Origin of the sequence: Pseudomonas sp. HS6, from assembly GCF_023375815.1 — a bacterium.
Taxonomy (GTDB): Bacteria; Pseudomonadota; Gammaproteobacteria; order Pseudomonadales; family Pseudomonadaceae; genus Aquipseudomonas.
The window spans coordinates 2,910,116-2,967,786 of sequence record NZ_CP067412.1 but is presented as its reverse complement, the minus strand read 5'-3'; the positions used below and the strand labels follow the sequence as shown (position 1 = coordinate 2,967,786).

At 59.7% G+C, this 57,671-nt stretch carries 43 protein-coding genes (2 of these 43 running past the window's edge); 24 read left to right on the top strand and 19 right to left on the bottom strand.

What is annotated here, in order from left to right:
* Positions 1-665: the 3' portion of a transcriptional regulator MetR gene (gene metR, locus JJN09_RS13435; RefSeq protein ID WP_249490556.1), read on the top strand. The gene continues 253 nt to the left of window position 1, outside the view; 665 of the gene's 918 nt are visible here — the last part of the coding sequence; its start codon lies beyond the left edge, outside the window; the stop codon is at positions 663-665.
* On the opposite strand, the gene JJN09_RS13430 is transcribed toward metR, so the two are convergent.
* The 4 genes from JJN09_RS13430 to JJN09_RS13415 all read right to left on the bottom strand — a co-directional run bounded on the left by JJN09_RS13430 (position 649) and on the right by JJN09_RS13415 (position 3,709).
* On the bottom strand, positions 649-1,179 hold the full coding sequence (locus tag JJN09_RS13430; RefSeq protein WP_249490555.1) for a GNAT family N-acetyltransferase: 531 nt from the start codon (positions 1,177-1,179) through the stop codon (positions 649-651). The two genes, metR and JJN09_RS13430, sit on opposite strands and share 17 nt — an antisense overlap.
* Before the next feature lie 2 nt (positions 1,180-1,181).
* The gene (locus tag JJN09_RS13425) at positions 1,182-1,820 is read right to left on the bottom strand and encodes a LysE family translocator (protein ID WP_249490554.1); all 639 of its coding nucleotides are present in this window, start codon (positions 1,818-1,820) and stop codon (positions 1,182-1,184) included.
* Positions 1,821-1,843: 23 nt separating this feature from the next.
* Positions 1,844-2,278 carry an NUDIX domain-containing protein gene (locus tag JJN09_RS13420; protein ID WP_249490553.1) on the bottom strand — a complete coding sequence of 145 codons (435 nt, stop codon included), beginning with the start codon at positions 2,276-2,278 and terminating at the stop codon, positions 1,844-1,846.
* A gap of 72 nt (positions 2,279-2,350) precedes the next feature.
* A complete protein-coding gene (locus tag JJN09_RS13415; protein ID WP_249490552.1) occupies positions 2,351-3,709 on the bottom strand; it encodes an HD domain-containing phosphohydrolase in 1,359 nt (452 codons plus the stop codon).
* A gap of 248 nt (positions 3,710-3,957) precedes the next feature.
* Here JJN09_RS13415 and JJN09_RS13410 point away from each other — a divergent pair, with 248 nt between their 5' ends.
* From JJN09_RS13410 to JJN09_RS13390, 5 genes are read left to right on the top strand one after another with little or no spacing between them, the layout of a single operon-like run.
* Complete coding sequence (locus tag JJN09_RS13410) at positions 3,958-5,832, top strand: bifunctional diguanylate cyclase/phosphodiesterase (protein WP_249490551.1); 1,875 nt, start codon at positions 3,958-3,960, stop codon at positions 5,830-5,832.
* Positions 5,829-7,703, top strand: a complete 1,875-nt coding sequence (locus JJN09_RS13405; protein ID WP_249490550.1) for a bifunctional diguanylate cyclase/phosphodiesterase — start codon at positions 5,829-5,831, stop codon at positions 7,701-7,703. Before JJN09_RS13410 ends, JJN09_RS13405 begins: the two co-directional genes overlap by 4 nt.
* Positions 7,700-8,668 carry a cytochrome-c peroxidase gene (locus tag JJN09_RS13400; protein WP_249490549.1) on the top strand — a complete coding sequence of 323 codons (969 nt, stop codon included), beginning with the start codon at positions 7,700-7,702 and terminating at the stop codon, positions 8,666-8,668. Before JJN09_RS13405 ends, JJN09_RS13400 begins: the two co-directional genes overlap by 4 nt.
* Complete coding sequence (locus JJN09_RS13395; RefSeq protein WP_249490802.1) at positions 8,668-10,482, top strand: DAHL domain-containing protein; 1,815 nt, start codon at positions 8,668-8,670, stop codon at positions 10,480-10,482. The genes JJN09_RS13400 and JJN09_RS13395 overlap by 1 nt, the downstream gene beginning before the upstream one ends.
* Complete coding sequence (locus JJN09_RS13390) at positions 10,479-11,882, top strand: ATP-binding protein (protein WP_249490548.1); 1,404 nt, start codon at positions 10,479-10,481, stop codon at positions 11,880-11,882. The genes JJN09_RS13395 and JJN09_RS13390 overlap by 4 nt, the downstream gene beginning before the upstream one ends.
* 12 nt (positions 11,883-11,894) lie before the next feature.
* On the opposite strand, the gene JJN09_RS13385 is transcribed toward JJN09_RS13390, so the two are convergent.
* Entirely contained in the window at positions 11,895-13,220 is a 1,326-nt protein-coding gene (locus JJN09_RS13385) for an APC family permease (protein ID WP_249490547.1), read from the bottom strand.
* Between the two features lie 285 nt (positions 13,221-13,505).
* The gene (locus JJN09_RS13380) at positions 13,506-14,327 is read right to left on the bottom strand and encodes a carbon-nitrogen hydrolase family protein (RefSeq protein WP_249490546.1); all 822 of its coding nucleotides are present in this window, start codon (positions 14,325-14,327) and stop codon (positions 13,506-13,508) included.
* 125 nt (positions 14,328-14,452) lie between these two features.
* Between JJN09_RS13380 and JJN09_RS13375 the strand changes: the two genes are divergently transcribed.
* Positions 14,453-15,253 (top strand): LuxR C-terminal-related transcriptional regulator, encoded by an 801-nt coding sequence (locus JJN09_RS13375; RefSeq protein ID WP_249490545.1) that lies wholly within the window; start codon positions 14,453-14,455, stop codon positions 15,251-15,253.
* Positions 15,254-15,408: 155 nt separating this feature from the next.
* Positions 15,409-17,028, top strand: coding sequence for an FMN-binding glutamate synthase family protein (locus JJN09_RS13370; protein ID WP_249490544.1), 1,620 nt, complete (start codon positions 15,409-15,411; stop codon positions 17,026-17,028).
* A 32-nt stretch (positions 17,029-17,060) separates the two neighbouring features.
* Here the strand turns inward: JJN09_RS13370 and JJN09_RS13365 are convergent, their stop codons facing one another.
* Entirely contained in the window at positions 17,061-18,566 is a 1,506-nt protein-coding gene (locus tag JJN09_RS13365; protein ID WP_249490543.1) for a glucosyltransferase domain-containing protein, read from the bottom strand.
* A gap of 171 nt (positions 18,567-18,737) precedes the next feature.
* Entirely contained in the window at positions 18,738-20,156 is a 1,419-nt protein-coding gene (locus JJN09_RS13360) for an amino acid permease (protein ID WP_249490542.1), read from the bottom strand.
* A 498-nt stretch (positions 20,157-20,654) separates the two neighbouring features.
* On the opposite strand from JJN09_RS13360, the gene JJN09_RS13355 reads away from it, so the two are divergent.
* The 3 genes from JJN09_RS13355 (at position 20,655) to JJN09_RS13345 (ending at position 28,902) form a co-directional block, all read left to right on the top strand.
* Entirely contained in the window at positions 20,655-23,765 is a 3,111-nt protein-coding gene (locus tag JJN09_RS13355; RefSeq protein ID WP_249490541.1) for a transglycosylase domain-containing protein, read from the top strand.
* Positions 23,766-23,941: 176 nt separating this feature from the next.
* Positions 23,942-27,097, top strand: coding sequence for a DUF6543 domain-containing protein (locus JJN09_RS13350; RefSeq protein WP_249490540.1), 3,156 nt, complete (start codon positions 23,942-23,944; stop codon positions 27,095-27,097).
* Positions 27,049-28,902: an NEL-type E3 ubiquitin ligase domain-containing protein gene (locus JJN09_RS13345; RefSeq protein ID WP_249490539.1), complete on the top strand. Its 1,854-nt coding sequence runs from the start codon at positions 27,049-27,051 to the stop codon at positions 28,900-28,902. The genes JJN09_RS13350 and JJN09_RS13345 overlap by 49 nt, the downstream gene beginning before the upstream one ends.
* A 14-nt stretch (positions 28,903-28,916) precedes the next feature.
* Here JJN09_RS13345 and JJN09_RS13340 read toward each other — a convergent pair whose 3' ends face one another.
* From JJN09_RS13340 to JJN09_RS13315, 6 genes are all read right to left on the bottom strand, one after another.
* Entirely contained in the window at positions 28,917-30,110 is a 1,194-nt protein-coding gene (locus tag JJN09_RS13340) for a hypothetical protein (RefSeq protein ID WP_249490538.1), read from the bottom strand.
* Positions 30,111-30,225: 115 nt separating this feature from the next.
* The gene (locus JJN09_RS13335) at positions 30,226-30,729 is read right to left on the bottom strand and encodes a CS1 type fimbrial major subunit (RefSeq protein ID WP_249490537.1); all 504 of its coding nucleotides are present in this window, start codon (positions 30,727-30,729) and stop codon (positions 30,226-30,228) included.
* Positions 30,730-30,748: 19 nt separating this feature from the next.
* Positions 30,749-31,489, bottom strand: coding sequence for a molecular chaperone (locus JJN09_RS13330; RefSeq protein ID WP_249490536.1), 741 nt, complete (start codon positions 31,487-31,489; stop codon positions 30,749-30,751).
* A gap of 38 nt (positions 31,490-31,527) precedes the next feature.
* The gene (locus tag JJN09_RS13325; RefSeq protein ID WP_249490535.1) at positions 31,528-32,748 is read right to left on the bottom strand and encodes a hypothetical protein; all 1,221 of its coding nucleotides are present in this window, start codon (positions 32,746-32,748) and stop codon (positions 31,528-31,530) included.
* Between the two features lie 3 nt (positions 32,749-32,751).
* Positions 32,752-35,274, bottom strand: a complete 2,523-nt coding sequence (locus tag JJN09_RS13320) for a CS1-pili formation C-terminal domain-containing protein (protein WP_249490534.1) — start codon at positions 35,272-35,274, stop codon at positions 32,752-32,754.
* An 81-nt stretch (positions 35,275-35,355) separates the two neighbouring features.
* Positions 35,356-35,853 (bottom strand): CS1 type fimbrial major subunit, encoded by a 498-nt coding sequence (locus JJN09_RS13315; protein WP_249490533.1) that lies wholly within the window; start codon positions 35,851-35,853, stop codon positions 35,356-35,358.
* Positions 35,854-36,357: 504 nt separating this feature from the next.
* Between JJN09_RS13315 and JJN09_RS13310 the strand changes: the two genes are divergently transcribed.
* Positions 36,358-36,933 (top strand): PadR family transcriptional regulator, encoded by a 576-nt coding sequence (locus tag JJN09_RS13310; RefSeq protein ID WP_249490532.1) that lies wholly within the window; start codon positions 36,358-36,360, stop codon positions 36,931-36,933.
* Entirely contained in the window at positions 36,930-37,715 is a 786-nt protein-coding gene (locus tag JJN09_RS13305) for a siderophore-interacting protein (RefSeq protein ID WP_249490531.1), read from the top strand. Before JJN09_RS13310 ends, JJN09_RS13305 begins: the two co-directional genes overlap by 4 nt.
* Positions 37,716-37,732: 17 nt before the next feature.
* Here JJN09_RS13305 and JJN09_RS13300 read toward each other — a convergent pair whose 3' ends face one another.
* Together JJN09_RS13300 and JJN09_RS13295 are read right to left on the bottom strand one after the other, a co-directional pair.
* Complete coding sequence (locus tag JJN09_RS13300; protein ID WP_249490530.1) at positions 37,733-38,371, bottom strand: Pr6Pr family membrane protein; 639 nt, start codon at positions 38,369-38,371, stop codon at positions 37,733-37,735.
* Position 38,372: 1 nt separating this feature from the next.
* Positions 38,373-38,603, bottom strand: a complete 231-nt coding sequence (locus JJN09_RS13295; protein ID WP_007956650.1) for a VF530 family DNA-binding protein — start codon at positions 38,601-38,603, stop codon at positions 38,373-38,375.
* A 300-nt stretch (positions 38,604-38,903) separates the two neighbouring features.
* Between JJN09_RS13295 and JJN09_RS13290 the strand changes: the two genes are divergently transcribed.
* From JJN09_RS13290 to cmoB, 10 genes are all read left to right on the top strand, one after another.
* Positions 38,904-40,265: a carbohydrate porin gene (locus JJN09_RS13290; protein WP_249490529.1), complete on the top strand. Its 1,362-nt coding sequence runs from the start codon at positions 38,904-38,906 to the stop codon at positions 40,263-40,265.
* Positions 40,266-40,503: 238 nt separating this feature from the next.
* The gene (locus tag JJN09_RS13285) at positions 40,504-42,915 is read left to right on the top strand and encodes a glucose/quinate/shikimate family membrane-bound PQQ-dependent dehydrogenase (protein WP_249490528.1); all 2,412 of its coding nucleotides are present in this window, start codon (positions 40,504-40,506) and stop codon (positions 42,913-42,915) included.
* Between the two features lie 395 nt (positions 42,916-43,310).
* Positions 43,311-43,679, top strand: coding sequence for a DUF6124 family protein (locus JJN09_RS13280; RefSeq protein ID WP_249490527.1), 369 nt, complete (start codon positions 43,311-43,313; stop codon positions 43,677-43,679).
* 827 nt (positions 43,680-44,506) lie between these two features.
* Positions 44,507-46,930, top strand: coding sequence for an endopeptidase La (gene lon, locus JJN09_RS13275; RefSeq protein ID WP_249490526.1), 2,424 nt, complete (start codon positions 44,507-44,509; stop codon positions 46,928-46,930).
* Positions 46,931-47,102: 172 nt separating this feature from the next.
* Complete coding sequence (locus tag JJN09_RS13270) at positions 47,103-47,558, top strand: hypothetical protein (RefSeq protein ID WP_249490525.1); 456 nt, start codon at positions 47,103-47,105, stop codon at positions 47,556-47,558.
* Between the two features lie 29 nt (positions 47,559-47,587).
* Complete coding sequence (locus JJN09_RS13265) at positions 47,588-48,028, top strand: hypothetical protein (protein ID WP_249490524.1); 441 nt, start codon at positions 47,588-47,590, stop codon at positions 48,026-48,028.
* A 156-nt stretch (positions 48,029-48,184) separates the two neighbouring features.
* Positions 48,185-48,577 carry a protease inhibitor I42 family protein gene (locus tag JJN09_RS13260; RefSeq protein WP_249490523.1) on the top strand — a complete coding sequence of 131 codons (393 nt, stop codon included), beginning with the start codon at positions 48,185-48,187 and terminating at the stop codon, positions 48,575-48,577.
* Positions 48,578-48,579: 2 nt separating this feature from the next.
* The gene (locus tag JJN09_RS13255; protein WP_249490522.1) at positions 48,580-49,224 is read left to right on the top strand and encodes a lysoplasmalogenase; all 645 of its coding nucleotides are present in this window, start codon (positions 48,580-48,582) and stop codon (positions 49,222-49,224) included.
* 121 nt (positions 49,225-49,345) lie between these two features.
* A complete protein-coding gene (gene cmoA, locus JJN09_RS13250) occupies positions 49,346-50,053 on the top strand; it encodes a carboxy-S-adenosyl-L-methionine synthase CmoA (RefSeq protein WP_218888027.1) in 708 nt (235 codons plus the stop codon).
* Positions 50,050-51,006, top strand: a complete 957-nt coding sequence (gene cmoB / locus JJN09_RS13245; RefSeq protein ID WP_249490521.1) for a tRNA 5-methoxyuridine(34)/uridine 5-oxyacetic acid(34) synthase CmoB — start codon at positions 50,050-50,052, stop codon at positions 51,004-51,006. Before cmoA ends, cmoB begins: the two co-directional genes overlap by 4 nt.
* Positions 51,007-51,139: 133 nt before the next feature.
* Here the strand turns inward: cmoB and tadA are convergent, their stop codons facing one another.
* A complete protein-coding gene (gene tadA, locus JJN09_RS13240) occupies positions 51,140-51,637 on the bottom strand; it encodes a tRNA adenosine(34) deaminase TadA (protein WP_249490520.1) in 498 nt (165 codons plus the stop codon).
* A complete protein-coding gene (locus JJN09_RS13235; protein WP_025109201.1) occupies positions 51,637-53,013 on the bottom strand; it encodes a multicopper oxidase family protein in 1,377 nt (458 codons plus the stop codon). Before JJN09_RS13235 ends, tadA begins: the two co-directional genes overlap by 1 nt.
* A 197-nt stretch (positions 53,014-53,210) precedes the next feature.
* On the opposite strand from JJN09_RS13235, the gene JJN09_RS13230 reads away from it, so the two are divergent.
* Complete coding sequence (locus JJN09_RS13230; protein ID WP_249490519.1) at positions 53,211-56,288, top strand: membrane-targeted effector domain-containing toxin; 3,078 nt, start codon at positions 53,211-53,213, stop codon at positions 56,286-56,288.
* 80 nt (positions 56,289-56,368) lie between these two features.
* On the opposite strand, the gene guaA is transcribed toward JJN09_RS13230, so the two are convergent.
* Positions 56,369-57,671, bottom strand: the 3' portion of a protein-coding gene (gene guaA, locus JJN09_RS13225) for a glutamine-hydrolyzing GMP synthase (RefSeq protein ID WP_249490518.1). The gene runs 275 nt beyond the window's last position; the window shows 1,303 of its 1,578 coding nt (coding positions 276-1,578); its start codon lies beyond the right edge, outside the window — the gene reads right to left on this strand; the stop codon is at positions 56,369-56,371.

Genomic DNA, 57,671 nt, shown 5'->3' with positions numbered 1-57,671 from the left:
GTCTGGCCGGTGGCACCGCCGGGCGTCTGCACATGGCGATCGAATGCCACAGCTGCTTCCAGTGGCTGATGCCGACCATCGACCAGTTCCGCGATGCGTGGCCGGAAGTCGAACTCGATCTGGCCTCGGGTTTCTCCTTCGCCCCGCTGCCGGCGCTGGCCCGCGGTGACCTGGATCTGGTGGTGACCTCCGACCCGCTGGAAATCGCTGGCATCACCTACGTGCCGCTGTTCACCTACGAAGCCATGCTTGCAGTCGCCAACCAACACGCCTTGGCGAGCAAACCCTACATCGTCCCCGAAGACCTGCTGAGCGAAACCCTGATCACTTATCCGGTGGAACGCGACCGGCTGGACATCTTCACCCGCTTCCTCGAACCGGCCGACATCGAACCTGCGCAGGTACGCACGTCAGAGCTGACGGTGATGATGATGCAACTGGTGGCCAGTGGTCGTGGCGTGTGTGGCATGCCGCACTGGGCGCTGCATGAATACAGCTCGCGGGGTTATGTGAAGGCCAAGCGGCTGGGCGAGAAGGGTCTGTTTGCGACGCTGTACGCGGCGATCCGCGCCGACATGCTCGACGCGCCGTACATGCGCGATTTCCTGCTGACGGCCAAGGACACCTCGTTCTCGACGCTGGACGGGGTCAGCGCGGTTCGTTGAGACTGGCGGTTGGTACGAAAGGCGCGCACCACATGTGGATCTTGTCGAAGTAGTCCTCGCCGACCCGCACCGCCATCGGCTCCAGACCGAACTGGATGAAGCCGCAGCGCTGGTACAGATGGAACGCCGCCTCGTTGCCGGCAGTGACGGTCAGTTGAATGACTTTCAGCGCCGGATGCTGCTGCGCTTCCTCCAGCACGGCCTCCATCAGTTTCAGGCCCAGCCCGCGCTGACGAAAGTCCGCCGACACATACATGCCGAATACCGTTGCCTTGTGTCGGGCCTTTTCCCGAGGCTCGAATGCCAGGCCGACGATGCCCGCCAGCCGGCCTTCTTCGAACGCGCCAAACACCGCGTCGAGTTTGCTGGTCAGCCGCGATTCCCACCAACTCAAGGGCATCGCCGCGCGCTCGCGCACGCTGGAGGTGAACGCCTGCGGGTGACGGTCATAGGCTTCCAGCATCAATTCGCGATAGGCCAGCGCATGACTGGCGTCCAGCCGCTCAATCCACATGCTCAGGCTGCCCGGCGTTGTTCAAGCATCAGCCGCACCGCCAGCCCGCCGAGCACAAACCCCATGAAATAACGCTGCGCCGCCAGCCACGTCGGGTTGCTGACGAACCACGACGCGATGCCTGCTGCGAACAGCGCGATCAACAGGTTGACGCAGAAACTGACGCTGATCTGGGTCAGGCCGAGAATGATGCTTTGAGTGAACACCGAGCCGTGTTCAGGCGAAATGAATTGCGGAAACACCGAGAGATAAAACACCGCGATCTTCGGGTTCAGCGCGCTGGTGAGAAAGCCCATGGTGATCAGTTTGCGCGACGAATCCGCAGGCAATTGCTGCGCTTCGAACGGTGAACGCGCACCGGGTTTCACCGCCTGCCAGGCCAGCCACAACAGGTACAGCGCGCCGGCCCACTTCAACACTTCATAAGCCATCGGCACCGCGAGAAACACCGCGGTCAAACCGGCCGCCGCGGCGAACAGATGGACGAAGAACCCCGCCACCACGCCGAGCAGCGAGGTCACGCCGGCCTTGCGTCCCTGGCAGATCGAACGGGAGATCAGGTAGATCATGTTCGGCCCCGGCGTCAGGACCATCAGCAGTGCGGCGGCAGCAAAGATCAGCAGGTCTTGAAGCGGGATCATGGCGAAATCCTTGGCGTGAGTGATCAGGCGATCGCGGTCAGCGAGGCTCGATAAAACGGCAGGATCAGGTCGCGTGTCAATGGGGCGAGAACCACATCGCCGTCGGTGGCCGGGTCGATCCAGACCACCTCTTCGATTTCGGCGGCCGGGGAGACTTCGGTGTCGATGGTCAGCTGAAAAATGTCGGCCTGCACGACAAATCCCGGCTCGTTGGCGGCGGGTGCCGAGAACTGGCCGAGAAAAGCCGCTTGCGCCGCATCGATCACCAGCCCCAGTTCTTCTTCCAGTTCACGGGCCAGCGCATGCACCGGCAGCTCATGGGCCTCGATCTTGCCGCCCGGTTGCATGAACGCCGTGGTGCCGCGCTTGCGCACCAGCAGGGTCTGGCCGTCGGGGTTGAGCAGCAGCGCGGCGGCAATACGAATGATGCGGGGGGAAACAGCGGATACAGAGGTCATGGGGCAGCCACCGGCCTTGAGGAAAACCGCAAGGATCCCATGCCGGCTGCGGCAGCGTCACCTCATACGGCCTCAAGACTGGGCCAGAAGCGCCGATTCGCCCTCCTCCGGCACTTTCACGAACACCTTGTATTTGCCACCCTCCATGGCTTCGAAACTGATCAGTTTGTCCACCAGCAGCGCACTCAGTACCTTGCCGGCATTGAGCAGCAACATGCCGTTGTCGGCATTGAGGTTGCGCGCCAGGATCATCCCCGCCGCCAGCTCTCGGGTGCCCAGCACCTTGACGTTCGGGTCGGCCAGGACGACATCGCTCAGAAAAGCCGCGCAAACCTGGATGAAGTCCTCGATCAGGTCGGGGTCGTACAGCCTGCCAGCGTACTGACGCAGGTAAAGCAGCGCTTCATCGCTGTTCATCTGCCGTTCGAGAATCAGCCCGCGCTGCAACTCGACGAAATCCACCGCCAGTTTCAACAATCGCGAGCCGAAGGGAATGGCCTCGCCCTTGAGGCGGTCGGGAAACCCGCTGCCATCCCAGCGCTCCTGATGATGCAGGATCAATCGCGCGGCGTCCTTCATCGGGTCCAGGGTCATCAGCAGCGATTCACTCTGTTTCGGATAACCCCGATAGCGGTCGCGGTCGGTGCTGTGCAACAGGTCCGAGGGGGTGGTCATCATGCTGTCGGTCCAGCTCAGCTTGCCGATGTTGTAGAGCGCGGCAGCCATGGTCAGGTCGCGGCTGGCGGCTTCGTCCAGCCGGTGCATCTTGCAGTAGCCGCGCACCAGTTCAATGATCTGCCGGTTAGTCTGCTTGGCCGGAGGCAGGCGCAAGTTGGCAAGCAAGGAGAACACTTCGGTGCCGGTCACATAACTGTGCTTGAGCTCTTCGTAGGCCAGGTCGAGCATATCGGCGGTCTGTTGCAGCTCGGCGGTACGGGCGCTGACGTGTTTTTCCAGGGTGCTGTTGAGCAATTTCAATTGATCGTTCTGCACCCGGGTCAACTGCTCCAGACGCTCGCGCTCGCGGGTCAGATGCTGGTGTTCGAGCGCCTGACGCAGGATCAGGAGCATTTCCTCGTCGTTCCAGGGCTTGCTGATATAGCGGTCGATCTGCCCCTCATTGATGGCCTTGATAATCGCCGAAGGGTCGGCATACCCCGTCAACATGATCCGCGTGGTCGCCGGATAAAGCTGACGAACGCTGGCCAGTAGCGTCGCGCCGTCCATGTTGGGCATCCGCGCGTCACTCATCACCAGGTCGACCGGACGTTGCGCCAGCATTTCCAGTGCCTGAGCCCCGCTGGTCGCAAGCAGCACGTCGTAGGGCTGGCCACGCAGCAGGCGGCGCAGGCTGTTGAGGATCGATTCCTCGTCATCGACCAGCAAAACGGCAGGTCGGTGGGCCGAAGTCGGGGCGGATTGCTCTTCCATGGCGAGGCCTCGCGAAAAACGGTGGACGTGGCAGGCGTGCCGACAGACCTCCTCCCTTGCCCGCGCCTGAGTGACAGGCTAGATGATTTTTTCGCGAGGGCTGCGCAAGTCATCGGGTAAGGCGAAGTGCCGACAGGGCAACTATGCTCAAGTCGCTGGACGACACCATCGGCCTGCGCGCAGGCATGTGATGAGGGGAAAAGGATGCTCCCGATGACGAATGTGCGTGAACTTTCGGGTATTGCGCCATGAGTGCACCACCCGGACACATCAATCGACGTGTGCTGATCGTCGACGATACCGCGTCGATCCACGACGATTTCGCGAAAATCCTCAAGTCATCCACGGCTGAAGACGACAGGCTGGACGAAACCGAAAGCCTGCTGTTCGGCACCCCATCCGGGGCGTCTTCCATACAGAACGAAAACTTCGAACTGGATTCGGCCTTTCAGGGGCTCGAAGCACTGGACAAGGTCGAAGCCGCACTGGCCGCCGGCCGCCCTTACGCCATGGCCTTCATCGATATGCGCATGCCGCCAGGTTGGGACGGCCTGGAAACCATCGAGCGACTCTGGCAGGTCGATCCCAAACTGCAAGTGGCCCTCTGCACCGCCTATTCCGACTACTCCTGGGAAGATATCGATCAGCGGTTGCCATTGAATGATCGCTTGCTGATCCTGAAAAAACCCTTCGACGCGATCGAAATCCGCCAGATGGCCAGCGCCCTGACAGTCAAATGGCAAATGACCGAAGAAGCCGCGCTGAAGCTGAATCAGCTGGAACAAAAAGTGACCCTGCTGGCTCGCACGGACGGCCTCACGGGGCTGGCCAATCGCGCCACGCTGATCGAGCGTCTGCATCAAGCCTTCGCCGCCGCGCGCCGGGGGGCAGCGCCATTCGCGGTGTTTTACCTGGACCTGGATCACTTCAAGCGAGTCAACGACACACTCGGCCACCCGGTCGGCGATCAGTTGTTGCAGCAAGTGGCACAACGGATCAAGGCCGGGGTCCGGGAAAACGATGTGGTGGCACGTCTGGGCGGCGATGAGTTTGCGATCCTGCAACTGGACGTCAGCGAACCGACACAGTCCGCCGCCATCGCCACCAAGATCCTTGAAACGCTGCAGGCGCCCTACCAACTGGGCGGCAACGCCGTGCGCATTTCGGCCAGCATCGGTATCAGCAGCTATGCCCCCGCCAGTTTCGATGCCGACAGCCTGTTGGGGCAAGCCGACATGGCGCTGTACCGCGCCAAGGAATCCGGGCGCAACCAGTATCACTTCCACTCCGAAGACATCACCCGTGAGGTGGCCGAGCGCATGGTCCTTGCCGACGAGTTGACGACGGCCCTCACACGGGGAGGTCTGAAGCTCGATTACTTGCCGGAAGTGGACCTGCACAGCGGCAGAATTCTCGGTATGGCCGCGCAGGTCAGTTGGCAACATCCCAGGCTTGGCCTGCTGCCGGCGTCAGCCTTCGTACCGGCGGCAGAAAAGACCGGCGCAATCGTTCCTCTTGGACGCTGGATTCTGGATCACGCCTGCTGGCAGATGCACCAATGGCAAAACGACGGGGTGGCGCCACCGGTGATGGCGATCAAGATTTCCCTGGCGCAACTCAAGTCCGGCCCCGAACTCATTTACGACGTATTGCGCACCACGGCCCGGTGGGAGCTGGCACCATGGGACCTGCGTTTCGATGTCACTGAAGCCACCCTGGCCCAGACCCAATGGACACACAACGATGCGTTGCCGCGCCTGCGCGAGTTGGGTGTGACCATCGCCATCGATGATTTCGGCACTGAATACTCATCGTTCGATTACCTGAAAACCTACCGGGTCAATCACCTCAAACTCGCTCAATCCCTGATCGACAATGCGGCCAGGGATGAGGACGGTGCCAACCGACTGCGGGCGATCGTCAATTTCGCCCGGGACCTGGCGATCGACATCAGCGCCGAAGGCGTTCGGCCGGACGATCCGGGCGCAGCCCTCGTGCCCGGTGTGCCGTTGAAAAACGTGCAGGGCTTTTGCCTGAGCGCGGCGGTCAGCCCAGAACAGGCAGCCCGACTACTGAAGGACGCGAGCGCGGTCGCTCCGCTGCCCAAGGAGGATGAGGGATGAAAACGCCTTTTCCCCAGACCAACCGGCGCATTCTGATCGTCGACGATACACCGGCGATCCATGCCGACTTTCGCAAGATCCTCACGCCCGACACCAGCGGTGAATCAGATCTGAATGCGCTTGAACAGACGCTGTTCGGCACCCGTCAATCGCCTCATCTGACGTTCCAGCTGGACTCTGCCTACCAAGGCCAGGAAGCGCTGAAACTGGTGCAAAACGCCTTGGACGAAGGCCGGCCCTACGCCCTCGCCTTTACCGACATGCGCATGCCGCCCGGCTGGGATGGCCTCGAAACCATCGAAAAGCTCTGGGCTATCGACCCCAACCTGCAAATTGCGCTGTGCACCGCCTACTCCGACTACAGCTGGGAAGCCATGGCTGAACGGCTGGAATTCGGCGATCAATTGCTGATCCTGAAAAAGCCGTTCGACACCCTGGAAATCCGTCAGATGGCCAATGCCCTGACCTGGAAATGGCAACTGGCCCAGGACGCGGCGCTGAAGATGCTCAACCTTGAGCAGACCATCGAGGCGCGGGTGCATGAATTGCTCAAGGTCTCGCGCCTGTTGCAGTACGACAGCCTCACGGGCCTGCCCAACAGCACCTTGCTCGGTGACCGCCTGACTCAGTCGCTGGCCGCGTGCCGGCGCCATGACAAACAACTGGTGGTGATGTTTCTCGGCCTGGACCGCTTCAAGCGCATCAACAATGCCCTGGGCCATCCGGCGGGCGACGAGATGCTCAAACGGGTCGGCCAGCAACTGCTGAGCTGCGTGCGTGAATCGGACTCGGTCTTTCGCTATGGCTCCGACGAGTTCGTGGTGATGCTCAGCGACATCAACCACCCGCAGCAGACGCGCAGCATCGCCGAAAAACTGCTGGCGGCCATCCGTGAGCCGCAGACGATTGTCGGTCACGACGTCAGTGTCACCGCCAGCGTGGGGATCAGTACTTATCCGGACGACGGGCTGGAAGCCATCGACCTGATCAAAAAAGCCGAAACCGCCATGCGCAATGCCAAGGAAAGCGGCCCGAACGAAATCGGTTTCTTCATCGAGGCCATGAACCAGCGCGCCCGGGAACAGCAAGGCATCGAGTCGGGCATTCGCCAGGCCCTGCAACGGCACGAATTCGTCCTGCACTACCAGCCGAAAATCGACTTGGGCAGCGGTCGGGTGGTGGGTGCCGAGGCACTGGTGCGCTGGCAGAAACCGGGGCATGGCTGGGTGTATCCATCGGAGTTCATCCCGGTGGCCGAAGACAGCGGCCTGATCGTGCCCTTGAGCAAATGGGTGCTGGGTGAGGCCTGCCGTCAGACGCGAGACTGGCAAAAAGCCGGGTTGCCGCTGATCCGTATGTCGGTCAACACCTCGGCCATTGACTTTCGTCAGCGCCATTTTGTCGAGGGCATCGAACAAGTGCTGAAAGACACCGGGCTCGATCCCGTGCTGCTGGAACTTGAGATCACCGAAGGCGTGCTGATGCAGAACGTCGACGCGACCATGAGCGCATTGAACCGGTTGAAGGCGCTGGGGGTCAGGCTGGCCATCGATGACTTCGGCACCGGTTATTCCAGCTTGAGTTATCTGCGGCGATTTCCCATCGATGTGCTGAAAATCGATCAGTCGTTCATTCGCGGCCTGAGCCATGACAGCAGCGACGCCGCCCTGGTCGGCGCGATCATCAGCCTGGGCAAGAGCCTGAACCTGAACGTCATCGCCGAAGGGGTGGAGACGGCGCAACAGTTGGCCTTTCTCAGGTCCCATCACTGCGAGGAAGGTCAGGGTTACTACTTCAGCAGGGCCTTACCCGCGGACGCCTTTGCCCGTTTGCTGATGACAGGGCTGCCGGGGCCCTGGAGTGCTCCATGAACACGCCGCCGACGTGCCTGGCCCGAAGCGTTTTGTTCCTGCTGCTGTCCGTATCCTGCGCCAAGACTATTGCCGCTCCATTGGACGAACCGCTGAAACCCCTGCCTGGTATTCCGAAACAGGACCCGAAACGCGTCGGACTGGGTCGCCAGCTTTTCCACGATCCACGGCTGTCGGCTAATAACACCCTGTCCTGCGCCAGTTGTCATCAACTGGACAAGAACGGGGCCGACAGTCGGGCCCTGTCTATTGGCTTCGATGGCCAACCGGTGGAGGTCAACACGCCGACCGTGCTCAACGCCAGCCTCAATTTCCGTCAATTCTGGGACGGTCGCGTCGAAACGCTGGAAGAGCAGACCCACGTCGTCATCACCAGTCCCCACGAAATGGGCAACGACTGGAACACCGTTGTGCAACGGATCGCCGACGACCCCGACTATCGCCAGTCTTTCAGCGCCGCCTACCCGGATGCCGTGACCCAAGCCAATATCCAGAACGCCCTGACGAGCTACGAACGCACACTCCTGACTCCGGGTTCGCGCTTCGATCAATACCTGCTGGGCAACACGGACATCCTGACCCTCGATGAGAAATACGGTTATCAGCGCTTCAAGGACTACGGCTGCATCGCCTGCCATCAGGGGGTGAACATCGGCGGCAACATGTTCCAGAAATTCGGCGTGTTCGGCGACTACATCGCCGATCGCGGCCATCCGACGCTGGCGGATCAGGGGCGGTTCAACGTGACCGGCGACGAAGACGATCGCGCCGTATTCAAAGTGCCGAGCCTGCGCAATGTCGCACTGACCGCGCCGTACTTCCACGATGGATCGGCGCCCACACTCGAGCGGGCCGTGGACGTGATGTTCCAGTATCAGTTGGGCCGCATGCCGAGCGAGGAAGACAAGGCGCTGATCATCGAGTTTCTCAAGACCCTGACCGGGCACTGGGAGGGCCAGCCATGATGAAAACGGTCTCGGGTCGACTCAGCCTGCTGTTGCTCAGCCTCCTGGCCGTATTGCTGGCCTCGATCCTGGTGTTTCTGTACCTCAAGTCCAGTTCCGAGCAGACCACCACCTACACCGAATCCCGGGACCTGATCCGTCAGATCAAGCAACAGGATTCGCAGTGGGAAAGTGAAGTCCTCAAGGCCCGGGTGGCGATCACCCACAATTACGATCCGCTGGTCTCGCCGATGAACGAGATGAATCGTCTGTGGGCACGCTTCGAATCCATGGAATCCGGGCATGGACGCAACGAATCCAGGCAATGGGACCATGCCCACGAACGTTTCCTGGACGCCATGCAGGAAAAAACCCGTCTGGTGGAACAGTTCAAGTCGCACAACGCGTTGTTGCGCAACTCTCTGGCGTTTCTGCCGAGTGCCGAGGATGACATTCAGGCGCAACTGGCCAATCTGTCCGACCTCGACAAGATTCAATTACAGAACATCGTCACCGACACCTATGACCTGTTGCTCAGCGCACTGGAGTTCGCCCAGGTCGCCTCTGACGACAAAGCCTCCGACATTGAGCTGGGCCTGAACAAACTGGCGGTGAACGCGCAACGTCTGCCGGAGGATTTTCAAACCCCGATCAGGATCCTGAGCAATCACATCGCCCTGATCCTGCGTGAGCAACCGATCGTCAACCGCCTGCTCGATCAGATCGAGTCGATTCCCGTGGCCGAGCGTCTGGACAGCATCACCAACATGCTCGACCTGGATCAGCAACAGGCCGAACGAACCGACCAGAAATACCATTTCTACCTTCTACTGTTTTCTGTCCTGCTGATGTTGTCGCTGCTGTGGCTGGCCATCCGCCTGATCCGAAGTTTTGCGGAAATCAACCGGGTCAATGCGGCCCTGCAAACGGCCAACGATGTGCTCGAGCAACGGGTTGACGAGCGGACCCGCGAACTGAAGAACGTGCAGACCGAACTGCTCGACGCCGCGCGGCAGGCCGGCATGGCGGAAATCGCCACCAACGTGTTGCACAACGTCGGCAACGTACTCAACAGCGTGAACATTTCCTCCGACCTGATCTCGCGAAAACTGCGCAGCAGCAAGGCACTGGGGCTGGGCAAGGCCATGCAGCTGATCAACGAACATCCCGACGACCTCGGGTCGTTCCTGACCGAGGACGCCAAGGGCAAGCTGCTGCCCGGCTACCTCAATCAACTGGTGGGCGCCATCGCCCAGGAACAACAGGAAATGGCCGAAGAACTGGCCCAGATGAACAAGAGCGTCGATCACATCAAGGACATCGTCGCCACCCAGCAATCCTATGCCGGGGCCAACAGCATGACCGAGCCGCTGTACATCAACGAATTGCTCGAAGACGCCCTGCGCATGAACGCCGGCGCACTCACCCGGCACCATGTCACGGTGGTCAAGGCATACGGCGACGTGCCCCAGGTGATGGGCGACAAGCACCGTTTGCTGCTGATCCTGATCAACCTGATCAGCAACGCCAAGTACGCGATGTCCGACCTCAGCAACCGCCCACGGACCATGACCCTGGGCGTGAAAATCGTCGATGAAGGCTTTCTGGAAATCAGCGTCAGGGACGATGGCGAGGGCATCGCACCGGAGAACATGACGCGGATCTTTGCCCACGGCTTCACCACCCGCAAGGATGGCCACGGCTTTGGCCTGCACAGTTGTGCCCTGGCAGCCATCGAGATGAACGGCCATCTCACCGCCCACAGCGACGGGCCGGGGCTGGGCGCTTTGTTCACCCTGCAGATTCCGCTGATCACCGTAACGGAGAACGCATGAGCGAACTGTCGAACCGCCGCATCCTGCTGATCGACGACATGCCGTCGATCCACGAAGACTTTCGCAAGATACTTGCCCCGACCCAGGCGCAGTCAGCGGAGCTGGACGAGATGGAAGCGGCCCTGTTCGGCGCACCTGCCAAACCCCGGCGAGCAACATTCCAACTGGACTCGGCCTATGGCGGTGAAGAAGGCCTGGCCAAACTCAACCTGGCGTTGCAAGAGCAGTGCCCTTACGCACTGGCCTTTGTCGACATGCGCATGCCCGACGGTTGGGACGGAGCGAAAACCATCGAGCATCTCTGGCAACAGGATCCGCAATTGCAGGTGGTGGTGTGCACCGCTTATTCCGACTATTCCTGGGATGAACTGCTGGATCGCCTGCACGCCCATGACCGGTTGCTGATCCTGAAAAAGCCGTTCGACAACATCGAAGTCCAGCAGATGGCCAACACCCTGCTGACCAAATGGCAGATGACCGAGCGTGCATCGTTGCAAATGCATCACCTGGAACATCTGGTTGACCAACGCACCGCCCAGTTCAAGCAAGCCAGCGAAGCCTTGCAGCGGGAAATCGACGAGCGCAAGCAACTGGAAGGCCAGTTGGTGCAGTCGGAAAAACTCGCGTCGTTGGGGCAATTGGCGGCCGGGGTTGCCCATGAAATCAACAACCCGATCGGCTTCATTTCCTCCAACCTCGGCACGCTGGACGGTTACTTCCAGCAGTTGCTGGCCATGCTCGGCGCCTATCACGCCGCCGGGCAGACCCTCGCCGCCGAACCCGCTGCGCAGTTGCAGCAACTGCGCGAACACCTCGAAGTGGATTTTCTGCTCGAAGACATTCCGGTACTGATCCGCGAATCCAAAGAAGGCATCGGCCGGGTCGGGCAGATCGTCAAGGACCTCAAGGACTTCTCCCGGGTCGATGCCCAGCAACAATGGCAGTGGGCGAACCTGCAACAGGGTATCGACTCGACCCTGAACATCGTCGCCAGTGAACTCAAGTACAAGGCCGACGTGGTCAAGGAATATCAGGACCTTCCGGAGATCGAATGCCTGCCCTCGCAGATCAATCAGGTCATCATGAACCTGGTGATCAACGCGGCGCAGGCCATGGGTGCCGAACGCGGCACCATTACCCTGCGCACCGCAGTGCAGGGGGAGTCGGCGATCATCGAAGTGGCCGACAACGGCTCGGGCATTGCGCCCGAAACCCTGCAGAAAATCTTCGACCCGTTTTTCACCACCAAACCGGTAGGCCAGGGGACAGGGCTGGGCCTGTCCCTGTCCTATGGCATCGTGAAGAAACACGGCGGGGACATTTCCGTCAGCAGCACACCGGGAACCGGCACAACGTTTCGCGTGCAACTGCCATTGCGCCAGACCCGGCCTGCGGCCTGATGTCAGGTCAGATCAGGTCGCCTCCTGGAAATCCATTTCCGGTGGCTGGCGACGGAAACCGCCGGTCAGCACCGCCAGATACACCACGCCAATTGCCAGCCAGCTCAGACCCAGATACACCGCGAGGTGATCAAGGCTGACCATCAGCCACAAGTCCGCAACCAGGCCGATGAACGGGAAGACCAGAAACAGCACCAGCTCGCGCAGGCCTTTCTTCTCGCCGCCAATCCAGTAATGGAAGATCACCGACAGGTTGACCAGGCTGAACGCCAGGAAAGCGCCGAAGTTGATGAACGAGGTCGACGTGGTCACATCGAGTTTCAGCGCCAGTAACGCCACCACCGCGCAGAGCAAGATGCTGTTGACCGGTGTGCCGAAGCGCTCGTGCAAGGTGCCGAAGAACGACTTGGGCAACACGCCGTCACGGCCCATCGCAAACAACAGCCGCGAACCGCTGGCCTGGGCGGACAGACCCGAAGCGAACTGACCGACGATCAGGCCGATGAGGAAGATCGAGACGAACAGGTCACCACCGATGTTGCGCGCAATTTCGTAGGCTGCCGAGTCGACATTGTCGAACTGGAACGACGGATGCGCGATCTGCACGAAGTACGACACGCCAACGAAAATCAGCCCGCCGATCAGGGTGATCAACATGATTGCCCGAGGGATGGTGCGGCGTGGATCGCGGGTTTCTTCGGTCAAGGTGCTGACCGCATCGAAACCGAGGAACGAGTAGCAGGCGATGGCCGCGCCACTCATGATCAACGGCATCTGCATGTCGCCGTTGAAGAACGGTTTGATCGACCACAACGGCGTGCTGGCATCACCGCCGATGTAATGCACGCACAGGGCGACGAAGGCGATCAGTACCAGAAACTGCACCAGCATCAGCAAGGCGTTGATGCCGTTGGCCAGTTTCAGACCGATGACGTTGATCGCACTGGTGATGCCGATGAACGCCAGCACCCAGATCCACTGCGGAATCGACGGGAAGGCCGAAGCGAGGTACGCGGCGCCGATCAGCCAGATCGCCATCGGCAAAAACAGGTAATCGAGCAGCACCGCCCAACCGGCGATAAAGCCGAGTTTCGGGCTGATGGCCTTGCGCACGTAGCTGTAGGCCGACCCGGCCACCGGGAACGCGGCGGCCATGCGCCCGTAGCTCATGGCGGTGAAAAACATCGCCACCAGCGCCGCCAGATACGCAGCGGGCACCATGCCGGCGGTGGACTGGGCGAGGATGCCGAACGTGCCGAGGACAATGATCGGCGTCATGTAGGCGATGCCGAACAGCACCACCGACCCTAGCGAAAGGGTGCGTTGCAAACGAGCCATGGGCGACTTACTCCGGATTTTATTGGATTTATGGCAGAGGCCGAGTTCGGCGAATGTTTCGGGTTTTTTGCGTTGTTATTTTTTGGGTAAGGCTTAAAGGTGCGTCAAAGTCAAAATCCACCCCTCACCCCAACCCTCTCCCCAGTGGGGAGAGGGGGAAAGGGAGCAGATCTTCATGCAGTTCAAAATTCTGAGTTCACTCGGTTTTTCAGGTCGGCGTACATCGAATGAGCGACCCGGTCAGTCCCCTCTCCCTCTGGGAGAGGGTTAGGGTGAGGACAGCGATCAACGGGCAGGAATCAAAAGCTCCCGAACACCACAGTCCCGCTCCACCACCTCCCCCGGCAACCTCAACCGCTGATCATCCAGATACCGGTAATCCTTGCGCGCCAGCGCCAACTGGTCAAAATCCAGCTCAACGCTGAACCGCCCCTCCTCACGCCCGGCCTCGAACAGCACCGCGCCCAGCGGATCCACCAGCGCACTGCCGCCGGCGAACATCAACCCGTCATCCCCCGCGTCCACGCGATTGACCATCAGCGCAAACGCCTGGTTTTCCTGGGCCCGGGCCATGATCGCGGTGCGGTGGGTCGGCCCGTACGGGTCCATGTTGCCGTTGGTGACGATCAGCAACTCCGCGCCCAGTTGCGCCAGGGCACGGGCCGACTCCGGGAACTCGATGTCGTAGCAGATCAGCAGGCCGACCCGCACGCCGTTCCACAGGCACGTGGCGTAACGGTCGCCGGCTTCGAACACGCCGCGATCGGACGCCCAGAGGTGGGTCTTGCGGTATTTCAGGGCGATGCCTTCGGGGGAGATCAGCAGCGTGGTGTTGTAGAAACGGCCGCTGTCGTTCTCGGCCATGCCGATCACCACGGCGATGTTGCGTTCGCGGGCAGCGGCCTGTATCGCGCTGACGGTCGGGCCGTCTACCGGCTCGGCGATCTGCGCCACGGTGTCAGCGGTCGGAAAGCCCATCAGGTGGGTCTCGGGGAACACGATCAGTTGCGTATCGGCCGGGCACGCGGCAATCGCCGCCAGGGCGCGTTCGAGGTTGTACGCCGTGTCTTTGTCACGGCCCGCCAGTTGGGCGAGTTCGACTTTCATGGGGAGTCCTTGTTATGAGCGCGGGGCGCCGAAAGATTGCCCGGCGGCTGTCTGTGGGCCAGTATGCTTCGCATTCGACTGGCCAGGGAATTACGCGGCCGGGGTAACCCGATAGGGGTAGAGGCATGACTCTTTCGTTTGACGACATCACCTGGCACCGCGCCGTCGGGCAGTTGATCGACGCCCTCGACAGGCCGAATTTCTGGGCGCAACTGGTGCGTCTGCTCGACCAGTACGTGCCGTTCGATAGCTGGGTGGCGCTGCTGTTCAGTGCCGACCGCCACCCGCAGGTGTTCGCCGAATGCCCGGGCGAAGACGGCAGTCCCGACCAGTTGTTCCAGGATTATCTGCGCGGGTTGTACCTGCTCGACCCGTTCTACATCGCCTGCCGCGAACAATCGCGCACCGGGTTGTATCGCCTGTCGGAGGTCGCGCCGGAGCATTTCGAGCTGACCGAGTATTACCAGCGATACTTTCGTCTGAATGTGGTGGCCGATGAAATCCAGTTCAATTGCCAGCTCGAAGGCGACCGCACACTGTGCCTGTCCCTGGGCAGCAAGCAGCGCTTCAGCGGCGAGCAGATTGCCCTACTGTCGTTGATCCAGCCATGGGTGCTCGGCCTGTTGCGCCAGCGTCTGCCCTACGAGATCAATGAAATCGTCGCCCTCGCCCCATCGCCGGCGCAACCGGATTGGCGGGTGCAGCTCGAAGCGTCGGTGCAGCAACTCAAGGGCGCGCAACTGACCGCCCGGGAACTGGATGTCGGGCGTTTGATGCTCAGCGGTTGCTCCAGTAAAGAAATCGCCCGTAAGCTGGAAATCTCTGTTGAAACCGTGAAAGTCCATAAGAAACACATGTACAGCAAGCTGGGGATCAAGTCCCAGTCGGAGCTGTTTTCGATCTTTCTGCAGGCGCAGAACGCCTGATACAGCGCTGTGCGCTTTTCTGTGGGAGCGAGCTTGCTCGCGATAGCGGTGGGCCAGCCAACATACATGTCTGACATGACGGCCCTTTCGCGAGCAAGCTCGCTCCCACAGGATCTGCGGCGCTGAACAATCCGAGTCCGAACCAAGGAAACCGTATGAGCCTGTCACTCCTGAGCCGCTACGCATTCTTTGCCGTCTGCGTGATTTTTACCCTCGCCAGCCTGCCTTTTCTCGACCATGACTGGCTGTGGCCGATCACCGCCGTCACCGGGGTGCTGAGCCTGATCGGTCTGTTCGACCTGATGCAGAGCCCCCACGCGGTGCGCCGCAACTACCCGATCCTGGGCAACATCCGTTATCTGGTCGAGGGGATTCGCCCGGAAATCCGCCAGTACCTGCTGGAATCCGACAGCGACGCCCTGCCCTTCTCCCGCGCCCAGCGTTCGCTGGTGTACTCACGGGCCAAGAACGAAAGCGCCGACAAACCGTTCGGCACGCTGATCGACGTCTATCAATCCGGTTTCGAGTTCATCGGCCACTCGATGCGTCCAGCGCCGTTGAGCGATCCGAACAGCTTCCGCGTCACCGTCGGTGGTCCGCAATGCACTCAGCCGTATTCGGCGTCGGTGTTCAACATCTCGGCCATGAGTTTTGGCTCCCTCAGCGCCAACGCCATCCGTGCGCTGAACCAGGGCGCCAAACTCGGCAACTTCGCCCACGACACCGGCGAAGGCAGCATCAGCCCCTATCACCGAGAAAACGGCGGCGACCTGACCTGGGAACTGGGCAGCGGCTACTTCGGCTGCCGCACCAGCGACGGCCGTTTCGACCCGGAGCGCTTTGCCGCCCAGGCGCAGACTCCGCAAGTGCGGATGATCGAAATCAAGATGAGTCAGGGTGCCAAACCCGGCCACGGCGGGATTCTGCCCAAGCACAAAGTCACTCAGGAAATCGCCGACACCCGCGGCATTTCCATGGGCGAAGACTGCATCTCGCCGTCCCGACACAGCGCATTCTCCACGCCGATCGAGATGATGCATTTCATCCAGCAACTGCGTGAACTGTCCGGCGGCAAACCGGTGGGTTTCAAGTTCTGCCTCGGCCATCCGTGGGAGTTCATGGGCATCGCCAAGGCGATGCTGGAAACCGGCATCCTCCCGGACTTCATCGTGGTCGACGGCAAGGAAGGCGGCACCGGCGCTGCGCCGGTGGAGTTCACCGATCACATCGGCGTGCCGATGCGCGAAGGTCTGCTGTTCGTGCACAACACGCTTGTGGGCCTGAATCTGCGGGACAAGATCAAGCTCGGCGCCAGCGGCAAGATCGTCAGCGCCTTCGACATCGCCAGCGTGCTGGCCATCGGCGCCGACTGGGCCAACTCGGCGCGCGGCTTCATGTTCGCCATCGGCTGCATCCAGTCGCAAAGCTGCCACACCAACAAATGCCCGACCGGCGTCGCCACCCAGGACAACCTGCGCCAGCGCGCGCTGGTGGTGCCGGACAAGGCCCAGCGGGTCTACAACTTCCACCGCAATACATTGAAGGCACTGGCGGAAATGCTCGCCGCCGCCGGTCTCGAACATCCGTCGCAACTGTCGGCCAAGCATTTGGTACGGCGCATGTCGGCGACCGAGATCAAACTGTTCTCGCAGCTACACGTGTTCCTGAAACCGGGGGAGTTGCTCACCGGGGAAGTGAACGGCGAGTTCTATTCGCGGATGTGGCAGATGGCGCGGGCGGACAGTTTTGAGCCGCAGGACATCGCGGCTGCCTAGCGCTAACGCTCAGGGCATGGCACTTCGGATAATCACCATCTCAAGAGCCTGCCATGGGGCGGCTCTTTCATGACGATGAAACCGTAATTGCCGATCAGGTAGATGCGGTAATAGAGTCGATCCACCAAGGCTGGAAACCCCTGATAGCCGACGCGGGTGGCGTTGCGCCGTTCGCGCTCTGCGACCACGTTGGTGATGCCGGCCGACGGCAGGTTTTCCGCAAGCATGAAGTAGTCGATGTTCAGCAAGTAGCGCAGCACCGGCAGCTGTTTGAACGTGCCTTCCGCACCCGCTAGCCAACGGTCAGAGTAAGCGACTGACAGGTAAATCCGTTTGGCTTCGCGCAGTTCGCGATGGGAGGAAATGTCCTGGCTGAGGCTGTACAGGGCGCTATTGGCGAAGGTTTTTTCCATCATCAACACCCGCCCGTAAGCGAAGGACAGCGATAACGTTGCCAGAAGCGGAATTGCCAACAACAAGGGCCATCGCGAGTGCAGCGACTTCAATCCGACATAGGCCAGATAGAACAGCAACATCAGCAGCACGCCGAACCCCATCAGGGTTCGCGCACCTTCGTTGAAATCGCGAAACAACAGCGTCATGCCCGGCACCAGCAGCACAATCAACGGCAGCGTCAGCAGGCAGATAAAGCCCAAGAGCAAACCTTGTGCGGTGGATTCATCGCGCAGGCGAATCTGCCGTCCCAACAGCACGCAGCCGAATAGAGCACACAGCACCAACACAACGAACACCGTTGCGTAGCCGCCATGAAACAGCAGCGCAACCTTCTCCATCACGCGGCGGAAATTGATGCCGATCTGCAACAGCGGATCAGCGCTACCGTTGAGCAGTTCCGTACGCCCGGATTCCGTGAACGGATAGGCCGTGACCGCATAGATCAACACCCCCAGCACCAGTTGCGCCAGCCTCCAGCCCGACCGGCACCTGAACTCCGCCCACGGCACTCGCCGATGAACAATCCTCAGCAACTCCACACAACACAGCCCGAGAAACACATTGAGACTGATCTGATACAGCCCGATCGCCAGCGCCAGCAACACCGAAGGCACCAGCCATCGCTGAATGCGCGAAGTACCGCAAAAAGTGATCGCGTAGATCACCGCCACAAGACTCAGGGCCATGCCGGCCCCGTCGTACTGATAGGACAGGTTCTGCAACAGGAACGGGTTGTACCAGAGCGGCAACGGCACCAGACAACAGGCCAGGGTCGGTTCGGGGAAATAGTGAAAGGTCAGGCGAGTCAGGGCCAATGACATGGCCAGCGTGGCGAGCAACAGCGGCAAGGGAAAGATGTTCGGCGCAGCGCCAGTGAACGTCAGCGCTTTATACAGCCAGTCCATGAACAACCGCCCCTGCCCGGTCCAGACATTGCCGGCGGCCAGGGTGCGCCAGTTGTCGTCGATGTAGGGGAAGTCGGCGAGGATCAGCGGCAGGATATACAGCATCGTGGCGAGCAGGAAAAACAGCACGACCTGACGGCGGCCGAGTTCTCGTACGAGAAAATCGCTGATCCTCATACCTGAGCCTCTGATCACGGCTGCGCTGGAAACAACGTAGATAAACCTTCGAACATGACTCTGAATCAGAAGTCGTTTTTTGCGGCGCTTTCAGACCAGCGGCATCAACCTCGCACCCACGAAAAAGCCCCGGACTTTCGACCGGGGCTTTCAAGTTTCAGCAACAACGAATTACGAAGCCGAACGCACCGCGCCCTGGGACGCATCGCTCGGCTGCAGCTTGAACACATAGAACAAAACGGTCAGCAGCACCAGAAATGCCGGGCCGACATACAGCGCCACGCGAGTGTCCGGGAAGTAAGCCATCAGGCCAACCACCAGCACCAGGAACGCCAGCGCCAGATACGAGCTGACCGGGAACAGCCACATCTTGTACTTCAGGCCGGCCCGTTCAGAGGCGCTCAGGCCTTTGCGGAATTTGAGCTGTGCCAGCAGGATCATCACCCAGGTCCAGATGGCGCCGAAGGTGGCGATCGAGGTCACCCAGACGAAGACTTTTTCCGGTACCAGATAGTTGAGCAGCACGCCCAGCAGCAGCGCGAAGATCGACAGCAGTAACGCCCGACGCGGCACGCCGTTGGAGGTCTTGGCGAAGCCGGCCGGCGCCTGACCGTTCTGCGCCAGGCTGTAGAGCATGCGCCCGGTGCTGAAGATGCCACCGTTGCACGACGACAGCGCTGCGGTGATCACCACGAAGTTGATGATGCCGGCGGCGGTCTTGATGCCCAGACGCTCGAAGGTCATCACAAACGGACTGCCCTGAGTGCCGATTTCATTCCACGGGTAGATCGACAGGATCACGAACAGTGCGCCGACGTAGAACAGCAGGATCCGCCAGAACACCGAGCCGATCGCATTCGGGATGGTCTTCTGAGGGTTCTTCGCTTCACCGGCGGTCAGGCCGATCATTTCCACACCGAGGTAGGCGAACATCACCATTTGCAGGGACATCAACACGCCCGTCACGCCGTTGGGCATGAAGCCGCCGTGGGCCCACAGGTTGGAAATCCCCAGCGCCACACCGTCGTTGCCGAAACCGAAGGCAATGATGCCGATGCCGCCGAGCACCATGGCGATGATGGTGACGATCTTGATCAGGGCGAACCAGAACTCGAACTCACCGAAAGCCTTCACCGCGATCAGGTTGATCGAGCCCATGCTGACCAGCGCCGCCAGCGCCCAGATCCAGCGCGGCACATCGGGGAACCAGATGCCCATGTACACCGCCACCGCCGTGATTTCGGCAACGCAGGTCACCAGCCACAGGAACCAGTAGTTCCAGCCGGTGAGAAACCCTGCCAATGGGCCGAGATAATCCTGTGCGTAGCGGCTGAAGGAGCCGGCCACCGGGTTGTGCACGGCCATCTCGCCGAGGGCGCGCATGATCACCAGGATCGCCAGACCACCGATGATGTACGAAAGCATGATCGCCGGGCCGGCCATTTCGATGGCCTTGGCCGAACCCAGGAACAGACCGACACCGATACAGGCGCCGAGCGCCATCAGGCGAATGTGCCGTTCGCCGAGTTCGCGTTTGAGCGGGCCGCCTTGAGCGGTCTCGCCATGAGGCAGGTGATTGCCTGTTGGCATTTGGGGACATCCTCGTCTTGTTATTGGATAGACCACCGTGTGTCGAAGCGTCGACCGATAGGCCTTGGCTTCCCGACACCGCGCCTGCCTCGTGGGCAGATGCGTCCTTCAGGGCCAGACCTGGAGGATCAGCGGGGCTGGCAGTATAAAAAGCTTCCAGCAGGATATTTCACTCTAAAAGGCGCGACATTCAGCGACAACTATCGCTATCAATCGCGTTTTCGAGACAAACACTCCTGAAAACACCCGATTTTTCACTACCGAAATGGGCGCGGAGTATTGCACAGCAATGGTGCAGCGTCATGCCCCCACCCAAGTCGCATTGACCTCAGGACCGCTCTGTTCCGGCCTTTTCGGGCTTGCGATTGCCCCCCGCAAAGTGGCAGACGGATTTGCAGATTTGTTCAGGGTCGTGGCTTCACAATTTTTTCACCCGCGCCAACCACCGACTAAGCTTCAGTCAAGTCCGATCAATCTGCGTGAATGGATCAATCGACTATGGGCGCTTTGTGGCAAACCGATTCGAGTGAAAAAGTGGTTCCGACTGAACGTGTGGATGAAGCGCCTGTACCTGAGAAACCCCGTCGTAACCGGCATGGGTGGAAGGCTTTCTGGCTCCTGTTGTTGATCATTGCAATTGTGGTGGGTCTGGCCGCGATGAAGGAAATGCGCACTTCGCGTTTTCAATCCCACGAGGTCAGCCAGTACGCCGCCAGACTGACCTATGAACTGCAACCGGGTCCCAGCGAAGCCATTCGATATCCGGGCAACGGGCCGTTCGATCTGCGTCTGGGCTACAGCTCGCTGGACGAATTCCTGCCGCGATTGCTCAAGCGCAATTACGTGATCACCGAACAGACGCGCTTCTCGCCGGCCCTGCTCGGCTATACCGACAAGGGCCTGTTCGTGCCCTACTCCGAGAAAATCCAGGCCGGGCTGTCGATCACCGATTGCCGCGCGGCGCCGCTGTATCAGTACAACTACCCACAGCAGCTGTATTCGAGTTTCGAGTCGATTCCGCCGGTGGTGGTCAGCAGTCTGCTGTTCATCGAGAACCGCTTCCTGCTCGACCCCAACCAGCCGATGGCCAACCCGGCGGTGGACTGGCCGCGCTTCGGCATGGCCGCCTGGTCGCAAGTCGCAAAATTGCTGCACCTGCCAGGGCAGTCGGCGGGCGGCAGCACCTTGGCCACGCAGCTGGAAAAGTATCGCCACTCGCCTGACGGACTGACGGTGAACGGTGCCGAGAAAATCCGTCAGATGATTTCCGCCAGCGTGCGCGCCTATCAGGCGGGCCCGGATACCTTGCCGGCGCGGCGCAACATCATTCGTGACTACCTCAACAGCGTGCCGTTGTCGGCAGTGCCGGGGCACGGTGAAGTCCACGGCATGGCCGAGGGTTTGCGCGTCTGGTACGGCGCCGACTTCAACGAAGCCAACGCAAAACTGGCGAGCACCGCGACCGATCCGAAGACACTGGCGGACAAGGGCCTGGCCCTGCGCGAAATGCTCTCGCTGATGATCGCCCAGCGCCGCCCTTCCCATTACCTGACCAAGGGCCGCGAAGAGCTGGCCGACCTTACCGACAGCCATTTGCGGCTGCTCAAACAGAATGGCGTTATTGACGCAGCGCTGGCCGATGCTTCCCTGGCCAGCAAGGTCACCTACCGCGACTGGCAGACCCAACCGACCATCCAGCCGATCGAGACCAACAAAGGCATCAGCGTCGCCCGCAGCCGGCTGGCCTCGATGCTCAATCGTCCGCTGTACGACCTCGACCGCCTCGACCTGTCCGCCACCAGCACCCTGCAAGGCGAACTGCAAACCGAGGCCACCGCCTACCTGAAAAAACTCGCCGACCCGGCCTATGCCGCCGAAATCGGTCTGCTCGGCGAACGTCTGCTGACGCCCACCAGCACCACTCAGGTTCGCTACAGCTTCACCCTGTTCGAACTGACCCCGGACGGATCGCGGGTGCGGGTGCAGACCGACAGCACCGACCAGCCGTTCGATATCAACGAGGGCAGCAAACTGGAGCTGGGCTCCACGGCGAAGATGCGGGTGCTGACCACCTACCTGCAAATCATCTCCGAACTGCATGACAAGTACGGCGCCATGACCGTGCCGGAACTGAAGAAGGTCGAGGTGCCGGATCAGGATCGCCTGAGCCAGTGGGTGATCGATTACCTGATCCAGAACAAGGATCACGACCTGTCGAAGATGCTCGGCGCAGCCCTCGACCGCAAATACTCCGCCAGCCCCGGTGAGGCGTTTTTCACCGGCGGCGGCCTGCACGTGTTCCACAACTTCCGCAAGGAAGACAACGGCCGCATGCCGACCCTGCGCGATGCCCTGCGCGAGTCGATCAACCTGCCGTTCATTCGCCTGATGCGTGATCTGGTGCGCTACACCACCTACTCCGGCCCCAACAACAGCGCCGAGCTGCTCAAGGACGACCGCGACCCGCGGCGTCAGGAATACCTGGCCTCGTTCGCCGATCGCGAAGGCACCTCGTTCCTGCTCAAGTTCTGGAAGAAGTACAAGAACAAGGACACCCAGGCACGCCTGGAAACCTTCCTCGACAGCATGCGTCCGACGCCGATCCGCATGGCCGCCGTGCACCGTTACTTGCTGCCCAACGCCAGTCAGGAAGACTTCAACACCTTCGTGCGCTCGCACCTCAAGGGCGTCAAAATCACCGAAAAACTCACCGACGAGCGCATGGAGCGTCTCTATCTGGCCTACGGTCCCGGCACCTATGACCTGCCGGACCAGGGCTTCATTGCCAAGGTCCACCCGCTGGACCTGTGGCTGATCGGCTACCTGCTCAACCATCCGGACGCGACCTGGGGCCAGATCGTCAAGGCCAGCCAGTTCGAACGTCAGGAAGTCTACAGCTGGCTGTTCAAGAGCAAGCACAAGGGCGCCCGCGACAGCCGTATCCGCACCATGCTGGAGATCGAAGCGTTCCTCGACATCCATCAGCGCTGGCAGAAAGTCGGCTATCCGTTCGATCACCTGGTGCCGTCGCTGGCCACGGCCATCGGCAGCTCCGGCGACCGCCCCGCCGCGCTGGCGGAGTTGATCGGCACCATCCTCAACGACGGCGTACGCATGCCGACGCTGCGTATCGACAGCCTGCACTTTGCCGCCGGCACCCCCTACGAAACCCGCTTGGTCAACGACCCGCATGTGGGCAAACGAGTGATGCCGTCGGAAGTGGCCAAAGCGATGCGCGAGGCGTTGTCGCAAGTGGTGGACTCGGGAACGGCCAAACGTGTTTCAGGCAGTTTCAAAATGGCCGACGGCCAACCACTCATCATGGGCGGCAAGACCGGCACTGGTGACAACCGCATCGAAGCCATCGGCTCCGGCGGACGGATCCTCAGTTCCAAATCGATCAACCGCACCGCGACCTTTGTGTTCTACATCGGCGACACCCACTTCGGTACGCTCACCGCTTATGTTCCCGGGCGCTCCGCGGAGAATTTCAAGTTCACCTCGGCATTGCCGGTGCAGGTGCTCAAAGGCATGGCGCCGATCCTCAACAACTATCTGCAACCGGGCAATCACACGCAATGTCAGCCTGTGGAAGTTGCGCGCCGTTGAAGCGCGGCGCGTGACGGCTCCAATTTCATCGCAGGGTCATATTTATTTAAGTTTCGCATTCAAATTCAAGAACATAAATCAGTGCTTGAGCCCGCCTTCCGACAGGATATTTTGACTTTTATTTAAGAAGCAGAGGAATACGCTAGTCATCCTCTGCCAAACGAAATGGAATTCAGATGTCCAACTTTCAATTAGACAGCAACAGCCTCGCACCGAACTCTTTCGAGCCAAAAGGCCGACACTACGAACTCATAAAAAACAACATTCACGACACATTCAAACAAACTTCAATGCACCGGGCTCTGGCATTGAACAAAGCCTCCCTGAAAAAACATCCGTGGCACGAAAAACAGCACCAGGCGTCAACGAAAGCGGCAAATCTGGACGCCTGGCAGGCACAGAACCAGACCGACCAGGCCCTTGGCGAAATAAAAAGTCTTGAATCGTTCGCCGCACACCTGCTCAAGCGCGAATTAAAAGAAAAGTTCGACCTGACCGTTAATGTCAAGAGAACTTACTTAAGATTGTATTTCCCCAAAGACCTGCCTTGGTACGTCATCAATGTGCTCCCCGGCTTTGCCAGTCGCACCGTGTCATTGCTGGAGGCGGCGCTGCATAACTTTGCCACTCACGAAACTTTTACTGCCGATTCCGACTTCATCAGCAAACCCGATGAAAACGGGCACTTCGATGTCTTGGATATCAAGCGAAAGATGTCCATCGAACAGTTCAAGGCCTTGTCTCGGGAGCTTGATATCGGCAAACGGTATACCCGTTATCTGCGACACCACTTGTTGCCCCGAGATCCCGTTTCCAGAGCCAGGATCGAGACACAGACCACGGACAGCCAGAAAGCCACACTGATACTCGCTGCGCATCTGGCCCTGCTGACCCACGACATCGGCAGCGATGCCCATCAAGTCATCCTGGGGATGGCCGAAGGGCAGACCGGGCTGACGCTGGACGGCAAGGTCATGCAGTGTTGTGAACTCTCGATGCTGGACGCCCCATTGATCGGGATCGTGCTGTTCACTTCGGTCGAACAACAAAGTGCTGGCGAAGACAGGATGATCGCTTACGTTCCCCATGATCCCGAGCATCCGTTGAAGGAATACGCCTCGTCACTGGAGTTCGCCAGGGAACTGACCCGTCAACTGCGTGCCAACCATAGGATCTCCGAAGGCCAGGGCAATTACTGGCAGTTCTTCAGTCAGTTCATCGATCAGCAACAGCGTGGGCTTTTTTTCGCAGGTCTCGACCAGCGACTGAACGAATTCAAATGGCCGAAGGAAAAGGATCGCCTGGATCCGGGCCCGACATGGCGCCCTACGCCGGTAGAGAAACCCCAACTGGCATTTAAGGTGCGACCGATCACGCAGAATCTGTGGAAGCATCAGTACCAGCGAAAAATCGACAAAATCTTCAACGACGCACGAGACATAGCCGTCTCGACGGAAATGGCCGATCGAAGCGAGCGTTGGGCGTGGTGGGACAACTTCGAAAAGATTCTCTCGGACATTCTCAACGCGGCCTTATGGGTGATCACCCCCTTCGTCCCCGTGGTGGGTGAACTCATGCTGGCCTATACCGCCTACCAGATGATCACCGATACCGTCGAAGGCTGGATTGATCTGGCAGAAGAGCATTGGGCTGCCTTCGGCGAACAGGTGCTCGGGGTTCTGACCGATTTCATTCAGTTCGCTGCATTTGCCACCGGCAGTTTCATCGGCAATGAATTCCGCCTCAAGGTTTCGTCCTTTGTCGACAACACCAAGCCGGTCATCTCCCCCGACGGCGAAACCCGCTTGTGGCACCCCGATCTCGAACCCTACGCGCTCGACGGTTCACCACCTCCGCCCGGTTCGCGTCGTGACGCCAAGGGCCTGTATCAACATGACGGTAAAAACGTGCTGTCGCTTGATGGCAAGCACTATGAGGTCAGACAGGATTCCCACAACGCTCAGTATCGTATCCAGCATCCAGAACGCCCCCGCGCCTACGCACCGAAGGTTCGTTTCAACGATCGCGGTGCCTGGGTCCATGAAGGTGAAAATCCTGACGACTGGGCAGGTGCAAAACTGATGCAGCGCCTCGGCCCCATGGCCGAAGGTTTCAGCGACCCGCAATTGCAGGATATCCGCCAGATCAGCGGCACCGAAGAACACGCACTGCGTCAGATGTATGTCGACAACGATCCGCCTCCCTTGCTGCTGGAAGACACACTCGAACGCTCCCGGGCATCGCGCGATACCGAAACAGCCCGCGACGACATCCGCAGCGGACACCCGATGGACCCCTCCTCCTACTGGTTCGAACAACTGGTGACCGAACTGCCGGGATGGCCCGAGGATTGCGCGCTGAAGGTGATTCATAGTGCCGACGAAAGCGGCCCGGCTCACACCTACGGCAACGCCGGTGCACACCCGTCACGAACACTGACCATGAGCGTTGCGGACATCATGGCCGGCAGGCTGCCTGAGCGAGTGGCCGGTTTTCTGAATGAGGCGCAACTGGAGCGCCTGCTCGGCGCAAGGCTGCCAAAGACGCAGCAGGTACAAGCCCTGCGCAATCTGCTGGCCGACGTGGTCGACGCGCGCCGGCCGGACATTTCGCAATACACCTATCGCAATCGCACGGCCAGCGATGATCCACGGATTTTCAAGTTGCAGCGTCAATACCCGGATTTGCCGACCGCCATCGCCAGACGTCTGGTGGATCATGCCCGTCAACCTGAACTGGAAGCACTCGACAACGACCGCCGTCTGCCTCTCGACTTCAAGGCCAGCGCTCGCGAATGCGCGTTCGAAACCCGCACGACCCGTGCCTATGAAGGGTTTGGCGAGCTTGAGCGACCAACTCCGGACACCGAGCGCCTGGTCTTGAATGTTCTGCGCCTGCAAACCGACACCTACCGCGACCTGCGCATCGATATTCACGACGGCTCGTTCGATGGATCGTTGCGTTGCAGCGTCGGCCCGGCGAACGCGAGCGAGATTCGCATCCTTCTGCATGACAGGAATGCCCGCTATGAGGTTTTCGATGGCAACCGCCGTCCACTGTTCGGCTCCGCCGATCTGTATGAGTCGATCTTGCGGACGATCCCCGAGCAGGCAAGACAACACATCGGATACAGGCCGGGTCAGAGCCGGGCTTTCAAACAATGGTTGATGGCGCAAAGCGAGTCACCAAGGGGGAGCGTCGCACGCTGCTGCTTGAACCCTCGATCCGGCCAATCGTGCAAACGTCACTCGAAAACCTGTTGCGCGGCCCTGTGTTTTCCCGAATGGCCAAACCCCTCGAACAGCGGGTCAAGGAGCTTTATCCGGAACTGAGTGACCGCGAGTTAGAGACCTTTGTCCGCTCGCTACCAGTGGGTCTCGATCCTGTAGAAACGCTAAAAGGCCTTGAGGCCCAATTGAGAGGTCTGAGTGACCTTCTCGATGAATGGAAACAGTACCAGGCTGCATTTGACCCCGATGGCCCCGGCATCATCCCTTCCGGGGCAAGAACCATTGCCGATCGCATCCTGGCGTGTTTCAAACGTGAATCCATAGTGTTCAACGAGCGCAGTGTTCACTTCGAGGCCGGCTACACGCTTGACCTTTCCACCGAACTGTTGGCGACTGACCTTGAGAAATGGTGGCGAACCCTGCCGGATCTCAAACCATGGTTCGATCAGGTGACGACCCTGAGTCTTGATCGTGCGTGGTTCTCACCTGCCTCCACCGGGCTCTTGAAGCACTTCCCCAACCTGCGGCACTTCAGCGCCCGACAGTGCGGCCTGAAACTGCTGCCGGCCAGAGTTGCCGAGATGCCGAGGCTGGAAACCCTGCGGCTCAGTCGCAACCAGATTCGCCTGACACCCGAATCATGGGCGCAGCTCAGAGACCTGACACAGCTGCGAACCCTGCGCCTTTCACTCAATCAACTGGGACGTGCACCGGACATCAGCCGCATGCCCCGACTGGCTGTGCTGGACCTGGCATATGCCGGTATCGACGCCTGGCCCGAAGGGTTGTTTTCGCCTCACGCGCGCCCTCGCGGTTTCTTTCTCGACCTGAGCGGTACGACGATCAAGACCGTACCGAATGTCGAACCGGGCTCGGCCGATGCCTGGCTGGTTGCTCGTACCCGTTTGGCCATCAGTTTCCTGGAGCATGAAGCCCGAGAGAGCGTCTACCAGTACCGTGAATCGGTGGGACTGCCTCGGGAGAACCACTATTCGAGCCTTGCCTCCAAGGCTCGTGACAAATGGTCAATGAGTGACGACTCTTTGTTCTGGAGCAACGATGACCCGGGCCTGGCAACCTACCGCAACGAAGCCTGGGACAACCTGATGCACGAACCGGACTCGCAAGGCTTTTTCCAGATCATCGACAGCCTGACCCGATCCGCCGACTACCGGGCCGGTGGCACCTCGCGCCAGATTCTGACCCGGCGAGTCTGGGATCTGATCGATGCCATGGACATAGATACCGGGCTGCGCGAAAAATTGTTCAACATCGCACTGGAGCCGACGACCTGCGTCGACGCCAGTTCCGAAGTCTTCAACATCATGGGCGTCCACGCACTCGCATCTCAGGCCTATGCCTACTCGACTTCGGCCGGGGAACTTCAGGGCAAACTGGTGAAACTGGCCCGAGGCGCCGCGCGCCTGGAGCGCTTGAACGAAATTGCTCGGGCCGATGCCCTGTCCCGGCCGAGTCGGGAAGAGGAAGTCGAGATCTATCTGGCGTACCAGACACGTCTCGGCAACCGTCTCGATCTGCCCTGGCAGTCCGAGTTCATGTTGTACGAAGGCGTGGCGGGCGTAACGCGAGCCGACATCGATAACGCCTACACAACGGTGATCGAACTTGAAACCGGCGACGGTCTGGTCAACGGGATGCTTGAACAACCGTTCTGGGAACGCTATCTGCGTGAGCATCAGGCCGAGGCTTACAAGATCAACGACGCGTCCTATGAGCGACAACTGGCACGGCTTGAACAACGACATTCACCGAACGCAACCGTGCCAATCAGCGATGAAGACTACGTCCGCGAACTCTCCGAACTGGCTTATCGAAGACAGGGTCTTGGCCGCACGTTGACGACGACGGCGATGCGCCAACATGGCCTGTTGCCGACACCGTCCTGAGGACATCGTCCTGATCAGACTTCCGAGTCGAAGATCACGGTGACATTGCCGGCAAACTGTTTCGCCTGGCCGGGTTGCAACATGTGCTCCATGTAGTAGCCCGGCACTTCGAAGTGCAGAACGCCAGGAGCGCGATCCACGAATTCCCCCGGTTGAAACAGCGTATCGGTCGGACGCTCGGTGAGGCGCTTGTGCGTTACCGGCTGGCCGGCACTGTCGGTAATGCCATGGGGCAGACTGACACTCAGATAGACCTGGGGAAACGTGTTGCCCGATTCGGAGTCGCGCAAGGCGCAGGCTCCGATACCGCCGTGCTGACATTCGAAGGACATCCGGAATCGTGATGAAGTGGACAGGCTGAACGTCTGGTCCCGGAACAGTCGCACGGGTCGCCGACCTTCCTGCAACCAGGCTTGCCAACCGCCCTGCGGTATCAGTTCGATCCTGTTGCCTCCCGGCGGCAAGTCGACCTTGAGCATGTGCTGCACGTCCAGCACGAATCTGAAGGTGATGGTTGAATTGCCAGGCAACAGGTTGTCCCCCGCATCGATGTCCTGACCCGGGCCTGCGCCGTAGGTGAGTTCGCCGGTATAGATACCGGCCGACATCGCCAACGGGTTGGGCGTACGCAATTCATAGCCTATATCCAGATAGTCGTAGGACATCCACGGAATCCGGAACGCCGTCTCCTTGCTGCAGACTGCTTCCGCTGGCCCACGCCAGAACGATCGATAGAAGTTCGGCCCATGCGTGGTCATCGCCCCGGCGTCACAAGGCCTTGAGGGAAACCACCAGCCTTTGCCGCCCCACAACTCGTTGTGCGCCTGCTGGTCAGTGGCGGCGCCCGTCAGATTCACCGCCGTATCGCTCAAGACGTACTGCGTCCCCACCCCGCCGATTCTCATTTCAACCGTGGCGACTTCGCCGTTCACAACATTCCTCACCGTCAGGCTGCGCCATTGATTCGGAATCTTGAACATCGCACCGTTGCGTACCGCCGCTCCCGGCTCGATCGAGCGAACGGAGGCGAAGCGCAATGGCAAGCGGACACCCGACAGGTTGTACGCCTTGCAGTCGGCCACATAGATGCCGCAATAGCCGCTTTGCGGGGTCTGATCGATGAACTTGTTGTTCTGGGGGCCCGCAGGATCGGGAACGAAACTGGCGCGCACTTCCTGGGTTAACGCTTGCGCGGAAGAGGAAAGCATTGCGACCAGCCCACACATCAAACTGTTTCCAACGAACTTCCTGTTTTTTCCGAAGCTGAACTTCATGCAACGTCCTTGCATTGAGATGCGATGGTGGGTGATTTAATGTGCTCCTCTAGCCCCTGGGAGCCGCCGCGTTGAACATGAGATTGACCGTGCCGTAATAGTCGCCGGGCTGGTAGCCGTCGAATTGTTTCACCGGCTGGATTTCCAGTAAGACCCGCGCCCCAGCCTGTGCTTCCTCGGCCGATACCACCTGCTGTGGAACGGGATCGTGGCTCAGTTCCTTGCCGTTGAAAAACACGCGCAGAATGATGTGCTGCTGCGAGTCTCTGGCATTGGTCAGGTAGGGAAAGCTTTCCAGGCGTGCCTCGATGGCACTGCTGTCATGCCTGACATCGAAGTGTTTGCGCAGGCTACTCAGCGCGGAAGCATTCACGTCCCAGTGCAGCGTCTGTTCGCGATGTATCCAGTCCGGCTCACTGGGTATGACGTAGAACTGAAGCGTCGGAATGTGTACCGATACATAGAACTCCAGCTCCTCCCGTGCCGCGAACGCCCAGGCGCTGACCAGCGCCAACCCTGCAGCCGAGGTCAGGGCCATCCATTGTTTGATCATTGTCCGTTCCCTGTGAGGTTCAACCGGCGGTACTCAGGTTCTTTTTGCTGTCGCCCTCAACCAGGATGAAGCGGTACTCGCGCCCGGTCTTCTTTTCGAACTCGAAGGTCTTGCCGGCCATGATGTGATGCTTGGTGGTCGGTTCGCATTCGGACTCACTGGTTTTCGAGCAACTCTTGAATTCGTCGATCACCACCACGGTGTTGCCGTTGTTGCGCACCCGGTAACGACCTGCGCTGTCGTCGATCACGCTGTCGAAACGCGCATCCCTGGGCCGCACGAAAAAAATCGTGCCGAACCCGGCCATGACGTTGACCCCCGCCTTCAAAGTCTTCTTGTAGTCCTCGCGCTCTTCACTGGACACCGCGAACTCGTCTTCCTTTTCCGGCACGACCGGGACAAAGCGCACACGAAAATAGCGCTCCTTGTCGCGCTCGCCCATGAACAGCAAACGGGTGCCCTGCATGCCCTGGGCCGGAATGATCAAGCGCGCGGGACTGGCCATCAGCCCGTCCCGGGCCGAGGCATCGGTTTGCGACTGGACCGGCACTTCGGTGGATGTGCCATCAGCGTTGTAGAGGATTTCCAGCACATTGATCTTGACGAAAGCGGTGCTGTCACCGCTGTTGTAAACCCGTTTCAAGTAGGTACTTTTGTCGCCGGCCAGGTAGTCGTAGACCACACCGATATTGATATTCGGCCCGGCCTGGGCGACTTGGCAGAACAGACACATGCCTATCAGAACCATCAACTGTTTCATGCTTGAACCTCTCACTGAAAACCAACGACCCGGCGCAATCAGATTTCCGAGTCAAAAATGACCACCACCGTTTGCGAATATTTGTTGCCCCGATCCAGGGTCAACATGTTCTTGATGGCATCCTTGTCCACATCGAAATGCAGCGTTCCCTGTTGGCGATCCACGTACATGCCGGGCTGGAAAATCACGGCATTGCTTTCAAGGGGCCGCAACCGTTGCCGTTTCACCGGCCTGCCGCTGGTGTCGCTCAACCCGGCTGGCAGGCTGACGCTGATCAACAGTCGGGCAGTGGTGGTATTGCCTTCATTGAACAGAAAACAATCGGTGACCGTACCGCCACCGCACTCCAGGAACATCTTGAAGCGAGAGCTGGCCGTTATGTGAAAGGTCTGATCGCGAAACAGCCGCTCGGGAATGCGCCGGGTGTTCAACCAGGGTTGCCAGCCGCCTTCGGGCTCAAGGGCAATCCGGTTGCCACCCGGCGGCAGGTCGACTTTCAGGGTGTGTTGCACGTCGAGGACGAAATCCAGGGTCAGGCTGTAATCGTCCACCACCAGCGAAGTGCCCATGCTGAAGTCACCGCCATGGCCGATGCTGTAGGTCAACGATCCGGTGTACAGCCCCGACGACATCTCCAGCGGGTCGGGGGTTCGCAGTTCATAGGCGATATCCAGGTATTCGAACTGAATGCCCGGAATCGTGAACGCGGCAAATTTCATGCACTCCGCTTCCTGCGGCGTCTTCCAGAAGAACTGGTAAGTGGTGGGCGTCAAGTATCCGACACCGCTGTACAGACACGGAGCGGGCGCATAAACCCACGAGTTGTTGGTCCACAACTTACGGTGCCCCTCAAGGGGATTGCTTTCGCCAGTCAGATCCATGACCGACCGACTCAAACTATATGTTGAGCCCAGACCGGTGATCCGTACCTCGACGGTTTTCGTCTCCTGGGTTTGTGGATTAGTCACCGTCAGGCGTCGCCAGTTGGCCGGCGCCTTTACCCGAATGCTGCTGAACTGCAAAATGGGGGTCACTGAACTGAAGCGAATCGGAACCTGGATGCTGAACATATTGTTGGCGGAGCACTGATCCGGATGGCTGGCGCAATAACCACTGTTCGGTGTCTTGTTGATGAACGTGTTTTTCCACGGCATCGACGGATCCGGCTGAAACAACGCCCGGATCTCCTGATTCGCCGCTTGCGCCGCTGACATGCCAAGCACTGCCAGCAGGCCCAGCCAACACGGTATTTTCTTCATCGCTCAACCTGCCTTCTGATCAGTGAATGTCGCATCGGCGAGGGTGTCCGGACTGCACCGCAAATCCCCGATCATCAACACGTTGTTCTCCACCCGCCCCTGCTGCGGATCGAGGCGGAACTGGCACAGCAACTGATCGGCAAAACGCACTTCCAGGGTCGGCGAGCCGGCGTTCATTTCCATTGAGAAGAACCCGTCGACTTCACTGACCCCACGGCTGGCGTGGTTGATGACGTGATGCCCCTTGAGCGGTCGTCCTTGCGGGTCGAGCAGGCGCCCCAGCACGGTGAAGGTTTTCATCACTCGCACCTTGCGATAGTCCACGCCGCCCTTGTTCAGGTGATAACGGGTGCGCGCAGGCTCGATGGAGGCTGCTGGTACGTCGTTGCCGACGAAGTCGAAACTCACCGAGCTGTTCTTGTAAGCCGTGATCGGAATGAAGTTGCGCCCCGGCCGCAGCGCCGCGCTGCCGCCGCTCAAATCATCCGCGCGCAGGGCGATGCCATCGATGTCGGATTCGACATCCACAATCATCCCCGCGCCTCGGCCCTGGGGCTGGCTGGTCATGACGATGGCCTGCCCACCGATGGCCACGGTGCTGTCCAGGTTCAAGCCGCCGGTGTAGTTGCCGTTGTAGGACGAACGCTGGACGAAACCATCGCCATTGATGGCGTCGGTGCTGAAGTTGGCCTGACCGTTCAAGCCGATCCCGTAGGTGTCGCTGAGGACCGTCGCCATCACGCTTTGCAGCACGTGGTTGTCGAAGTTCTTGCGATAACCGAGCGAGCCATTGTTGTCCCGGCTGCCGTCACGGGCGGTGCGTGAGCCAATACTGCCGGAGATCTGCTGGCCGGGGCCGCCCAGTGCCACGTTGAGGCTCAGGTCCACGCCCCGGTTACGCGCATCGCCGCTGCTATAGCTGCCGGGGCGATCGAACAGCGACAATCGCCAGTTGGAGTCGCTGCCAAATACCGTGGTGCGCTGGGTCCAGCCCAGATCGACACCGACACCCTCGACGTTGCCTTCACTGTGGGAGACCCGGGCATTGAGCGAGCTGTTGCGGCTGACCCGATGATTGAGCGCCAGCGAGGAGTTGCTGGTCTGCCCGGTGAAAACATTGCGCTGACGGATGCGGGTGCCGTCCGGCAAGGTGTCGTAAATATCAGTGGTGTCGAGCCAGCTGCGATTGTGGCTGACCACCAGGCTACCGGCCCCATAGTTGTAAAGGCCTTGCAGATCCAGGCCGGTGCCGTGGTCTTCGGTCTTGTAGACATTGGCGAACATGCTCACGCTGTTGGCCAGGGTCCAGTCGATGGAGGTGCCGTACTGCAACTTCTCGCGAACCTGACGCGCCGATAGTCCGAGAATCACCCGCGGATGCAACAGATAGTTGAGTGAAGCGCCGGCCGTGGCATCGCCGCTGGCCTGTCGGTCCCAGTTGCTGAGCAGTTTGGTTTCCTGGCCGGCGAAAACGTTATAGCGCCAGCGCTCATCGGTGTTGCGCCAGTTGTTTGGCTTGTAGACCAGTTCCTGCGTGGTCGAGGTAATCTGGCCGTCCTCGATCAGCCGCACTTCCACCTCATAGATGCCGCCGGGCAACGGTCGAGTGTCGAGGGTGTGCAGGCCGGCGGGTACTGATTGCGTATTGATCAGCAGACCATCACGCAGGATTTCCACCGAGGCCTGACGGTTGGCGGTGACATAGATCGGATAAACGCTGGGGTTCTGCAGATCGACAGCCAGGCTGTCGGAGCTGCCATACATCAAACCCACTGTGGTATCCGGGCTGTTGCCGAATGATCGGGGCTGGCGAGTCAAACCTTCAGAGGTCGGTGTGAAATAGCCCATTCGCAGAAAACTGCCTTGCAGTTCGCGTTGGGTGTGCAGCTCATACACGGCGTGATAGAGCTGGTCGTCCGGCCCGCCAAGGCGAGCCAATTGCATATTGAAGGTCTGCGTCCAGTTGCCCAGGCTGCCATTGGCTTCAAGACCGAAACGCCCGCCCAGATCCTGATCCTGACCGCCATTGAGGTTGAGCTGATTGCGCACGATCAGACCGGTGCTGCCGTCTTGCGGCTGCTCGTAGTAGCGCGGGGTTTCGCTATCGCGCTCGGCATTCTCGGTGACGATCGACACCAGCGAGTTTTCCAGGTTGTAGTGCACCGCCAGCATCTGTTCGGGACACTGACTACTGCATCCGCCCAGCGCCACGCCGGGCTTGAGATAGCTGGCCCATTTTTCTCGCTCGGCGGCGCCAAAGCGGTTTTCGCTGGTGTCGGTAAATTCAAGCAGGGTAATGCGGTCATCGCGGCTCAGCACGATCATCGCTTCGCCCAGAGGTTGCTGGTCGAGCTCCACCCGAACAGCCAGAGGAACATCGAAGAAGTGTTCTTCGAAGTCTTTCGGCAGGCCTTTGGCTTGTGCCAGCAAGCTGCGCGGTGTCGTACCGGCAGGTTCGGAAGCCGCCACTGCACCGGCACAAAACAGCAACGCAAGCGCAGTCGCGATGGGTGTCATCGGGAACATGAGTCGGACTCTGATTTCGAACGGAAAAAGACCGACCGACCGACAAATGTGTCAGCCAGCCGGCTTTTGTTACTTCATGGGTTAGAGCGTGCTGCCGCTGACCGGCGGAACCGCGTCGAACATCATGGTGACTGCACCGGTGTAATCGCCAGGCGTGAAGTCGGTGCCAGTGGCAGTAATGCGCAACGGTGCGCGATAGTTCACATCGGACTCGGATTCGCCGACGACCATTTGCGGGGTCTGGGTCAACACCTTGCCGTTGAATTCGACTTTGAGGTCGATGATGCTCGAACCACCGACCAGTTTCGGAACGCCTTCCAGCGAGCCGTGAACCGAACCATTGTTGTTGCGGACATCGAAGTAACCTTCCACCGGTTTCATGGCGCCAGTGATCGGGCTGAAACTCATGTCCTGATCCTTGTTGACCAGATCAGAATCCGTCGGCACCACATAAAAACCGTTGGTCGGTACATGCGCCACCAGGCTGATGGAGTGTCGTGCTTCACCCGCGGCGAAGACTACGGAGGAGCTCAGAGCCAGAACAGCCAGCGGGGCAGCGAAAGCGATTTTCTTGAACATCGGTCAGTACCTGTTTTCTTTTTAAGGAATCGAAACGTTGAAGTTCATGCCACACCGGTCGATAAAGCCCGAGAGCATGGAAGTTCAACGCCGGGGCATGATCGGCGCTTCATTCAAGAATGTAAGCAGGCAACTTCCCACAAAGTCGTAGTTCAACAACCTCGCAACATGAAAGAAAAAACATCAAAAAATCAAGATATATAAAAATAACTGTAAGCCCTACCCTACCCACAGTTATAGAGAAAAAACATTACAGCAACTTCAGCAACGCCCAACTGAACTTCTCTTGTTTTTTAGAATATAAACTCAACTATTAATAGAGTGTTAGCTTTAACTTTCTGGTTATTCTTGTCTGCATGAATAAATACCCATGTTCATCCGGCAGCGCTCCATCTGCACCCGCTGACCACTCGTCAGCTGCCATTTCCTCTCAGGCAAAAAGCCCTTGCTCAGTCGTAAAGATATATCTTAAGTTGTATCTAAACACGACGAGAGAAGACTGAGATGAGAGACCATCATTCCCCCCACCGCGACCACGGCGACAGCCGGGACGGCTTCGAAAAACGCCACGGCCGCGAACGCGGCGGGCGCGGCCCACGGGTATTCGCCCCGGGTGACCTGAAATTGCTGTTGCTGGCGCTGATCGCCGAACAACCGTGCCACGGCTACGACCTGATCCGCCAGATCGAAACCATGTTCGACGGCGCCTACAGCCCTAGCCCCGGCGTGATCTACCCGACCCTGACGTTTCTCGAAGAAAGCGAAATGATCAGCGGCGATGCGGAGGGCGGCAAAAAGCGCTACGCGGTCACCGATGCGGGTCGCCAATCCCTCAGCGAACAAGCGGTAGCGCTGGACGGCGTGCGCATGCGCATCGACGTCAGCAAGCGCTCGTTGCGCGGCCACGACCGGCCGCCGGAAATCCATGAAGCGGTGCATAACCTGCGCCACGCCCTGCAAATGCACCACGGGCGCTGGAGCCCGGAAGAAATCCTGCGGGTGCGCGACCTGCTCAACGACACCGCCAAAGCCATCGTCGACGGCCCCGCCGTTCAATCTGCCCCGGAGAAAGCCGAATGACTGAAGTCCAGACCCAAGGCATCCACCGCGTGATGCATGAAATCAAACGCCGTCGCCTGGAGGTCCTGCGCGTGGTCGACCTGACGCCACGCATGCGTCGCATCACCCTCGGCGGGCCGGAACTGGCCGGGTTCATCAGCCTGGGCACCGACGATCACGTCAAACTGTTGTTCCCGCAGAACGCCGAACAGGCTGCGGCGCTGGAAACCCTGGTGCTAGGCGCCGGCAAGAGCGACGTGCCGATGCCGGAGATGCGCGACTACACCCCGCGTCGTTATGACCTCGACAAGCTTGAGCTAGAGATCGACTTCGTCCTCCACGGCGACGGCCCTGCCTCGACCTGGGCCGAACAGGTCAAGCCGGGGCAGTTCCTGCACATCGGTGGCCCGCGTGGCTCGATGATCGTGCCGGACATCTTCGACAGCTACCTGCTGATCGGCGACGAAACCGCCCTGCCCGCCATCGCCCGCCGCCTCGAAGGCCTGGCGGCCAATCGCAAGGCACTGGTGGTGATCGAAGTGGAAAACGGCAAGGAACAGCAAGCGCTCGAAAGCGCGGCGCAGGTCAATGTGATCTGGGTATTGCGTGAAGGCGGCAAAGATAATCTGCTGGCCACCATCAAGCAGCTTCAGGTGCCCAAGGGCAATCTGTATGCGTGGGTGGCGACCGAAACGAAAGTCTCGCGGCAGATTCGTCGGGTGCTGCTCGATGAGCACGGGCTGGACGAGCAGTTCGTCAAAGCCGTCGGCTACTGGCGCGCCGAAGGCTCCGAAGAAGAGTGAAACGAGGGGCGGCGCGGTTAAAGGCGCCGCCCTTGCCAGCGATCAATCCCGATCACCAGTAACGCCATCAGCACAAACCCCACCAGAATCCCCCCGGCATTGACGAACACCTGTGGATACCCCAGCAGCGCCACGTCAATGAACGGATAGGCGTAAGCCCCCAGCAGATGCCCGCGCAGCAGCGCATAGGCAAAGTACACCAGCGGATAGATCAGCCACAGCGGCAGGTGCTTCAGACGCAAGGAGCCCTTCGGCACGCACACCCACCAATACGCCAGGAACAGCAAAGGCATCACATCGTGGAGCAATTCGTCAGCGATAAACTGCCAGCCCTGTGGATGCCACAGATGTCGCAGCAAAATACTGTAAGCCAGGCCGACTACGGCAATACTGACGGCAATGCCACTGCTGACCCAGGGTTGCAGAAACCAGCGCCGGGCAGCGGATTCGCGACCCGTGACCGCGCAGGTCAGCACCACTGCCACCAAGGTGTTGGTGATCACGGTGAAGTAACTGAAAAAACTCACCAGCCCGCCCAACAGACTGGCGTCGACACTCAGGCGCGCGAAGAAAATCAGATACAGCTGAATCCCCAGCCCGGCCCAGCCCAGCACCGCAGCCGAAGTGATCAGGCGTCGCCGCCGCACGGCGTTCATCTCAGAGCGGGCGCTTGGTGCGCATCAGCTTCACGTACAGGCGTTCGACTTTCTCGCGAGCCCATGGCGTCTTGCGCAAAAAGGTCAGGCTCGACTTGATGGTCGGATCGCTCTTGAAGCAACGAATGTCGATGCGCTCGGCCAGGCCCGACCATTCGTAATGGGTCACCAGTGCATTGAGGATCTGTTCGAGGGTTACGCCGTGCAGCGGATCGGGGTTGTGGTCGTTCATGCCGGGCCTTTGGGCGAAGTGAAAATGCAGAAGCCGCGCACCTTAGCCGAGGGGCTGAGCCGGTGGAAGGCCTTCCTTCAAATGTAGGTGAACCGCGCAAGATCGCAGGCTCCGTCGACACCGGCAATGTGATCGATTGACGCACTGTTACCGAATCCGAAAGGGTTCATGTCTGCAAAAGCACTTTGTGTTTTTGTAACAGGACATTATCCTGCCGCCCTTCTGCTGAATCGCTTCACTGCCTGCGTCAAATCGTAGCGGCCAGCTTATCCCCCAAAAAGATCAAGAAAGACCCTATTCATGCCCGATTTTCCGTTCTCCCGAGACAGCGCTATCTCAACCCTGCGCCTGATCGGTGGCTGCACCGCCCTTGGCCTCGCCACCTGCACCCAGGCCGCCCCGGCCTTCGACAGTGAATCACCGTATATGCTCGGTGACTGGAACGGCACCCGCAGCGAACTCTCGGCAAAAGGTATCGACTTCAAGCTCGACTACACCGGTGAAATGGGCAGCAACCTGCACGGCGGCTACGACCACGACCGCACTGCACGCTACAGCGATCAATGGGGCCTCGGCACCCATCTGGACCTGCAAAAACTGCTGGGCTGGAACGACGCCGAATTCCAGTTGACCGTGACCAAGCGCAGCGGCAACAACATCAGCAACGACCGCATCAATGACCCGCGCGTCGGTGGGTTCACTTCCGCTCAGGAAGTCTGGGGCCGTGGCCAGACCACCCGCCTGACGCAGATGTGGTACCAGCAGAAATTCTTCGACCAGAAGCTCGACATCAAGGTCGGCCGCTTCGGTGAAGGCGAAGACTTCAACAGCTTCCCGTGCGACTTCCAGAACCTGGCGTTCTGTGGCTCGCAGGTCGGCAACTGGGTCGGCGGCATCTGGTACAACTGGCCGGTCAGCCAATGGGCGCTGCGCGTGAAATATCACCTGACCCCGGAGCTGTACGCGCAGGTCGGCGCCTATGAGCAGAACCCGTCGAACCTCGATCGCGGCAACGGTTTCAAACTCAGCGGCAGCGGCACCCAGGGCGCGATCCTGCCGATCGAACTGGTGTGGACGCCGAAGCTCAACGGCCTGCCGGGCGAGTACCGCGCCGGTTACTACTACAGCAACGCCAAGGCCACCGACGCCTATAAAGACAGCAACGGCCAGCCGGCAGCCCTGAGCGGCGAAGCCTATCGCAGCGCTTCGAGCAAGCACGGCGTGTGGCTCGGCGTGCAGCAGCAGATCACCAGCGTCGCCAGCGACAACTCCCGCGGCTTGAGCGTGTTTGCCAACGGCACGATGCACGACAAGAAGACCAACGCCGTCGACAACTACGTTCAGGCCGGCGTGGTCTACAAAGGCCTGTTCGACGCCCGCGCCAAGGACGACATCGGTTTCGCCCTGGCCCGCGTCCACGTCAACCCGGCCTACCGCAAGAACGCCGAAGCGACCAACCAGGCCCGCGCCGTCTACGACTATGACGATCCGTCCTTCCTGCCGCCGCAGGACACCGAATACAGCGCCGAACTCTATTACGGCGTGCACGTCACTAACTGGCTGACCGTGCGCCCGAACCTGCAATACATCCGCCATCCGGGTGGCGTGGACAAGGTCGATGACGCGCTGATTGGCGGGATCAAGATCCAGTCGTCGTTCTAAAGAACGACAAAGAAACCTGTGGGAGCTGGCTTGCCAGCGATAGCGGTGGGTCAGACAGCAGATATGCCGGCAGATAGATCGCCATCGCTGGCAAGTCGAATCGTCGCACCGCAGCTCCCACAGGGATTGAGAAAATTCGATAGCTACACAAGTTTTTATCTGAACCATGCCCGCGCCCAATCGTCATCTAAAGTGACTACAGCGCGGGACTACTTGAAACGTCACGGAGAACCACACTATGAGCACCGAAAGTGCTTCGAGTCGAGGCCGTCTGCTACCGAGCCTGCTCGGCATTCTGCTTCTACTGATGGGCCTGGCCATGCTGGCCGGGGGAATCAAGCTGAGCACGCTCGGCGGCTCGCTGTACTACCTGCTGGCCGGTATCGGCATCACGCTGACCGGCATTCTGCTGCTGATGCGTCGCCGCGCAGCACTGGGCCTGTACGCCATCGTGCTGTTCGCCAGCACCGTCTGGGCGCTGTGGGAAGTCGGTCTGGACTGGTGGCAACTGGTGCCGCGTCTGGCGCTGTGGTTTGTCCTCGGCTTCGTGATGCTGTTGCCGTGGTTCCGTCGTCCGCTGCTGCTCAACGGTCCTGCACCGATGGGCACCGGCGGCCTGACCGTGGCCGTGGTTCTGGCCGGCGTCACCGCTCTGGCCAGCCTGTTCACCCACCCGGGCGAAACCTTCGGCGAACTGGGTCGCGACACCGCCGACACCACCAGCACCGCGCCAGCCATGCCCGATGGCGACTGGCAGGCCTACGGCCGCAGCGAATTCGGTGACCGCTACTCGCCACTGAAGCAGATCACCCCGGCCAACGTCGGCAAGCTGCAAGAAGCCTGGCGCATCCAGACCGGCGATCTGCCGACCGCTGATGACCCGGTCGAGCTGACCAACGAAAACACCCCGCTGAAAGCCAACGGCATGCTCTACGCCTGCACCGCTCACAGCAAAGTGCTGGCGCTGGACCCGGATACCGGCAAAGAACTGTGGCGCTTCGACCCGCAGATCAAGAGCCCGGTCGGCTTCAAGGGCTTCGCCCACATGACCTGCCGTGGCGTGTCGTACTACGACGAAGCCGATTACGCCAAGTCTGCAACCGCCGCCTCCGCTGTCATCTCCGAGGCCGGCAAAGCCGTCGCTCAGGCATGCCCGCGTCGCCTGTACCTGCCGACCGCCGATGCACGCCTGATCGCACTGAACGCCGACACCGGCAAGATCTGCGAAGGCTTCGGCAACAAAGGCGTGGTTGACCTGACCCAGGGCATCGGCCCGTTCACGCCGGGTGGCTACTACTCCACCTCGCCAGCCGCGATTACTCGTGATCTGGTGATCATGGGCGGTCACGTCACCGACAACGAGTCGACCAACGAGCCGTCCGGCGTGATTCGCGCCTACGACGTGCGCGATGGTCATCTGGTATGGAACTGGGACAGCAACAACCCGGACGCCACTGAGCCGTTGGCCCCGGGCCAGATCTACAGCCGCAACTCGGCGAACATGTGGTCGCTGGCCAGTGTTGATGAAAAACTCAACATGGTTTACCTGCCACTGGGCAACCAGACCCCAGACCAGTGGGGCGCCGACCGCACCCCGGGCGCCGAGAAATTCAGCGCCGGCGTAGTAGCCCTGGACCTGAGCACCGGTAAAGTGCGCTGGAACTACCAGTTCACCCACCACGACCTGTGGGACATGGACGTCGGCAGCCAGCCAACCCTGCTGGACATGAAAACCGCCGACGGCATCAAACCTGCGCTGATCGCCCCGACCAAACAGGGCAGCCTGTACGTCCTCGACCGTCGTGACGGCACGCCGATCATCCCGATCCGCGAAATCCCGGTTCCGCAAGGCGCCGTGAAAGGCGATCACACCGCCCCGACCCAGGCCCGTTCGGACCTGAACCTGCTGGCCCCGGAACTGACCGAAAAAGCCATGTGGGGCGCCAGTCCGTTCGACCAGATGCTGTGCCGCATCCAGTTCAAGGAACTGCGCTACGAAGGCCAATACACGCCTCCGTCGGAACAGGGCAGCCTGATCTACCCGGGTAACGTCGGCGTGTTCAACTGGGGCGGTGTGTCTGTCGACCCGGTTCGCCAGATGCTGTTCACCAGCCCGAACTACATGGCCTTCGTCTCGAAAATGGTGCCGCGTGCTGAAGTCGCCGCCGGCAGCAAGCGCGAGAGCGAAACCGCGGGCGTGCAACCGAACACCGGCGCGCCATACGCGGTGATCATGCACCCGTTCATGTCGCCACTCGGCGTACCGTGCCAGGCACCTGCCTGGGGCTACGTCGCCGGTATCGACCTGACCACCGGCAAAGTCGTCTGGAAACGCAAGAACGGCACCAGCCGCGACAGCTCGCCAATCCCGATCGGCTTCACCCTGGGCGTGCCAAGCATGGGTGGCTCGATCGTTACTGCTGGCGGCGTCGGCTTCCTCAGCGGCACCCTCGACCAGTACCTGCGCGCCTACGACGTGAACTCCGGTAAAGAACTGTGGAAATCGCGTCTGCCTGCGGGCGGCCAAGCGACCCCGATGACCTACACCGGCAAGGACGGCAAGCAATACGTCCTGCTCGTGGTGGGTGGTCACGGCTCGCTGGGCACCAAGATGGGTGACTATGTGATTGCTTACAAACTGCCGGAATAAGCTTTAACGGCGGTAAGGAAAAAGGCGATGCCCTGTGAGGGGTGTCGCCTTTTTTTGTGGGCTGCGTTTTCTTATACGGGGGGTGTATGTCCTACAGACAGGGTATTTGCAGGGGATGTTTCTGACATGTCGCGTCGGTTGTCGCTCGGAAACGGGGTGGATAGGCTTTGGGGGTCGCTGCAAATTCAGCGATGGGGCGTCGCGGCCCGACTTCTGAGGCATAATTGCCGCCGCTTAATAGCAGCACCTCAAGTGCTTGTTTATGGTGGCTGTGCGCGGGATACCTTCGGGTATGCCGAATGCCTCAGGTCGGTCCGCGAACCCGCGTACAGCTGCCACCCCTCTTTTTGCGTCGCGGCAATTAGAGGGATGGACCCATTCCTGAGGAGTAATAAATGAAAAAACCGACACCCAATCCCCCCGAATCAAACGACGCATCGCCCTACGAATCGCCGGACTCCAAGAAACTCCACGAAGCCGCCGAGCGCGCGCTCGACCACTACCTGAAACCCAACGCCACCACCCTGCGCTTCCATAAACCCAGCACCATGTTCCAGGTCGCACCCGATCAGGACAGCGAAAGCCTGCTGGTCCACGCCTGCGAATCACTGGCACAGGCCAGCCTCATGACCAGCGACATCGCCGCACACATCGACCTTCCGCAGCGGCGGACGATTCTGGCCATTCAGCAAATCATCATGCTGGCTGAGCTGGCGGTGAATCGGGTGCTGGACAATGTTGAGGTCAGTCGATATTCGGCATAAATGTGGGTGAGATCTCTGCGGGAGTATGGCTTGTGGTGTGTCAATCTGGGCGCTGCCCTCACCCTAGCCCTCTCCCGGGGGGAGAGGGGACTGACTGAGGTGTTTGGGAGAGGTACGCCGACGTGAGATACCGAGTTGCACTCAAGTTTTAAGGCTCCCATCGGCTCCCTTTTCCTCGCACCACCACCACCACCACCACCACCACCACCACCACCACCACCACCAAACACCGAAAAAGGTAACCCCAAAGGCTTTACCTTGGCGTACGGCCATCGCCGTCGCTTGGGTTCCTTCGCTCCAGGATTGCTCTGCAGGCATCACCTACGGTTCGCTTCGCTAAACCTCCCCCTGCTCCTCACCACTCAACACGATGAGCGTTAGCTCGAGTAAAGCTTTTGACGTGCCGGCCCCATCGGAAGGCTGAGTGGAGGGGTTTATCCGGGGGTGGGAGCGCAGCGACCGTGCGGCGCAGCCGCATGCATCGAGAGGAGGTGCAGCGAAGCAAACCGTAGGCGATGCCCCCGGATGAATCCCGGAACGAAGGAACGCCGAGCCACAGCGAGGGGCCGAACGCAGGGGCCCAGACCTTTGGTTCCTTTGGGGCGTTTGCCAAAGGGACTCGCCGTAAGGGCGAAACCGCCAGCAGGCGCACCCGTAGAAACGGATATTCACCCCAAACACCCAGAGCATGGCCGGCCCAAAGGCCGCCAAGCCCAAACCCAAAACCCTGTCAAAACCCTGAACACACACCCAGAAACATCCAGACCCATTGAAACCACCCAAAGCCTGCCCCATCTAACCCCCATACCCAATTGCGCAGGTGCCCCATGAGCGACCAGCAAGAATTCCCCGAGAACCCCGACGACATCACCGAAACCCAGGCCGACCCCATCGAACACCACGTCCCCGGCAAAGGCCTCGCCCTGCCCGGCCAGAACCTGCCGGACAAGGTCTACATCATCCCGATCCACAACCGCCCGTTCTTCCCGGCACAAGTGCTGCCGGTCATCGTCAACGAAGAACCCTGGGCCGAAACCCTCGAACTGGTCAGCAAATCCGAACACCACTCCCTGGCCCTGTTCTTCATGGACACCCCCCAGGAAGACCCGCGCCACTTCGACACCAAGGCATTGCCGCAATACGGCACCCTGGTCAAGGTGCACCACGCCAGCCGCGAAAACGGCAAACTGCAATTCGTCGCCCAGGGCCTGAGCCGCGTCCGCATCAAGACCTGGCTCAAGCACCATCGCCCGCCGTACCTGGTGGAAGTCGAATACCCGCACCAGCCCACCGAGCCGACCGACGAGGTCAAGGCCTACGGCATGGCGCTGATCAACGCGATCAAGGAACTGCTGCCGCTCAACCCGCTGTACAGCGAAGAGCTGAAGAACTACCTCAACCGCTTCAGCCCCAACGATCCGTCACCGCTGACCGACTTCGCCGCCGCCCTGACCTCCGCCACCGGCCCTGAATTGCAGGAAGTGCTCGACTGCGTGCCGATGCTCAAGCGCATGGAAAAAGTCCTGCCGATGCTGCGCAAGGAAGTCGAAGTCGCGCGCCTGCAGAAAGAAATCTCCGCCGAAGTGAACCGCAAGATCGGCGAGCACCAGCGCGAGTTCTTCCTTAAAGAACAACTCAAGGTCATCCAGCAGGAACTCGGCCTGACCAAGGATGACCGCAGCGCCGACCTCGAACAGTTCGAGCAGCGTCTGGAGGGCAAAGTCCTGCCGACGCAGGTGCAGAAGCGCCTCGAAGAAGAAATGAACAAACTGTCGATCCTCGAAACCGGATCGCCGGAATACGCGGTCACCCGCAACTACCTCGACTGGGCGACCTCGGTGCCGTGGGGCGTGTACGGCGAGGACAAGCTCGACCTCAAGCACGCGCGCAAGGTGCTCGACAAACACCACGCCGGCCTCGATGACATCAAGGATCGCATCCTCGAATTCCTCGCGGTCGGTGCCTACAAAGGCGAAATCAGCGGTTCCATCGTGCTGCTGGTGGGCCCGCCGGGCGTGGGCAAGACCAGCGTCGGCAAATCCATCGCCGAATCCCTTGGCCGGCCGTTCTACCGCTTCAGCCTCGGCGGCATGCGCGACGAAGCCGAGATCAAGGGCCACCGCCGCACCTACATCGGCGCGCAACCGGGCAAACTCGTGCAGGCGTTGAAAGACGTCGAAGTAATGAACCCGGTGATCATGCTCGACGAGATCGACAAGATGGGCCAGAGCTACCAGGGTGACCCGGCCTCGGCGCTGCTGGAAACGCTTGATCCGGAACAGAACGTCGAATTCCTCGACCACTATCTGGACCTGCGGATGGACCTGTCGAAAGTCCTGTTCGTCTGCACCGCCAACACCCTGGATTCGATTCCCGGCCCGTTGCTGGACCGGATGGAAGTGATTCGCCTGTCGGGCTACATCACCGAAGAAAAAGTCGCCATCGCCAAGCGTCACCTGTGGCCGAAACTGCTGGAAAAGGCCGGGGTGTCCAAAGGCAGCCTGAGCATCAGCGACACGGCGCTCAAGGCCTTGATCGACGGCTACGCCCGTGAAGCCGGCGTGCGCCAGCTGGAAAAACAGATGGGCAAACTAGTGCGTAAAGCCGTGATGAAGCTGATCGACGATCCTAAAGCCGTGATCAAGATCGCCCCGAAAGACCTCGAAGCGTCACTCGGCCATCCGGTGTTCCGCAACGAGCAAGTGCTGTCCGGCACCGGTGTGATTACCGGTCTGGCCTGGACCAGCATGGGTGGCGCGACCTTGCCAATCGAGGCCACACGGATTCACACCTTGAATCGTGGCTTCAAACTCACCGGGCAACTGGGTGATGTGATGAAGGAGTCGGCGGAGATCGCCTACAGCTACGTCAGTTCGCACCTGAAATCCTTTGGCGGCGATCCGAAATTCTTCGACGAAGCTTTCGTCCACCTGCACGTGCCGGAAGGCGCAACACCGAAGGACGGCCCGAGCGCCGGCGTGACCATGGCCAGTGCCCTGCTCTCCCTCGCCCGTAATCAGCCGCCGAAAAAAGGCGTGGCCATGACCGGCGAACTGACGCTGACCGGGCATGTACTGCCGATTGGCGGGGTGCGCGAGAAGGTGATTGCGGCGCGGCGGCAGAAGATTTTCGAGTTGATTTTGCCGGAGGCGAATCGGGGAAATTTTGAAGAGCTGCCGGATTACCTGAAGGAAGGCATTACCGTGCATTTCGCCAAACGGTTTGCGGATGTGGCGAAAGTGTTGTTCTAACAGCAGAAATCTGCACTGCCAAGGATAGGCCTTGGCAGTGCACCGCTTTTATATAGCTGCCCGATATACTCTCGATAACAAAAAACGATAAAAACCTGTCATAAATGACAGTACACCCGCACTCGAAAGACCATCAAACTTCCTGCCAAAACCTTGCAACCAGGAAGTCATTATGAACATCAAAAACAAAATTAAAATTCTTGTAGACGGCACTGCCTCCCTCAACATAACTGGCACAATGAATGGGACATCCTTCAATTTAGCCAAGACTTTAATGACTGCAGAAGGAAAAGTTGATTACTTCAGCAAAACCCCCAGCATCAACTTAATTAAAGACCACGAACTCGCTAGCGAAAGATCGTTGCTCCTTTCGCTAGCCGACCCAAGCAACCCCAGCCCCATCAGCTTTACAGAGTTTATTTCAGTGGAAAACGTTACTGCGCCGGGACGAGAATATTTTCCCTTTGAAATTACCAGTACCGATATAAAATCTACCAGAACCCAGTTATCTCCGACGATATCCCATTACAAAATAACCGATTTAAAGATTGAAGCGAGATCTGTCCAACATAACCAAACTCGCACAATTACCGGCACCGCAGAGTTTCTGATTTGCGAAATTGCGTAGCCCACTGAAGCCCCCCAAGAGCTATGACCATGACAACCCCGAAAAAATTAAATGCAGCTTTTGTAAGCGGAGAGTTTAAAATCACTGCCGTAACAACAGCTGAAAACCATAAACTTATCCCAGAAATTTTCGTCACTAAAATATTGGATGGCATTACAAGTCCAACACTAGACATCCAACTGAACATCATTATACAAAGTTCCGGCACCCTGAAAAAAATCACCATGGAAATTCCATTTGGAGCCAATCCGAAACTTATAGGATATTTAGAATCCATAATTGGTGTAAGAGGAGTAGACGCCGTGTCATATAACATCTCCCAAGAAGAGATAACATGCACAATAACGAAGCTGACAGACAACTTGTTCGAATACGACATACACACCCTCAAACTCGCGAGCAGCTCCAGCCTGGTTCGTCGTACTAGCCAAATTTCAGGTAGCGGCAAATTACTGATACAGCATATCTAGGCATCAGCACTGTCTGTTGAGTTCATTGAAAAACCCCACAGACAGTGTTTTATCTAGCACCGCAATTCATTCGGGGATTGCATCCACCCCCGTCACACTTTGTCTCATCTTCAGTTATGCTCGCCGTTCGTCGCCAACGCCGGAGCTGCTGAGCCTATGTCCCCCACTCGCCTGTTTGTCCCCCTGTCCCTCGCCCTGCTGGCCGCCTGCGCCACGCAACCGAAAACCAACGTGACCGTGGAAAAACAGAGCGAATGCCCGGTGCGGCTGACCAACGGCCAGAATCTGATTGTCATGCTGCCGAGCAACCCAACCACCGGCTACCGTTGGGCCATTCAAGACTCCGCTGGCGGTGTGCTGCATGCGCTGAGCCCCGAGGTCTACAGCAGTCCGAAAGACTCCGGCATGGTCGGCGCGGGCGGTTTTTCCACCTGGCGTTTCCAGGCCTTCGCTCCCGGCACCGGACGCCTGCGCCTGACCTCGCAACAACCTTGGGAGCCAGAAGTCGAGCCGGTGGAAACCTTTGACTGCGCGATCTCGGTGAACTGATCGTGGGCTGGCTGATCCTGGCGCTGATGGGCGCAGTGACCTTTCTCTATGGCGTGAGCACCCACGCGGCGTTGCTCTGCCTGCTGGTCAAACCGCTGCCGATACTGGCGCTACTTGGCTGGTTGCACGATGCCCCGCCCAGCGACTACCGCCGCTGGATCAGCCTCGGTCTGATTTTCTCGTTGATCGGCGATGTGCTGCTGGCGTGGCCGGGGGATCTGTTCGTCTTCGGTCTCGGTGCATTTCTGGTCGCGCACCTGGCGTATCTCAAGGCTTACCTCAGCGATTGCCGGCGCTTGGCCCTGCTGCCGCTGATTCTGGCGCTCAGCGTCGGCGCCGTGCTGTTGGGCATATTGATCGGCAGCGGACTCGGTCCGTTGACCGTGCCGGTAATCGTCTACGGCACAGCCATCAGCGCCATGCTCTGGCGCGCGCTGGCCCGACTCGGCAGCGGTGTACCGCAACGTTCGGCACTGCTGGCGGCGGGCGGCGCGGTGGCGTTCGTGTTTTCTGACAGCGTGATCGGCATCAACCGGTTTGTGTCACCGTTCAATGCGGCGCCCTACATCATCATCCTCAGTTACTGGCTGGGGCAGTGGGGGATTGCAGCGTCGGCGTTTTCACAGAGCAAGTGTCCGGAGCGTTGAGCCGGCGGTTTATCAGACAACCCGCGCATCTGCGCGCCAGTTTGGCTAAAATGCCGGCCTTTTCATCGACACCGCCGGAACCGCCGTGAGCAAAGAACCCGATCGCATTTTCGCCCAGCCGATGGCCCAGGTGCCTGACTTCGCCTTCAACGAAGACGTGGTGCGGGTGTTCCCGGACATGATCAAGCGCTCGGTGCCGGGTTACCCGACCATCGTCGAGAACCTGGGCGTGCTCGCGGCGCAGTTCGCTCAGCCGAACAGCGTGCTTTACGACCTCGGTGCTTCGCTGGGTGCCGTGACTCAGGCTCTGCGCCGCCACGTACGTACCGACGGTTGCCGGGTGATCGCGGTGGATAACTCGGCAGCGATGGTCGAGCGCTGCCGTGAATACCTTAACGGTCAGGACTCGATGTTCCAGGAGTTGCTGCCGGTCGAAGTGATCGAAGGCGACATCCTCGCCCTCGATTTCAAACCGGCCTCGGTGGTGGCGCTGAACTTCACCCTGCAATTCATCGCCCCGGATCAGCGCACGGCGTTGCTGTCGCGCATTCGTCAATCGTTGCTGCCGGGTGGCGCGCTGATTCTGTCGGAGAAGCTGCGCTTCAATGACGCCGAAGAACACGCGTTACTCACCGATCTGCACGTCGCGTTCAAACGCGCCAACGGCTACAGCGAACTGGAAATCGCCCAGAAGCGCAGCGCCATCGAAAACGTCATGAAGCCCGACAGCCTCGAAGAACACCGCGAGCGCCTGTTGGCCGCCGGGTTCTCGAAAGTCGTGCCGTGGTTCCAGTGTCTTAACTTTGCCTCGTTGATTGCCTTGCCATGATTGATCTGTCCCCCCTCGCCCGCCGTCTGGCCGGCACACCGCTGGCCGAATGGGCCAACACCCTGCAAGCGCAGCTCGACAAGAAAATGGAAAAGGGTCACGGCGACCTGGAGCGCTGGCAAAGTGCACTGGACGCCTTGCCGAAGATCCAGCCGACTGAAATCGACCTGCTCGACGGCCTGAAGCTGGACACCGATTGCGACGACGAAACTCGCGCACAGATGCGTACAGCCCTGATGGGCCTGTCGCCGTGGCGCAAGGGGCCGTTCGATCTGTTTGGCGTACACGTCGACACCGAATGGCGTTCGGACTGGAAATGGTCGCGGGTCGCCCCGCATCTGGACTTGAAGGGCAAACGCATTCTCGATGTCGGTTGCGGCAATGGCTACTACATGTGGCGCATGCTCGGTGCCGGCGCCGACAGCGTGATCGGCGTCGATCCGAACTGGCTGTTTTTCTGCCAGTTCCAGGCGGTGCAGCGTTATTTGTCAGAACCGAATGCCTGGCATCTGCCGTTCCCCTTTGAGGACCTGCCACCGAATCTCGAAGGCTTCGACACGGTGTTTTCGATGGGCGTGTTCTATCACCGTCGTTCGCCGATCGAGCATTTGCTGGCGCTGAAGGATTGTCTGGTGAAGGGTGGCGAGCTGGTGCTGGAGACGCTGGTGGTCGAAGGCGACAAGCATCAGGTACTGGTGCCGGAAGACCGTTATGCGCAGATGCGTAATGTGTGGTTTTTGCCGTCGGTGCCGGCGCTGGAGTTGTGGCTGCGTCGTGCCGGGTTTACTGACGTGAAATGCGTGGATGTGAGCACCACGACCGTCGAAGAACAGCGCGGCACAGAATGGATGAAGTATCAGTCGCTGAGCGATTTCCTTGATCCGGAAGATCACAGCAAGACGATCGAAGGGCTGCCAGCGCCGATGCGGGCGGTGATTGTCGCGAAGAAGTAACGATCCCTCCAGACACTGCAAAAAATTGTGGGAGCTGGCTTGCCAGCGATAACGGTGGATCAATCGACATCAATGCTTGATGTGCCGACGCCATCGCTGGCAAGCCAGCTCCCACAGGGTTTGATGTTGTTCTTCAGTCTGCGGGTTTTGCCCGCCGCGCTCTGAAGAACTCGGTCAACACCGCCCCGCACTCCTCCGCCAACACCCCACCTTCATACAACACTCGATGGTTGAGAAAGCCCTGGGTAAAGAACTGCCCCTGGCTCTGCACAATCCCGGCCTTGGGTTCCAGCGCGCCATACACCACGCGGGCAATCCGCGAATGCACGATCAAACCGGCGCACATGCTGCACGGCTCCAGGGTCACGTAGAGCGTGCTGCCCGGCAGGCGATAATTGCTGACTGCCTGAGCGGCGGCGCGGATCGCGACCATTTCTGCATGCGCGCTCGGATCGCTCCCCGTGATCGGGCAGTTGAAACCGCGACCGATGATTTCACCATCCTGCACCAGCACGGCGCCCACCGGCACTTCGCCCAGGGCTGCGCCTTGGGCGGCCAATGCCAATGCTTCACGCATGAAGTCGCGGTCTAGGCTGCGGTCGATGATCGCCGCGGGGCGAATCTGGCGCATCACTTCACCTCGATGGCGGCCATCAGGCCGGTTTCCATATGGTCGATCACGTGGCAGTGGAACATCCACACCCCCGGGTTATCCGCCACCAGCGCCACTTGCGCGCGTTCGTTCTTGCCCAGCAGGTAAGTGTCGGTGAAGTACGGCACGATCTTGTGCCGGTTCGACGCAATCACCTTGAAGCTCATGCCGTGCAGGTGGATCGGGTGTTGGTACTGGGTCATGTTCTTCAGTTCGAAAATATAGCTCTGGCCCAGTTTCAGGCTGGCAATCGGTCGGTCGGCACAGGTCTTGTCGGTGATGTCCCAGGCCTTGCCGTTGATCTGCCACAGACTCGGCGGCTTGCCGTTGTCGACATTCACCGACACCGAACCGACCCATTCGAAATTGAAGTTGAGTTTCTCGGCATTGGCCAGGTCAGGCTCAGCCACCGGGTTGGCCGGCAAGGCTTTTGGCCAGTCGGTCGGCGCGTCATTGTTGGCCACCGAACGCAAGGTGCCCAGACGTACCGGACCATTGCGCAGCGACAGTTCCTCACCGGCCGGCGGCGCCTTGATCGCCAGGCAGATACGCATGCCCGGGCCGAGCCAGTACTCCTTGCCCAACGGGCGCGGCTCGACCGGGTTGCCATCCAGCGCGTAGATCTGCGCTTCGACACCGGGAATATTGATGCGGTAGGTCAGGGTGTTGTCGAGGTTGAGCAAACGTACTCGGGTGATCTGCCCGGCCGGCAATTCGATGACCGGCGCAGGCACGCCGTTGATGGTCGACAGCCGCCCCGCCGTGCCGCCACGGGCCGCTTCGCGCGGAATACTGAATTCGACAAAGTTGCCCTCGTCGTCGATGTGCCAGTTCTTCAGGCTCAGGGTCTTTTCGTACTTGAACCCCGTCGGCTCACGCTCTTCGACGATCAACGGTCCGACCAGCCCGCGACCGAGTTCTTCGCTGCTGCTGACGTGCGGGTGATACCAATAGCTGCCGGCGTCCGGCACGCGGAATTTGTAATCGAAGTATTCGCCCGGCAGCACCGGCAATTGCGAAACGTACGGCACGCCGTCCATTTCCAACGGCAGGCGGATGCCGTGCCAGTGAATGGTGGTCGCGACCGGCAAATGGTTGATGAACCGCACACGCAGCCACTCGCCCTGGCGCACGCGCAATTCGGTACCCGGCGCCGAAGGCCCGAACGCCCAAGCCTCGGTCTTGTGTCCTGGCACCAGCTCGACGTCCAGTGGCGCGGCAATCAGCTCATAGTCATGCCCCGCATCGGCATCGGCCATCTTACCCAGCCAGTAACGCGACGCGCCCCCCGCTCCCACGCCAACGACAACAAGACCGGCCAGGCCACCGAGGATTTGGCGACGGGTAAAGGACATGAACTCAACTACCTCACGTATTTGCGGCGGGCGCCGGGCCCGCAAAAGGCGAATACGATACACCTGCGCTTGCGAAACAGTAAGGCCGGCGCGGCGGATGGCCGCAGATCATGACAACTTTGGGTGGTACATAGTTAATGCACTGTCGCTGAGCGAACGGGTCACCCTGTCGGCCTCTCTCTCAAGGAACAGAGCGAATGAACTCAGCAGTAAAACGCCCACTGCCCAATGCTGCCGACAAGGCAGCCCTCAAGGCCATGGCCACTCAGGTGATCAAGGCCTGCCCGAGCCTGAACGATACGGCCCGTGTGGTCGCCAGCGAATTGCTCGCCAGACATGAGCTCGCCGGTTTTGACCCCGACCACGTCTACTTTCACCGGTTCAGAACCGCCCAGAGCCTGTCGACGTCGTTCACCGGATGGCAGCACTATGGCGAGAAGCCCTATGAAAGCCAGACCCTGACACAGTTGGTCGTCCACCGATTTCGCGAGACGGATCAAGACAACGCCGATTTGCTGGATCTTTACGGGGGTTTTTACTCCACAGGCCCGGACACCGAAAACTTTGACGCAACCAACGAAGTTCACTTGCACGGCAACGAGGTACTGAACGAGTTCTGGAGCATCAACTTCAGTGAGCGTTATCGCAATGAACTGCAAACATTCTGGAGCAGCCATTCCAGCGAATTCCGCACGCTGGCCAAATGTAACTTCCTCGGCAAAGCTGTCGAAGCGCGGGAACTCGGCCATCTCACCGATGAGGATTTTCAATCTGCAGTCGATGCAGTCATTGGCCCATTGACCTGGCCGGTCAGCCTTCAAACATTGCAAACCGAAACTCCGGTCAGCCAGTCCGTTCGGGTTCGCGCACTGAAAATCGATGGTCGCGCGGCCACCGACATCCTGCGCATCATCGATTCAAACGACCGACAAATCATCTACGTGCCCGGCGACACCGAGGCGTTCCATGTACTCGAGACCCCCAGCGATCTGCACTGGTGGGTCTTGCAACAGCTGAACGAGAAGGCACCTCGCGAACTGTTCCTGAAGCATTTTCCACTGGCAGACCGACACGGCATGACCGAAAACATCAGTGACCTGATGAATCGACTGGTCAGCACCTGGGGGCATTCCGATCATCAACTGGTCAACCAGAATGACCGGGCGATAACCATCGATGCATTCAACTGGCTGCGTGACTCCTCCCGCGAGACCATGTTCGCCGAAGCCAACCTGTCCCTGACGTCCAATGGCGATCTGCGCAAGAAACTTTGGACCGGTTACCTGACCGTCGGCCTGAAAGCATTCGGTCCGATGGCCGTCGTGGGCTGGCCCGTGGCGTTGCCAGTGATCGGCGCCAGCCTCGCCAGCATGGGAATGAACATCGACCAAGCGGTTAATGGCAAGACCCCCCAGGAGCGCAAGGAAGGTGTGATCGGGGCAGTCTTCAGCGCGATTGATGCTCTGTTCAACCTCCCGTTTCTGAAAGGTGCTGGAACGCTGGCGGAAGCCGCCGAGACAAGTGAATTGACAGATTCCGGTATGGCAGTGCAAAGGGAGTCAGAACTATCGAACGAGATTCTGCCCGCCCTGGAGCCGTTACCCGCGGCACCTTCCGAAACCGTGTCACTTCCCGAGATCCCGCAAACCTATCAATCCAATGAATTGCTGGACGGAATGACACCGATCACGGAGCCAGGCAAGTATCAGGGAATCTACCGACTGAACACAGAACCACCCCACGCCATCGTAATGAATGAAAGAGCGTATTACGTCCGTTACTTTTCCGACTCACAGGGCGGCGGATTCTGGGCGATTGTCGACCCCGCGAAGCCCAATCAACTGACTCATGCATTACCGGTACGCTTGAACAGCGAAGGTGTCTGGGAACGGATGACACGATTGGGGCTCAAGGGAGGAGGCCAGTGCCTGGGAACGTTATGCGACGTTGAGGTGGCACTGGAACTCGATAGGCGTGAGCCTTTACCGGAGGAGCCTCCGCCACCCGCAGCACAACCTGCACCCAGTGCCCCCGTGGCCGTCGAGCCTCAGCCCTCGACGTCGAGAACCATCCGCCTGATCAAGACGCCTTATGCCGTTGACGCCGCGCGAGAACGGGAACTGCGACGCTGGGCACTGGAGTTGCGTGAAACCCATCTGCACGTGCAAATCGGTCCGGATGGAGGACTGATATCTCTGGATCGTTACGGCCTGTACTTCGTCGACAAAGCCAGAACGCTCCTGTCCTCTGCAAGACGTTTCTATCGAAATCTTCCGTGGGCGACCCTGCCGCCACGTCCGCCAATCCCCCCCGTCACAGCAAACACACGTGTTGCGGATTTTCTTGCGCAGGCACTGGAGGCATCGCCCGGCTTGGTCATCGGGGAGACACCAGGACGCATCACCAGCATGCGCCTCATCATTCAAAACATGCCGATCCTTGTGCGCCAAGGGGTCAGGACTCTCTACGTGCGACGATTGCTCAGCGACTTTGCCCAGGCTGATCTCAATGATTACTTCACGTCAGGGATCATGTCTGATGACCTGCAACAATACCTGAGCCGTCTTGGCACCGATCCCGCCGGTCAATTTGACGAACTGGCACTGGTAAAAGCCGCTAGGCAGAACGGCATTCGAGTCCAAGGCATCGATTGCGCGGCGACTTACAGAAAATCCGTTTCACTCACCTTGCCGGAGGAACAGGTTTCGACCAACCACCTGACAGCCGACATCATGTTCATGGACAAATCCATGAATCAGGTCGGTAAGTGGATCGTGCTGACAGGCGTGGAAAACACCAATACCTTCAGGGCCATCGCCGGTATCAGCGAACTTGAAGGCGGCATCGGTATACGAATTGAAGAAGTCGAGCCGGGGCTGGGCGAGCACGTGACGGTAGACCCGGGAATCGACATCGAACGGGGGCCGCAGTCACAGACCCCCATCATGCGCGGAACAGTCGACACCCACTACGCCGATATGCTGTTGCAAATGGAGGCGCCGCCAGTCAGCCGCAGCGAGCTGCAAATTCACCGGTTGTTGTATCGCGCAGGGATGTATGTTTTCGATCGTGTCGAGGGCATCTACCAATTGTTTCACCGCAGTCAGACAGGCGAAATTGTGCGAACGCCTGCCCAGACATTCGCCGACGGACGCTATTACATTGATCGTCCGTCCTGGGGCCCGGTCCACCGTGTTCCCTACGACAGCCTTGAGCAACTATCCAGCGCTCTGAAACAGATGGGGCTGCAACTTCAAAGCCGTCTTCCAGGCTGACGGCCCCGTCAGCCAGACGAAAAAAAGCCCTGGCCAAGGCCAGGGCTTTTCAATGCATCAATGCAACCTGCGTCGCAGGATCACTCCCACTCAATGGTCGCCGGCGGCTTGCTCGACACGTCGTAAGTGACGCGCGAGATGCCTTCGATTTCATTGATGATGCGGCCGGAAACGGTTTCCAGCAGCTCGTAAGGCAGGTGTGCCCAACGTGCGGTCATGAAGTCGATGGTTTCCACGGCACGCAGGGCCACGACCCAGGCGTAACGGCGGCCATCGCCCACCACGCCAACCGATTTAACCGGCTGGAACACCACGAATGCCTGGCTGACCTTGTGGTACCAGTCGGCTTTGCGCAGTTCTTCGATGAAGATGTGGTCAGCGCGACGCAGCAGGTCGGCGTATTCCTTCTTCACTTCACCGAGGATCCGCACACCCAGGCCCGGGCCCGGGAACGGGTGGCGGTAGACCATATCGTACGGCAGGCCCAGTTCCAGGCCCAGACGACGAACTTCGTCCTTGAACAGCTCGCGCAGTGGCTCGACCAGTTTCAGGTTCATCTCTTCCGGCAGGCCGCCCACGTTGTGGTGCGACTTGATCACATGAGCCTTGCCGCTTTTCGCGCCAGCCGACTCGATCACGTCCGGGTAGATGGTGCCCTGAGCCAGATACTTGATGTTCTCCAGTTTGTTCGACTGGGCATCGAATACGTCGATGAAGGTGCGACCAATGATCTTGCGCTTCTTCTCTGGATCGGCTTCGCCGGCCAGGTTGTTCAGGAACTGGTCTTCAGCGTTGGCGCGGATCACCTTGACGCCCATGTTCTCGGCGAACATGGCCATAACCTGCTCGCCTTCGTGCAGACGCAGAAGGCCGTTGTCGACGAATACGCAGGTCAGTTGATCGCCGATGGCCTTGTGCAACAGCGCCGCAACCACCGAGGAGTCCACACCGCCGGACAGGCCCAGCAGCACGTTGTCGGTGCCGACTTGTGCGCGGATGTTGGCGATGGCGTCTTCGGCAATCTTCGACGGGGTCCACAGTGCTTCGCAGCCGCAGATGTCGAGGATGAAGCGCGACAGGATGCGACCGCCCTGCTTGGTGTGGGTCACTTCCGGGTGGAATTGCACGCCGTAGTAAGCGCGCTCGTCGTTGAACATGCCAGCGATCGGGCAGCTCGGGGTGCTGGCCAGGATGTGGAAGTCTTCCGGCATCTTGGTGACCTTGTCACCGTGGCTCATCCATACGTCGAGGCCGAACAGGCCGTCGGCGTCGATGTGGTCTTCGATGCCGTCGAGCAGGCGGCTCTTGCCGACCACGTCAACGCGGGCATAACCGAACTCACGCAGCTCGGAACCTTCAACCTTGCCACCCAGTTGCTCGGCC

Bases quoted from the DNA above. Each gene is read 5' to 3' on its own strand.
- JJN09_RS13305 (WP_249490531.1), top strand. From the start codon at position 36,930: ATGACTGAAGTCCAGACCCAAGGCATCCACCGCGTGATGCATGAAATC.
- JJN09_RS13300 (WP_249490530.1), bottom strand. From the start codon at position 38,371: ATGAACGCCGTGCGGCGGCGACGCCTGATCACTTCGGCTGCGGTGCTG.
- JJN09_RS13335 (WP_249490537.1), bottom strand. From the start codon at position 30,729: ATGATCAAACAATGGATGGCCCTGACCTCGGCTGCAGGGTTGGCGCTG.
- JJN09_RS13360 (WP_249490542.1), bottom strand. From the start codon at position 20,156: ATGCCAACAGGCAATCACCTGCCTCATGGCGAGACCGCTCAAGGCGGC.
- JJN09_RS13230 (WP_249490519.1), top strand. From the start codon at position 53,211: ATGAACTCAGCAGTAAAACGCCCACTGCCCAATGCTGCCGACAAGGCA.
- JJN09_RS13390 (WP_249490548.1), top strand. From the start codon at position 10,479: ATGAGCGAACTGTCGAACCGCCGCATCCTGCTGATCGACGACATGCCG.
- JJN09_RS13265 (WP_249490524.1), top strand. From the start codon at position 47,588: ATGACAACCCCGAAAAAATTAAATGCAGCTTTTGTAAGCGGAGAGTTT.
- JJN09_RS13385 (WP_249490547.1), bottom strand. From the start codon at position 13,220: ATGGCTCGTTTGCAACGCACCCTTTCGCTAGGGTCGGTGGTGCTGTTC.
- JJN09_RS13405 (WP_249490550.1), top strand. From the start codon at position 5,829: ATGAAAACGCCTTTTCCCCAGACCAACCGGCGCATTCTGATCGTCGAC.
- JJN09_RS13395 (WP_249490802.1), top strand. From the start codon at position 8,668: ATGAAAACGGTCTCGGGTCGACTCAGCCTGCTGTTGCTCAGCCTCCTG.
- JJN09_RS13375 (WP_249490545.1), top strand. From the start codon at position 14,453: ATGACTCTTTCGTTTGACGACATCACCTGGCACCGCGCCGTCGGGCAG.
- JJN09_RS13320 (WP_249490534.1), bottom strand. From the start codon at position 35,274: ATGTTCCCGATGACACCCATCGCGACTGCGCTTGCGTTGCTGTTTTGT.
- JJN09_RS13350 (WP_249490540.1), top strand. From the start codon at position 23,942: ATGTCCAACTTTCAATTAGACAGCAACAGCCTCGCACCGAACTCTTTC.
- JJN09_RS13235 (WP_025109201.1), bottom strand. From the start codon at position 53,013: ATGTCCTTTACCCGTCGCCAAATCCTCGGTGGCCTGGCCGGTCTTGTT.
- JJN09_RS13340 (WP_249490538.1), bottom strand. From the start codon at position 30,110: ATGCTTTCCTCTTCCGCGCAAGCGTTAACCCAGGAAGTGCGCGCCAGT.
- JJN09_RS13355 (WP_249490541.1), top strand. From the start codon at position 20,655: ATGGGCGCTTTGTGGCAAACCGATTCGAGTGAAAAAGTGGTTCCGACT.
- cmoA (WP_218888027.1), top strand. From the start codon at position 49,346: ATGGCCCAGGTGCCTGACTTCGCCTTCAACGAAGACGTGGTGCGGGTG.
- JJN09_RS13415 (WP_249490552.1), bottom strand. From the start codon at position 3,709: ATGGAAGAGCAATCCGCCCCGACTTCGGCCCACCGACCTGCCGTTTTG.
- JJN09_RS13370 (WP_249490544.1), top strand. From the start codon at position 15,409: ATGAGCCTGTCACTCCTGAGCCGCTACGCATTCTTTGCCGTCTGCGTG.
- lon (WP_249490526.1), top strand. From the start codon at position 44,507: ATGAGCGACCAGCAAGAATTCCCCGAGAACCCCGACGACATCACCGAA.
- JJN09_RS13410 (WP_249490551.1), top strand. From the start codon at position 3,958: ATGAGTGCACCACCCGGACACATCAATCGACGTGTGCTGATCGTCGAC.
- JJN09_RS13290 (WP_249490529.1), top strand. From the start codon at position 38,904: ATGCCCGATTTTCCGTTCTCCCGAGACAGCGCTATCTCAACCCTGCGC.
- JJN09_RS13425 (WP_249490554.1), bottom strand. From the start codon at position 1,820: ATGATCCCGCTTCAAGACCTGCTGATCTTTGCTGCCGCCGCACTGCTG.
- JJN09_RS13280 (WP_249490527.1), top strand. From the start codon at position 43,311: ATGAAAAAACCGACACCCAATCCCCCCGAATCAAACGACGCATCGCCC.
- JJN09_RS13270 (WP_249490525.1), top strand. From the start codon at position 47,103: ATGAACATCAAAAACAAAATTAAAATTCTTGTAGACGGCACTGCCTCC.
- JJN09_RS13310 (WP_249490532.1), top strand. From the start codon at position 36,358: ATGAGAGACCATCATTCCCCCCACCGCGACCACGGCGACAGCCGGGAC.
- JJN09_RS13365 (WP_249490543.1), bottom strand. From the start codon at position 18,566: ATGAGGATCAGCGATTTTCTCGTACGAGAACTCGGCCGCCGTCAGGTC.
- JJN09_RS13345 (WP_249490539.1), top strand. From the start codon at position 27,049: ATGGCCAAACCCCTCGAACAGCGGGTCAAGGAGCTTTATCCGGAACTG.
- JJN09_RS13380 (WP_249490546.1), bottom strand. From the start codon at position 14,327: ATGAAAGTCGAACTCGCCCAACTGGCGGGCCGTGACAAAGACACGGCG.
- JJN09_RS13400 (WP_249490549.1), top strand. From the start codon at position 7,700: ATGAACACGCCGCCGACGTGCCTGGCCCGAAGCGTTTTGTTCCTGCTG.
- cmoB (WP_249490521.1), top strand. From the start codon at position 50,050: ATGATTGATCTGTCCCCCCTCGCCCGCCGTCTGGCCGGCACACCGCTG.
- tadA (WP_249490520.1), bottom strand. From the start codon at position 51,637: ATGCGCCAGATTCGCCCCGCGGCGATCATCGACCGCAGCCTAGACCGC.
- JJN09_RS13315 (WP_249490533.1), bottom strand. From the start codon at position 35,853: ATGTTCAAGAAAATCGCTTTCGCTGCCCCGCTGGCTGTTCTGGCTCTG.
- JJN09_RS13420 (WP_249490553.1), bottom strand. From the start codon at position 2,278: ATGACCTCTGTATCCGCTGTTTCCCCCCGCATCATTCGTATTGCCGCC.
- JJN09_RS13295 (WP_007956650.1), bottom strand. From the start codon at position 38,603: ATGAACGACCACAACCCCGATCCGCTGCACGGCGTAACCCTCGAACAG.
- JJN09_RS13330 (WP_249490536.1), bottom strand. From the start codon at position 31,489: ATGAAACAGTTGATGGTTCTGATAGGCATGTGTCTGTTCTGCCAAGTC.
- JJN09_RS13285 (WP_249490528.1), top strand. From the start codon at position 40,504: ATGAGCACCGAAAGTGCTTCGAGTCGAGGCCGTCTGCTACCGAGCCTG.
- JJN09_RS13430 (WP_249490555.1), bottom strand. From the start codon at position 1,179: ATGTGGATTGAGCGGCTGGACGCCAGTCATGCGCTGGCCTATCGCGAA.
- JJN09_RS13260 (WP_249490523.1), top strand. From the start codon at position 48,185: ATGTCCCCCACTCGCCTGTTTGTCCCCCTGTCCCTCGCCCTGCTGGCC.
- JJN09_RS13325 (WP_249490535.1), bottom strand. From the start codon at position 32,748: ATGAAGAAAATACCGTGTTGGCTGGGCCTGCTGGCAGTGCTTGGCATG.